The following is a 57671-nucleotide window of genomic DNA, read 5'->3' as shown; positions in this document are numbered from 1 at the left end:
GGCTGGCGGCCTGGTTTTCGGTGCGCGAGGCCAGGTCCATATTGCCGGCCGCGATTTCCGTCGAGGCGGTGGTGATCGTATCGGTGCCGCTGCGCACCGCGCCGACGGTGCGGGTCAGGCTCTCGACCATGTCTTTGAGCGCGCTGAGCAGGCGTCCGGTTTCATCCTGGCGGGTGACGACGATGCGGGTGGTCAGGTCGCCGCGCGCCACCGTCTCGGCCAGCGCCACCGCCTCGCCGATGGGCACGGTCACCGAGCGCGTGATCAGCCAGCCCGCCAGCGCCGACACCGCGGTCGCCAGCGCCAGCAGCAGCAACATCAACATTGCGGCCGAGCTCGACGCATCCGCCGCCTCCTTGCCATCGCGCGCCATCAGGCCCGTCTGGTATTTGAGGACCGCGTCGAGCCGCCCGAAGTAGGCGTTCTGCACGGGAATGACATCCTTGAACAGATAGGGCACGGCGCCCTCGCGCCCGCCCTGCTCGAACAGTTTGACCGCTTGCGAACGCAGTTGGAAATAGGCATCGAAGGCCTTGGCCTGATCCTGGAACAATTGTTTAGCCTCGTCGGAGAGCATCATCGCGCCCAGCTTGGCGGCTGCCTCGGCGCCGGTACGGTCGGCGTCGAGCATGCTGCTCAACAAGGCTTTGGCCTGGGCCGGATCGGGCGCCAGCATGGCGTTGCGCAGCGACTGGGCGCCACGGTTGGCGTAGCTGCGCATCACATTGGTCAGTTCCACCTGCACATAGCGGTCGTTGACGATATGGTCGGTCAGGGAACTGGTGTAGCGGATGCGGTTGATGCCGAGCAGCGACATCACCAGCAGGATGCAAATCGTCAAGCCGAACCCGATTGCCAGGCGCGCACCAATTTTCAGATGGGAAAACATCACGACAATCTCCTTGACGAGCGTTCAGGGGGCGAACCAATGCGAACGATTGTAAGCCCACGGCGTGCGATATCGTCAAGGAGTGTTGTTATGCGGCACATTGCGTGCCGCTGCGCGTTAACGCTGGGCCGGGACGAATTCCTGCAGCACGGCCTGGCGCAGCAAGGTCGGCGGCACCAGCCCCTGCGCCAGCACGAAGTCGTTGAAGGCCTGGCGGTTGAACTTGCGGCGCAAAGCCACCTCGGCCGCCTGGCGCGTTTCCATCAGACGCTGGTAGCCGTAGAAATACGAGGTCGCCTGGCCCGGCGCGCGGAAGGTGTAGCGCTGCATTTCCTGGGTCGCCATGCCCTCCGACAAACCGACCTCGTCCATCAGAAAGGCTTTCACGCCCTCGGGCGTGATCTCGCCCAGGTTGACCATCGGATCGAGGAAGGCGCGGGCGGCGCGATGCATGCGCGCTTGCAGCGCAAACAACTGGCCGTCGAGCGGCTCGTACGGTTGCATTTCGGCTTCCGCGTACAAGGCCCAACCCTCGACGTTGACGCTGTTAAACGCAAACACCGCGCGCGCGGTCGACACGCCGGTTTCGATCATCTTGGCAAATTGCAGCTCGTGGCCTGGCCGCGCTTCGTGCGCGGTCAGGGTCCAGGTTGCCGCTTCGTGGGTAAAGTCGTCGAAAGCGAGCATTTTTCCCTTGGCGTCGGGCGGCATGCCGGCGGTCAGGACGAACTCGCCGTATTCGCCGGTGTTGCCGATCAGGCGTGGCGGATTCATGTGCGGCGCCGGCTGCGCGGCGCTCTCGGCCGTGCTGGCCATGCGGATCACCGCCTTGCGCTCCGGCAGCGACACGATCTTTTGTTCGCGCACGGCCGCTTCGATCTGGGTCAGGCGGTCGGCGTACAAGGGCATTACGCGCTCGGGCGCAATCTGCTGTTTCTTCAGCTCGGCCATGACGGCGCGGTAATCCGGATTGGCCAGTTTGCGCTCGCGCGCGATCAGGCCCGCCGTGATATTCATCTGGTTGCGGATTTCGGCGAACGAGGTCAGCGCCTTGGCAATCAATTCCTGCGGGCTGATATCGACGCCGAACTGGCGCAGGTTATTCGCATACACCTCGGCCGGTAAACGATGGTCGCTACGGGCGCGCGGCAGGATCTGCTTTTTCACGTGTTCGTTGTAGGCGGTCAGCTGCGTTTCGAGCGCGGCGAAACTCGGTTCCCAGCCTTGCAGCTCGCTTTTGGCGAGCAGCTCCTTGATCCCCTTGATCAGGGTCGGGCTATCGTTGATCGCCTGTTCCACTTCATCCTTGAAAGGACCGATCAGGGCCTTGTTCGCTTTCAGGCGTTCCTGCAGGCGCTCGGCCGCCAGTTCGGTGGCCGGGCGATAGCCCTTGGCCAGGCCGGCGTATTTCTGCAGGCGCACCAGCAGGGTCTTCTGGCGTTCTTTAGGAATGCGCGGATCGAGCGTCTGGCGCACGACGCCAAACAGCTGCGCGGCCAGGTTATCGAACGGCACAAAGTATTGACGATTGAGACTGGCCGCGCGCAGCTGGTCTTCGGCGCTGCCGATCAGGATATCGATATCCTGGCGGATTTTGGCGTCGGTTTCGGTTTTGCGGCGTTTTTGCAGCTCGGCGATGACGGCGCGGGTATCTTTATTGGTCTGCTCGAAGTGATCGCGCGAGAGGTCGGTAATCTGCTCGTCGTAACCATCGACGCCCAGGCCGCTGGCGCTTTCGGGCTCGTACTTGGCCATGACGTTCAGTACCAGCTTGGCGTTGGCATTACTTTTGGTGACCCACGCAGGTTCGGCGGCGGAAACAGCGGCGCACAGCGACAGCATGGCCAGCGCGACGGCGGCACGGACGGTGCGAATGGTGGTGGGGGACTTCGGCATGACGCTCCTTGTAGATATACATATGCGTGCGGCCGGGAACCGGCCTGATACGCGGAGCATAGTTTTACCAGATCGCGGCCAAATGATCAAAGCTTCCGATGTCAGCGATGACTGATCTCCGTAAAATCAATCGCAATCCCATGCCTGGCGCAATAGGCTCGATCCTCTCCAATTCAACGTCGAAGAATTCGCCCAGATCCCACACTATCCGGGCATGCCATTACCCTTCCCTCTCAGTCATTATCCGAGGCCACCCTGAATTCGATCGACAAGCCGAGTTTTTCACATTCCGGCAACAACAGCTCGACTTCATCGTCGAGGAAACAGCCAAGCTCCCACACGTGCGCCTTGTCGATAAACTGGCGTTCCAGGTTCCAGAGGCGGAAATGCTGGCAGCCTTTCAAAAGACGCTTCATTTTGAGATAGCTTTTGCTTGCATCTTGCGGATGCGGCAATATGTATTTTCCTGTGAACGTGACGCTGATCACCGTGTCCGGCCCCGGTTCCATCAGGTAGTGAATGCGCACCCAATAATCGTGGCCGCAAGACTTGCACGTCCACATTTCCATGCTACACGGTGTAGCGGGACGATGTGCTTCTTCGCAGCGGCAAACGGGACATCCCATGCTCTCTCCGGCAATCAGGCTGACATGCACATGGCACGCATGGCGCCATCTTACAGCCTGCCGAATACCTCATCGAAGGCGGCGAAGGTGCCGCGATCGTGTCGGTCGAGCACCGCAAACGTGACGTGGCCGAACGCATGCTTGTAGCGCGGGTTATGCAGCAACTGCGCGCCAAACCAGCCGGCCATCTCACCGGGCAGGTTGCCGAACACGCCGCAACCCCACGCGCCGAGAATCAGGTCGGTGTGGCCGTGATGCAGGGCCAGCGCCAGCAGCTTGTCGATCCGCCGCAGCATGCATGCTTCCACATCCTGCATGCGTTCCGGTTCATTGCGCGCCAGCGCGCCGCGGTTGACGGCGGGCGCGGTGACGAAACTCGCCAGATAAGGCGCGTCGAGAAACCCATACGCATCGTCGCGAAATACCGGCACCTTGGGCGAGTAGATCATGTCGTCGTTGTAGATGCACGAGCGCAGCGCGCGGTTGGCGGCGTACATTTCCGTCATCTGCACGATGCACGCATACAGGCCGGACGACTTGGCCAGGTTTTCTTCCTGCGCTTCGGAACCGCCGAGAAAACCGCCGCCCGGGTTTTTCGCGGAGGCGAAATTGAGGCACAGCGGATCAGGGCGTCCCGCGCCGACAATGCGCCGCGCGGCGGCCAGGCTCGACTCGTTGCGCACCTCGAACTGCGTGATTGTCGCTTCGCCGCGAACCGGCGCCTGGCTCAATTGCGCCAGGCTGTCGGACGAATAATGGCGCGACTGCGCCACGGCCAGCGCCTGCGCAGCGGCTATCGACACCTCCTCCCCGCGCCCGTTCTGATAACTTCCCCGTTCCATGACCGCCAGGGTTTCTTGCGCAATCGATGCGCGACGATCTCGATTGATACTCATTGCCGTTCCTTCTTTTTATGGTTGCCATTGATTTGCATCGCTCCAGCATAAATGACTTAGTAGAAAAGTGCAACTAACTTAGTTGTAATTTTTAACTAACGCTGCAAAAGTGATAGAATCCGCGTTCACGACAACGAGGACAACGATGGGTAACGCCGATCTCACTGAACAGGAATATCTCGCCAGCTACAACGTCCACGCATTCGATGTGCCATTGACCAGCGTCGACCTGGTGATTTTCACGGTGCGGGAGCAGGCCTTGCACGTACTGCTGGTACGCCGTGGCGCCCATCCGGCCAAAGGGCAATGGGCGCTGCCCGGCGGGTTTATCGATATCCGCAACGACCCGGACCTGGACGGAACGGCCTTGCGCAAGCTGCGCGAAAAGACCGGGGTGACGGCGCCCTATCTTGAGCAATTGCAGGGATTCGGCAGCAGTACGCGCGATCCGCGCGGCTGGTCGGCCACGTTCGCGTATTTCGCACTGATTGGGTCGGACCATATCGCATTGCAGCACGGAGCGGGAGCCGACGCCGCCTCCTGGCATCCTGTCGGCGCGGCCGGGGTGGACATGGACCTGGCGTTCGATCACGGCGTGATCCTGGCCACGGCAGTCCAGCGGCTGCGCAACAAGGTCGAATACACCTCGCTGCCGGCACACCTGCTGGCGCCGGAATTCACCCTCTCCGATTTACAGCGCGTGTATGAAATCGTGCTGGGGCGGCCAATCGATAAGAGCGCCTTTCGCAAGCGCGTGAAGGAAGGCGACTTTCTGGAAGAAATCACCGGCAAGCAGCGCCATGGCAGCAATCGTCCGGCGCAGCTGTACCGCATTCGCAGCGGGCAGCCGACCGTGTTTTTCAGCAGGACGATGGGGGCATGATGGTCATGCCGTCCGATCCGCCGCCGGATGCCGGCGACGATCTATAAGGAATCCTTCGCCGGCCCGGACTGCGCCGCCGGCTTTTCAGCCCAGCACCGCGTGGTCGGTCCCGCTCGGCAGATGCCAGGTCGGCAGTGGCTCGTGGCGCCCTTTCCACTCCTGCGGGATGGCTGCCGCACCGGCGCAGCAGGCCACGATGCCGCCCACGATGGCGCAGATGGTATCGCGGTCGCCGCCCGCGCTGACGGCCAGCCACAGCGCCTCTTCATAGTTATCCAGATGGTGGCTGCAGCACCACAGCGCAAACGGCACGGTGTCTTGCGCCGACATGCCGACGCCGTTGCCGAGAATCGACACCGCGAACTGCACCGATTTGACGCTCCCGATCGACTGCGCCCGCACGATGCGCGAACGCACCTCGCCCGGCGGCAGCAGCGCCAGCACGCCGTCAAGAAAATCGCGTGAGGTCGGCATTGTGGCGCATCCGCGCAGACGGCTTGCCAGCGCGGCGGCCAGCGCCACGGCCACGGAGCCGGCCACGCCTTCGGCGTGCGCGTGCGTCACTTGCGCCGACAGCGCCGCCTGGGCAGCGGCCTGCGCCAGATCGTCGGCAAAGAAGGCGCCCAGCGGCGCTGCGCGCATGGCCGCGCCATTGCCCCACGAGCCCTGCCCTTCGAAGGTGCTGCCGGCGACCGCGCGCCAATCCTCGCCCTCGCGAATGCGGGCCAGTACCCGGTGCATCGACGGGCCGTAGGCGCGGTCGTAATCGTAGCGCGCGGCCAGGCTGGCGGCCAGGAGGTCCTGGTCGACATGGCCACGGCGCGCCAGCACGGCAAGGATCGACAGCGACATCTCGGTGTCGTCGGTGTAATGCCATGGCGATGGCGGCAAGCGGCGTTCGGCCACATCGCCGTCCGGATCGTCCAGCTGGAAAAAGCACTGGCCGAACGCATCGCCAACCGACAGGCCGTCAAGCGATTCAAGTGCGCGTGAGAGTGGATTCATGAGTGTGTGCTGGCTAAGTGGCGTACATAATCGATGAAAAAAGACCGGATGATCCATGCCGGACGAGCGCATTCCACCTTGAACCAGAACCTAAGGAAGCAACACGCGGGCCGCGAGCCCGGCGACCGCGCTCCATGTGAGGATAAGGCACAGCGCTCCCGCAACGATGAATTTGCGCGTCGCGCCAGCGGCCAGAATGGCAAACAGTATGATCTGGGGAACGCAACCGTACAGAATGACAAAGTGTAGCAGGTGACGATAATCGAGCGCAGTGGCTTGCGCACAGACGGCAGAAGCAATACCAAGCAGGGCCATACCGCCGGACAATACGATCGAGGTGGCTCGCGCACATACTGGCCGCACGACGACATTGTTTGTATCTTCGCTCAAGTAGCGCCCCTTACGTCGAGCATGCAATGCCATCCGGGCGACCATCTTCCCGCCCATGCCACCGATACAAGCTGTGCAGCGCCTGCTCGATCCGCATTACTTGCTCGATCTGCAGCGCGCCGGCCAAGCGGTTGACTTCTTGCCTGAGGCGCATTTGCGCGGACACTTCCGCCGCCCCGCTCTCGGCGCGCTCCAGTGCTTGCTCGGCGTCATGCCATGCGCACACCCGGGCGCGGTCGGGATGCTCCGCTCCGGCCTTGAGCCGCGCGACAGCGGCCTCGTGAACACTCCAGTAAAAATCCTCCGAGACGTACGGATACAGGACAAAGCGGCATTCGTGCGCAAACGTGGGCGGGAGTAACACGGCGCCGCGTGCGTCGCGTTGCACTGGCTCGCCACTCACGCTCCACGCATAGGCAAGGTAGCCGAACGCCTCGCGATATCCTTCCAGGGTATTCCCGCGTGGCAGCAATGGGTGCTGAGTCGGATAGTTCAGCCCGGCGTCAGGCGCGAGGAACACCACAAAGCGGCCACCCTCTTGCAAGGGCAAATGCTTGTACCAGCTATGCGCGTTACGCACGTGCTCAACGAAGGCGCAATGCTGATCCGCTGATGGCAGGGGCAGCGCCCGCAGCGCCGCCGCGCACCATGGGTCCGCCGCGTGCGGCAAGTGCGGCTCGGGCGGGCACGCTTGGTTCTCAGTCGTCATGCTTTTCCTCGTTGTGGCGCCGTTGCCACTATGATACGTACAAATTCCACCAAGCAGTGCCAATCCATTGGTCAATACACGATTGACTGATAATATATTGCCTTAAAGCATACACACAAACCAAAAACCAACTTTTCGGCCCGTTCGCGGCGTCGCCAACTGCAAGGAACGACCCACATGGCGCTCGCACAAGCGGTACATGACACGCTGCACGTTGCTGCGGAAGCGGCGTATCAAGCCTTCCTCACGGTGCAACAGGCCGATTTCCCGCTGACCTGCTTCCAGGTCGACAGACACGGCCGCAGCCAGGCAACCACCCTGCGCGACGAACTCCCCCTGTCCGCATCGCAACGGCGCGCGTTCATGCATGCCGTGCCGGCCGGCTCGGTGGCCAGTTTCATGCTGTTCAGCGCTGGCGCGCGCTTTAACGACAGTACCGCCTCGCGCGGCCTGTACCTTGAATTCGGGCGCGGCCCGCAGGAACTCGACGGCGTAGTCCTGCTGCTGCCGTATGCCACCAAGGCGAGCGCCGGGCGTTTTTTCGCCGGCATGCTGCGCGCGACCGACTGCCCCGCCGCCAGCGCGGCGCTGCTGGACGAGATAGTGCAAGCTTTTCGCGCCGTCTTGGGCAGCCTCGGTGGGCGCGAATGGATGCGCGCCCTGGAATACGACAAGACCGGCGTGCCCAGTCAGGCCGAGTTCGAAGCCAGTTCGGCCCCGCTGCCCTTGCGCGCCGCCACGCTCGATCCGGCCAGCACGCAGGCCGACTGCAACAACGAGATCAACCACTACCTCGATGCGCTGGTCGAGCGTTACCCGTTCGCGGACGGCCTCGCATTTCGCGACGCGCTCTACCAGCTGGAGCTGGACTTCAGCGTGCCCAGCCTGCTGCGCATCGACGATTTCCTGGGACAGGCGGCCGCGTCCCTCGGCATGCCGGAAAGCGACTTCCTCGACCGCCGCGCCAACCTGAATTTTCTTCACTGCCTGGCGGCGTACTGCGGCAAGGTCATCGCCAAGGCGTCGGCCTCCTGGGTCGACTGGTATACCTGCGATCAATGGCACAGAAAATACCCGAGGCGCGCCAGGCTGGCCGCCACCCCCTACCCCGCCCTGGTCGCCGAATTCAACGGCGGCGCCGAGGCGGCGCCTTTCCTGCCGGTCGAGCTGATCCTGGGCCGCCTGTTTCGCGGAGAAACTTCCCAGCAGTTCCGCACCGCGCTCACGGACTTGGCGGCGACAGTGCAGGCGGGCCGGCCGCGCCAGATCAACGACGAAATGCCGCTGATCCAGCAGATGATCGATGCGCTGCCGCCGCTCGGCATGCACTATCTCGATCTGGCGCGGCCGGACTGGATTGCCGGTGACACCTTCGAACACTGGTACGACAACTACCGCACCCTGTTCCGGGGTGGCAGGGTGGTATGGGGCGTGACGGTGCAGGCCAACTATGCCATTTTCGAACCCGGCAGGGAAGACTGCCTGGGCCAGATCATGTACGACCCGCACGGCATCGTGCCGCCGGAACAGTTGCGCCAGGCCACCAGCCGCTTCATCAAGGTCAAGGGTTGCCGCCTGTCGGACCCGAGGCTGTCGTTCTTTTCCGATTTCCTTACAGAAGAACATGTCAGCGTCTTCGGTTTGCGCATGCCGTACAGCATTTCCAGCGACGATATCTGCACCTCGGCGATCATCTATCCGCGCAAGCATTTGCAGGGCGAGCGGCTGTGCCAGCCGTTCTATCCCCTGCTCATCCACGACGACGTGCCCGGCGTGGCGATGATCCTGCCACGGCGCTTCTGGACACCGGGCCTGCTCGAGATGTATGACGATCTGAGCTGACCGCAGCCAGCACCCGCTATTTTGAACACGACCAACCAGGATTTCCGGCAATGATCATCGGCATCGATTTAGGGACCACCAACAGCCTGGCCGCGGTATGGCGCGACGGCAAAGCCGAGCTCATTCCGAACGCGCTCGGGCATGTGCTCACGCCCTCCTGCGTCAGCCTGGCCGACGACGGCGCCATCCTGGTCGGCCTGCCGGCGCGCGACCGCCTGCTGACCAATCCGTCCCTGTCGGCCGCCACCTTCAAGCGCTACATGGGCACCGACCGGCGGATCCGCCTCGGCACGCGCGAGTTTCGCCCGGAGGAATTGTCGGCGCTGGTGCTCAAGTCGCTGGTGGCCGACGCCGAAGCCTTCCTCGGCGAGCCGGTGCACGAAGCGGTGATCACGGTGCCCGCCTACTTTAACGATATCCAGCGCAAGGCCACGCGCATCGCCGGCGAGCTGGCCGGCCTGAAAGTCGAGCGCCTGCTCAACGAACCGACCGCCGCCGCCCTCGCCTACGGCTTGCACAACGCGCCGCTCGAATCGCAATATCTGGTATTCGACCTGGGCGGCGGCACCTTCGACGTGTCGATCCTGGAACTGTTTGCCGGCGTCATGGAAGTGCGCGCCACCGCCGGCGACAATTTTCTTGGCGGCGAAGACTTTACCGACGCGCTGGTCAAAGGCTTCATCGACCACGTCGGGCGCGACGCCGGCCTGCGCAGCGAAGAACTGACGCCGGCCCAGCATGCCCGGCTGCGCATCGAAGCCGAACGGGTCAAGCGCGCGCTGTCGGGCCACGACCTGGCCACCTTCCGCTTTCAGCCGCACGAGCGCGAACTGTACTGGGACATCAGCGCGGCCGACTACGAAACCCTGTGCGCGCCCCTGCTGGCACGCCTGGCGGCCCCGCTCGAACGCACCTTGCGCGATGCGGGCTTGATGCCGTCCGACCTGGACCGCATCGTGATGGTCGGCGGCGCAACCCGCATGAGCATCGTGTACCGCATGCTGGCGCGCCTGTTCGGGCGCTTTCCCAGCCGCGACATCAATCCCGACGAAGCGATCGTCATGGGCGCGGCCGTGCAAGCCGGCCTGAAAGCGCGCGACGCCGCCCTCAAGGACGTGGTCATGACCGACGTCTGCCCCTACACCCTGGGCATTGAAACCTGCCAGCAGTACGACACCAACCGCTACCGCGACGGAGTGTTTTCGCCCATCATCGAACGCAATACGACGATTCCCGCCAGCCGCTGCGAAACCTACGGCCCGACCAGCCGCGAGCAGACGGCGGTGCGGATCAAGGTGTTCCAGGGCGAAAGCCGGGACACCAGCGACAATATCGAGCTCGGTTCGCTGTCGGTGCCGCTGCCCGCGCAGAGCTCGGCGGACAAGGAAGTCGATGTGCGCTTTACCTACGACATCAACGGCTTGCTCGAAGTGGAAGCGACCGTGCGCGCGACCGGCCTGGTGCGCACCCTGCTGATCGAGCAAAGCCCGGGCGCGATGTCGCCCGCTGACATCGCCCTCAGCCTGGCGGCGATCGCCCGCCTCAAGGTGCCCCCGCGCGAATGGGCCGAGGTGCAAGCCCTGCAGGAACGCATGAAGCGGCTGTACGAACAAAGCCTGGGCCAGCGGCGCGCCTGGATCGGCGAGCGCATCGACCAGTTCGACACCATCGTGGCGCGCCAGAACCCGCGCGAGATCGCCAGGGCGGTCCAGATCCTGGGCGAAGCCTTGCTGCAATTTGACACGAGTGCCTTGCTATGAGCATGTGGACCATACTCGGCATCGAGCCCACGCGCGAGCGCCGCGCCATCAAGCTGGCCTACGCCGCGCGCCTGAAACTGACCAATCCGGAAGACGACCCGCAGGGTTTCCAGGTCCTGCGCGAAGCCTACGAGCGGGCGCTGTCGATGGCCGACAGCATCGTCAACCCGCTGCCGGCCATGGCCGCGTGGGAGGGCGACGCTGGCGCGCACGCAGCGCCAGCGGCCGCGGGGTTTCCCGACCTCGGCGCGCTGGAGCGGCCGGCGCGCGGGCCTGCCGCGCCGCCGGCGCCCGCAAGCCAGGCGCAGCGCCAGGGCGGCCGCACGCCCCTGCCCGCGCTGGCGCTCGAGCACCCGGTGGCGGGGCCGCTGATCCTGACCGTGCGGCTCGAAACCGACGCCGAGATCGCGCAGCAAGCCGGGCAGCGTCACCAACCCGGCCCGCGCCCGGTCACGCCGTACTTCAAGCGGCCCGCGCCGATCCTCGACAGCGCCACCCTGGCGCGCATGGCGCACCAGTTGTGCGAGCAGCTGCACGCCATCGACGCGGGCGCGCGCGCGGCGTGCCTCGGGGAACTATTGCGCGAGCACCAATGGGATGCACCCGGATTCACGCAACAACTGGCGCCGGCGCTGGTGGCCGTCATCAATGAAAAATGGGACACGCACTGGCGCCTGGTTGACCCCATCGGTGCGCACTACGGCTGGCAGGGTAGCGGCGGCGCCCAGCGAAGCGGCGACGTGGCCGTGCTGATGCAGCGCGCGCTGGCACGCGCCTGGAGCGCGCCGATCCTGTCGCTGGCGCCGGGGCATCCGGCGCGCACCGCCTTGACCATGCTGGCGGGCGAGCTCGACGAGTCCACAGTCGGGCAAGACGCAAAAAATGCGGCCAAGGTCGGGGCCTTGCGCGCCCTGGTGGAGCAGCTCAAGGAAGCGCCGGCGGAGGCCTTGCCGCACCTGGTCAACGCGCGTACGCTGGCGTGGTGGACGCGCTTTCTCACGCAGCGCGCCAGGCTGCGCGATGTCGACGAACGCTCCCGGCTGCGCGAGGCCGAGGAGCGCGCAGACCAGCTGATCCAGCACGCGGCGGTCGAGGCCCAGGCCGAGCGCGTCCCGTCCCTGCTGCGCCCGATCGCGGCCACCCGCGAAGGATGGAAGCACATCGTGACCGGCACGTTGGCGGTCGTCATCGTGTTGATTGCGATCCGCATATTCACGCAATAATCCAGGCGGCGTGCTGAACCGAACGCAAGCGCCAGTGACTCAGGGGCCGGCAGGCGGCACTATCCTTGCCCGCGATTGCGTGCTTGCTGTTTCTTCATGTGCCGCGTCCAGAGGAGGTCGAAGCATGCCAGGACAATGGCAAACGCACGCGATCTCGCCCGCCCCGTGCGCGGTCGGCGTTCGCCCTCAATGACGACATCGAGTACCCAGTTCCGAGGATGGTTATTGGCGGCTTTCGTGTAGCGACTGAGCAGCTTGTCTGTCGCGTGAGACGCGAACGGTAACTGGCGGTCGATCAGATACACGAACGCAGGGTGAAAACTTTTGCGCGGCCCGTTGATAATGACCTCGACACAGGCGGGGATCTCGGTGCCATCGCGAAGAATGGCGACAGCCGACACCAGATAGTGATCGAATGCCGATGCCGGCACAACGCTGTGGGCGGTGGGCCGGACCCACGTTTCATCCTGCCCGTCCGTGTCGCCCTCATCCATCGCCCACTGCCAGACAGGGCAGGAACGCAGATCGGCCGGCAATAACTTCCCGACCGGTCTGGCGGCGTCCGCATCGATCTGCGGCATCAGTTGTCCGCCAGGCGTGCGCGCGGGACCCATCCCTGGACTTTTCGTCCGCTTTTGGGATTGGTGTAGTTGGCATACACGAACGCACCAGAACGCAAGCTGGCGGTCACGTGATCGCCGGGCACCACGAATACGCCGGGCATGGCGCAGGCGGGATCGGGCGCGCTCAGGAATTGCAGGCGCCCCGCTCCAGTCACGCGGCCGGCCGGCGGCGCGCTCAAGGGCTCGGCGTTTTTCTGGGCCAGGAAGCCGTTCGCGCTGCACAGGCTCGGCGATTCGAAAGCCATGATCACCTCGCCATCCTTCCACTGATAACTTTCCACGGCGGCTTGCGGGTCGGCCCGGTTGTTCAGATGCACCACCGGCTCGGCCCCGGCCATGCCGCTGCCGGCAAGCTCGCGGCAGCTTCCGAATTCCTTGGACAGCCTGGGCGCGCCGCTTGATAGTTCCAGCAGCAGATAGGCGTGCTTGCAGGTCGTGCCGGCGCGGCGCGCTTGCACCAGCACATAATCGCGCTCGTCCGTGGAAGCGACGGCCGACAAGCTTGCGCCGCTGGCGCCGATGGTGGCGATGTTCTTGCCGGCGACGATGAGATCAGCGCCTTGCGCGCCCGCCGTTACCTCCACCCTGCCGTGGCGGGCGTCGATTCCGGTGGCGGGCGCCGCCGCCATGGCCAGCAGCGGGGCGAACAGGATCGCGGTGCTCAGTTGTTTAATGTGGATAGAGGTCATGTGCGCGCCAAAAAGTAGCTCGTATTCTATCAGCGATGCGAATGCCGGCCCGTGGCCGTTGCGCTTGCGTATCCCAACGCACGCACCTCGGTCATGGGATCGATTATGATGGGGCTACAATCATTATCGAATTCACATCGCCAACATCCTATGCAACAGTTCACGCTCCAGCAAAAATCGTTTCTGCTTCTTCTCGCCGTGGTTACCATCGGCTTCGGCTGGATCCTGGCGCCGTATGCCGGCGCCGTGTTCTGGGGCGTGGTGCTGGCGATCCTGTTCGCGCCACTGAACCGCTGGCTGCTCAAGAAAACCAATAACAAACCGAACCTGGCGGCCTTGCTGACCTTGCTGTCGATCGTGGTGATGGTGATTTTGCCGCTGGCCCTGATCGCGGTGTCGCTGGTCGACCAGGCGGCCACTGTGTACGAGATGGTGCGCTCGGGTAACCTGAGCGTGGGCACCTACTTCAAGAAAATCATGAGCGCGCTGCCGCAGTGGGCGGTTAGCCTGCTGGAACGCTTCGACCTGAGCACCCTGTCGAAGCTGCAGCAGAAAATGACGGAAGGCGCCTCGCAGGTCAGCCAGACCGTGGCGCGCCAGGCGATCAACGTGGGCAGCTATACCTTCGACCTGATGGTCAGCATGTGCATCATGCTGTACCTGCTTTATTTCCTGCTGCGCGACGGGCAATCGCTGGCGGCGCGCATCCGCAGCGCCGTGCCGCTGAGCCGCAAGTACAAGCAGCGCCTGTTCAACAACTTCACCGCCGTGACCCGCGCGACCGTCAAAGGTAATATTCTGGTGGCGATTGCGCAGGGTACGCTGGGCGGGATGATTTTCTGGTTCCTGGACGTGCAGGCGCCGGTGCTGTGGGGCGTGGTGATGGCCTTCCTGTCGCTGCTGCCGGCCGTTGGCGCGGCGCTGGTGTGGGCGCCGGTGGCGGTGTATTTCCTGGTCACGGGGTCGGTGTGGGAAGGGGTCACCCTGATCGCCTTCGGCGTGATCGTGATCGGCCTGGTCGACAACATCCTGCGCCCGATTTTGGTCGGCAAGGATACCAAGATGCCCGATTATGTGGTGCTGCTCTCCACCGTGGGCGGCATGGCGCTGTTCGGCTTGAATGGCTTCGTGATCGGTCCGGTGGTGGCGGCGCTGTTCATCGCGTCGTGGGATTTGTTTGCCTCGGCCAGCGAGTTCCATACGGATTAAGCGCCGCCATGGGGTGCCAGCGCTGGAAGCTCAGGCGATCGAGCAAATGACATTCCCAACCTGGACGTCCAAGATAGACAGACAGTCCGGGGAGAAGCTTCTGGCGATGGCCAAAGTGTATGCCGACATGGATGCTTGCTTGTCAGCGCAGTAATCGGCCGGGTGCGTCGAAAATCGCGCCGAAGCAAGCATCTTATATAACCGGCAGATATGAAAACCGCTGTCCTTATGGTGTTTACTTAAGAGGTGAAGCGCGCGAAATTCACTTCTGCCACAAAGCCCATTTGGTCGGCGTTGCTTCACCGACCTCTGGCGTGAGCGTGATCAAATAATCAATGTGTCTGTGCCCGCGCAACTGTCTCCCCAGCTCATTCGTGCACAATAGACTAGCTTGGTTGACAACTTTCCCGGGAGCGTAGAAGATGGACCACATGGAAGCCCGTATCGTCAAACTGGAAAGCGACCTCACTGCCATCAAGATCGATGTTGCGCTGATCAAGTCCAATGGCGCCACCAAGGCAGATATCGCTGAGTGCAAGACGGCGATCGCGGACGCCAAGTCGAACATCATCATGTGGGTCGTTACGGCCATCTTCCTTGCGCAGCTGCTGCCACTGATCAAGTCCTTTTTCCCCTAACCTGCCCTCTCCTATGAACAGCCCGCCGCGTGCGGGCTTTTTTGCGTCGAGCCTCGCGCATTCGATTAATCATGCTCAGCAGCAAGGGTGAGAGGGTCAGGAGGGGTGACTTCCTCCTTGGTTTTCGGTTGCCGACCGAAGCGAGGCGCGAACGCCGGGTTTCCGTTTATTCGTTGATCGGGCCGCAAATGCGGTCGAACGCCCACACGCGAACATTAATTGCAAGCCGTTCATGCCAAGGAAACGGCATGTCATTTTGGGCCCCGGGCACGAGAACACATCCACGGTCTGGACGGCATGGAAGATGCCGGCAATGTAGCGTGTGTCGTCGTCTTCTGCCCAGACCACCTCATATGGGAGTGCCGCCTCTACACCGACTGCCACCGGGCCCGTAAGCAGGTAACGTCCCAATTCATCCCGGAGGCTGCCGACAACCCCGGTTTTGACAGTGCTTTACGTCTAACGATGCATCATCGGACGGTTCACTTTCGTTCATCTTCTCAATACCTACCTGACGTCTAGGCGACGCCCTTTCCACAGTCGCTCACGACCACTCCTTTTGAACGCAGCCGCACTGGGTGGTTTGGAACCTGCTGCTGCAAGCCGGTTCCGGGAGGCCGACTCCCATCTCTAATACAGCATGCAGACTTACGCCTGCTTCGTGACACACTCATTTGCGGCACACTTGGGACATTTCACAAGCCCTGTATGACCGATTGTCCAGCCGCATTCTTCCGCCAGGACGACAGCCCGTGCAGACCAGTCTTCCAGCGGTTCAGTGGCCACTTCATCGCACTCGAAAAATTCACGGCAATTGCTCGTTTCACATTTGAGTAAAAATTCACAGTACAACATCTCTTGCAACAGATTTTTCATGATGAGGTTCCAGGCGTTAAAGGGCTGGCTAAAGTTCTGGGGAAAAGACTGACAAGGTCGCTCGCGTAACAGCAACGTGGTTGCACACGCCCAATACAAAAAGCCCCATCAGGGGCTTTAAGAATGAGGTGGCGGAAGCGGTGAGATTCGAACTCACGAACGGCTCACACCGTCGCCAGTTTTCAAGACTGGTGCCTTCAACCGCTCGGCCACGCTTCCTGCAGAACGCGATTATACAGAAAACCCCCGGCCTTGGGCAATTTGCCCTCAGCCCATGCCCCACTCCGCAGCGGCCACCCCGATCACAACCGGTTCCGCCACGGTCATCAGGTTCTCCACCGTCAAGCTCGTCGCCAGCACCCCCTGCAACTTCATCATCGTGACAAAATCCGCCTGCGCACCCGCCGCCCCATCCGCATCGAACTGCACCAGCGTATCATTCCCGCTTTGCAGGTAACGCAGCACGCCGCTGGCGAACGGGTCGCCCGGCGGCACCGCGCCGCCCAGAAGAGCCGACACATCGATCCGGTCGCCGCCCGCGCCCACTGCAAAATCGCGTACGCTGAACGTGCTCGTCCCCACGCTCCCCACCACGCCGAAGCGGTCGCTGCCGCCTCCGCCAATGGCCGTCACCAGGTTTGAATTCTGCGTCTCTCGCGTCAGGATGATGGCGTCATCGCCCTCGCCGCCGCTGGCCACCACCCGCCCTTGCGCCAGGTAATCGTTGGCGGTGATCTCGATCCGGTCGCGGCCCGCGCCGCCGAACGCGCCGACATCGGCGTCGGTCTGTACCTTGATGATGTCGTTGCCGCTGCCGCCATTGAGCAGGCCCGCGGCACCTTCGATGCTGATCGTGTCGTCCCCCGCCCCGCCGTCGGCCACGACCTCTCCACCGTAGGCGCCGATCCTGTCGTTGCCGTTGCCGCCGTTGAACACGTCGTTGCCGCCACCGCTGCCGTACAGCTGGTCGTTACCGTCGCCGCCATTGACCACGTCGTCGCCAATGTGGCCATCGAGCATATCGTCGCCACCCCCGCCGTTGAGCGTGTCATTGCCGTCCTGGCCGTGCAGGTAATCGTTGCCCGCGCCGCCGTCGAGCAAGTCGTTGCCCGACGCCCCGCTCAGGTCGTCGTTGCCATCGCCACCGTGGACGACATCGTTGCCGTCGTTGGCCCACACCTGGTCGTTGCCGGCGCCGCCGTCGATGGTGTCGTCGAGGACGCCGCCGTAGAGATTGTCGTTGCCGCTGCCCGCCTGGATTGTCTTGCCGTGCTGCGAACCATCCTGGCTGTAACCCTCTGCGAAATTGTTGGGGATGAGGTCCTGCGCCTGCACGCCAGTCAGGATTCCCACTGTGCGGAAACTACCGGCAGTGCCCGCCGCGCCATCGGCATCGATCTGCACCAGCGTGTCGCTGCCCTGTTGCAGCAGGCGCGCATAGCCAGGCGCGCCGAAGGGATTGAGATGGGGGAATGGCAGCATGCCCCCGAAGGCGAGCTGGTCGCCGCCGGCACCGGCGCTGAAGTCGTCGATGAAGATGGCTTCGTCGTGCGTGCCGTAGGCGAAAACAAACAGGTCGCTGCCCGCGCCGCCGCTGGCATGCACCGTTGTTGCCGTGGTACCGGGGAAGATGGCGATGCGGTCGTCGCCATCGCCGCCGGACACCAGCACATTGCTGGGAATCATGCTGCCGGCTGCCGCACCGATGTTGAAAGCATCCATGCCCGCGCCGCCGTACAGGCTGTCGTGGCCGGTGCCGCCTTCCAGCATGTCGTTGTCGGCGCCGCCTTCCAGGCGGTCAGCGCCAGGCCCGATGGCGAGCAGGTTGTCGTTGCCCGCACCGCCAGCGAGGATATTGCTGCCGATATCGTCGCGCAGGTAGTCGGTGCCGTCGCCGCCGCGCAGCACGTCGTCGCCGGCGCCGCCGTCGATCTGGTCCATCCCGCCCTCGCCATCGAGCAGGTCGTTGCCAACGTCGCCGAACAGGAAGTCGTCGCCACCACCGCCGAGCACGCTGTCGGCGCCCTCGCCGCCGTACAGGCGGTCGCCCGCGCCGTCTTCGTTGCCGCCGTCAATGTAGTCGTTGCCGCCCGAACCGAAGATCAGGTCGGCGCCGCCCAGACCGAAGATCCGGTCGTCCAGCGCGCCGCCGCGCAGGACGTCATTGTTCGCGGTGCCGGTCAGGTTCAGGCCAGTCACCAGGAAATTTGCCGGGCGAAACAGCTCGTCGTCGGCGTCGGACAGCATGAAAGATGTAGACATGGCAATTCCTTGAGAAAGGTTGAAACGAGGCAAAAGGTATGTGGCGATCGTTCGTGTCTGGCAGCTTGATCAGCCGGGCATGCACTCAGCCCATCTCCCACCCGACAGCCGCCACCCCGACCAGCGCCGGTTCCACCACGGTCATCAGGTTCTCCGGCGTCAAGCTCGTCGCCAGCACCCCCTGCAACTTCATCATCGTGACAAAACCAGCCTGCGCACCGGCCGCGCCATCGGCGTCGAACTGCACCAGCGTGTCATTTCCGCTTTGCAGGTAACGCAGCACGCCGCTGGCGAACGGGTCGCCCGCCGGCACCGCGCCGCCCAAGAGGGCCGACACGTCGATCCGGTCGCCGCCCGCGCCCACCGAAAAATCGCGCACGCTGAAGATGCTCGTGCCCACGCTCCCCACCACGCCGAAGCGGTCGCTGCCGTCCCCGCCGATGGCCGTCACCTGGTTCGAATTTTGCGTCTGGCGCGTCAGGATGATGGCGTCGTCGCCCGCGCCGCCGTTGGCCACAACGCGCCCTTGCGCCAGGTAATCGTTGGCGTTGATCTCGATCCGGTCGTTGCCGGCACCGCCGAAGGCGCCCACGTCGGCGTCGGTCTGCACCTTGATGATGTCGTTGCCGCCACCGCCATTGAGCAAGCCATCGATGGCGGCAGTGTTGATCAGGTCGTCCCCCGCCCCGCCATCGATCACGTAGCTGCCATAGTAGGCGGACATGGAGTCGTTGCCGTTGCCACCATTGAGCGTATCGTTGCCCTCGCCGAACAGCTGATCGTCGCCATCGCCGCCATACAGCAAGTCGTTGCCCTCCTTGCCCGACAGCAGGTCGTCGCCAGCGCCGCCGTACAAGGTGTCGTTTCCTTCTGCGCCAGTGAGGTAATCGCCGCCGGCGCCGCCGTCGAGCAGGTCGTTCCCGTAAGAGCCGTCCAGGTCGTCGACGCCATCGTCGCCGCGCAGCACGTCGTCGCCAAAATAGCCGAGCAGGCTATCGTTGCCGGCCCCGCCGTGAATGGTGTCGTTGAGCACGCCGCCAAGGATAAAGTCGTTGCCGCTGCCGGCCTGCACCTGCATGCCGTTAATCGAGCCGTCCTGGTTATAGCCTTCGACAAAATTGTTCGGCAAGACATCCTGCGCGTGCACGCCAAGCAGGGTGGCCACCGTGCGGAAGGTGGCGGCGCCACCAAGGGCGCCGTCGGCGTCGATCTGCACCAGGGTGTCGCCCCCTTGCTGCAGCAGGCGCGCGTAGCCGGGAGCGCCGAAGGGATTGCTGTTGTAGTAGGGCTGCAGGGAGCCGATGGCGAGCTTGTCGCCACCGGGGCCGGCCACGAAATCGTCGATGATGATCGTTTCGCCGTGCACGCCCTGGGAAAATGCAAACGCATCGCTGCCGGCGCCGCCGCTGGCGTGCACCATGATCGGCGCCGCCGTTGCATGAAAGCCCAGCGTGTCGTCGCCGTCGCCGCCGGACAGCAGCCACTCGCCAGGCGCCGTGCTGCCCGACGCCGCCCTGACCGTCAGCGAGTCGTGGCCGGCGCCGCCATACAGGCTGTCGTTGCCGTTGCCGCCTTCAAGCCCGTCGTTGCCGGTGCCGCCCTCGAGGCGGTCGGCCCCGGCGCCGGTGGCGCTCAGGCTGTCGTCGCCCGCGCCACCCATAAGAATGTTGTTGCCGATATTGTCGGTCAGGAAGTCGCGCCCGTCGCCGCCGACGACCAAGTCGTCGCCGGCCCCGCCGTCGATCTGGTCGGTGCCGCCTTCGCCGTCGAGGACGTCGTTGCCGGCGTCGCCGAACATGACGTCGTCGCCGGCGCCGCCGAACACGCTGTCGGCGCCGTCGCCGCCGTACAGGCGGTCGCCCGAGCCGTCCTCGTCGCCACCTTCGATGTAGTCGTTGCCGCCCGCGCCGCGAATCAGGTCGGCGCCACCCAGGCCAAAGATGCGGTCGTCGAGCGCGCCGCCGCGCAGGATGTCATTGTTGGCGGTGCCGGTCAGGGTCAGGCCGGTCACCAGAAAATTCGCCGGACGCAACAGTTCGTCGTCGGCCGCGGACAGCATGAAAAATGTGGACATGGCAATTCCTAACAGAAGGTTGAGTCGAGGCAAGAAAGGCGTTCCGCACTGCGCGGACAGCTATGATGCGCCGTTCCCTCGCCAGTGTCGAGACGCGCATTGCCACGCCCTTGCGCGGGGCAAGGTGCGTGGCAATCGTCCTGCGCTTGCCTCGGTCAGTCGAGCAGGAACGCGGCCGATGCCGCATCGGCCACGCCCACCAGTTGCACCGGCGCGCCAGTAGCCTCGACCACGTTGTCGCTCGTCATGCTGCTGGCGAGCACGTTTTGCAAGGTCATCAGGGTGGCGGCAAGCAGCGGGCCGGCCGCGCCGTCGGCATCGAAGCGCACCAGGGTGGCGCTGCCGCTTTGCACGAATTCGAGCACCCCGGCAGGCGAGGCCAGGCCCGTCAGGTCGATCCGGTCGCCCCCGGCGCCGGCCGCGAAATCCTTCACCGTCAGGCTGCCCAGGCGTCCTTCGCCGCGCAGCGCGTAGGTGTCGATGCCGGCCCCGCCGCTGGCGGTGAGCGCCGTGTTGTCAAGCGCGCCGCGCGTGAAAACGATGGTGTCGGCGTCCTCGCCGCCGGACGCGAGCACGCGCCCCGCCACCGCTCGCTGCGTTGCGGCGACCTCGATCAGGTCGGCGCCGCGCCCGCCGAACAGGCCGCTGTTGCCGCTGCCCATGACTTTCAGCAGGTCGTTGCCGTAGCCGCCGTTCAGTTGCACGCTGCCGCTGCCGCCGTCGAGGGTGTCGTTGCCGGCGCCGCCGTCGAGCACGTCGTCGCCCTTGTCGGCGAACAGCGCATCGTCGCCATTGCCGCCGTTCAGGGTGTCATCGCCGGCGCCGCCGCGCAGCACGTCGTTGCCTTCGCCGCCGCTCAGTTCATCGTTGCCGGCGCCGCCGTCGTAGCTGTCGTCGCCATCGCCGGCCTTGAGGATGTCGGCGCCGTCGCCGCCGTCCAGCGTATCGTTGTCGAAGCCGCCGTCGAGCACATCGTCGCCCAGTCCGCCCTGCAGCGTATCGCTCGCGCTGCCGCCGTCGAGCACGTCATTGCCTGCAGCGCCGTCGAGCTTGTCGTTGCCCGCCCCGCCCAGCAGGCTGTCGACGCCATCCTCGCCGAACAAGGTGTCGCCACCGGTATCGCCTTCAAGGCGGTCGTCGCCCGCGCCGCCATGCAGCGTGTCGTTTTCTTCGTTACCCTTGAGCAGATCGTTACCCTGGAAACCGAACAGCTCGTCATTGCCCCAGCCGCCATCGAGCGTATCGTTGCTGCGCCCGCCGTTGAGCGTCTCGCCATAGTGCAGGCCGGTCATGACAATGCCGTTCTCGGAGCCGTTCGGATTCATGCCGCCGACAATGTGGCTGGCGGTGAGCTGGGCGGGTACCACGGCGTCGATGGTGAGGATGGTGCGAAAGCTCGCCGCGCTGCCGGCGGCGCCGTCCTCGTCGAACTGCAGCTGTGTGCTGTTGCCGTGCTGCTGCACGCGGAAGTAGCCGAGCGCGCCGAACGGGTTGCTGACGTAATTGGCCGCGACCTGCGGAATCAGGGCGTCCAGGTCGATCACATCGTTGTGGTAGCCGAGATGCAAGTCGGTGATGTAAACCTGCCCGGCGTGGGCGCCGGCCGCGAACGCGAAGATGTCGCCGCCGTACTCGCCGCCGCTGGCGACGACATCCTGGAATGCCAGCGAGGGGCCGAAGGTGAGCACGTCGTCGCCGCTGGCGCCGACCAGCTTGACCGAGCCTTTGGCGCCGCCCGTGAAATCGGCGATCAGGTGGTTGTCGCCATAGCCGCCGACCAGCGTATCGCCAACACCGCCGGTGATGGTGTCGTCGCCGTCGCCGCCGTCGACCTTGTCGCTGCCGGCGCCGGTCGTGACGATGACGTCGCGTCCGTAGCCGCCGAGCACGACGTTGTTGCCTTCGACCTCGGTGAGAATGTCGTCGCCATGGTCGCCGTTGAGGTAGTCGTCGCCCACGCCGCCGCCCATGGTATCGTTGCCGTCCCCGCCCACCAGGCTGTCGTTGCCCGCGTCGCCGGCCAGGGAGTCGTCGCCTTCGCCGCCGAACACGCTGTCGGTGCCGGCGCCGCCTTGCAGCAGGTCGCCATCCGCGCCACCTTCGACCAGGTCGTTGCCGGCGCCGCCGAGCAGGGTGTCGCTGCCCGCCAGGCCGATCAGGTGTTCGGCGCGTTCGTCGCCGCTGATGCTGTCGGCGCCCGCCGTGCCGGTCAGCACCCGGCCGAAGAAGGCGGCCGAGGGATCGTAATTCTGCTTGAAATTGGCGACCGTGAGGCTGGCGGCGCTCACGTTGCGCAGGGTCATGATGTCGAACATGGCGTATTGGGCCGCGGCCGCGCCGTCCGGGTCGTAGCGCAGCACCGTGTCGGCGCCGCGCTGTTCCAGGCGCAGGTAGCCGTCGGCGCCGAACGGATTGCCGGCATAGCTCGACGACAGGTTGGACAGGTACAGGTCGATCACATCGTTTTCCGCGCCCACCGAAAAATCGCTGACAGTGACCTTCGTGAGGCTTTCCGGGGAGCTGTACACCCACAGCCGGTAGCTGTCCAGGCCGCTGCCGCCGCTCGCGTTCACGGTCACCGCCGACGGCGCGTCGGAGATCTCGAAGCGGTCGTTGCCGTCGCCGCCGATCAGCTGCACCGTGCCGAACTCGGGGGACCCGTAACCGCCCGCTTGCAGGGTATCGTTGCCAGCGCCGCCATCAAGCAGGCTGTCGCCCTCGTAGTCGACCGACAGCTGGTCGTTGCCGGCGCCGCCGAGCAGGGTATTCGATCCGGTACCGCCGTCCAGGCGGTCGTCGCCCTCGCCCCCGTCAAGCTGGTCGTCGCCGTCCTGGCCGAACAGCCTGTCGTTGCCGGCGCCGCCAAGCAGGGTGTCGCGGCCAGCGCCCGACCAGATCACGTCGGCGCCGCCGTTGCCTTCGTAGCGGTCATTCAGGTGGGAGCCGGAGATGTTGTCGTTGCGTTCGTCGCCGATGAAGGTCTCGCCGACTTCGATGCCGGCCGGCAGGATCTCGCTGGTGGAAATGTTCGGCGCCACCGACGCGGCCACCACGCCTTCGAGCCGCAGCACGGTCTCGAAGGCGGCCGCGCTGCCCTTGGCGCCGTCGGCGTCGAATTGCAGCAAGGTGTCCGCGCCTTCCTGCACCAGTTTCAGGTAGCCGCGCTGGCTGGAAAACGGGTCGCCCAGCGAGAGGTCGATGCCGGCCAGCAGCTTGCTGAGGTCGATCCGGTCGCCCTCGGGGCCGACGGCGAAATCGGTGACCGTATAGCCGGCGGGACCGCTCTCGCGTTCCAGCAGGTACACGTCGCTCCCGCCACCGCCGGTCACGCGCGCCGTGCCCTTGTTCAGGAATGCCACGCTGAACAGGTCGCCGCCATCGCCGCCGTCGGCCAGGGTGGTGGCGACGGCCTCGTTGGCGCGGGCGCGGATCGTGATGCGGTCGGCCCCGCCGCCGCCGAGATAGGTATCCTGCCCGTCGCCGAGCAAGACGTCGTTATCCATGCCGCCGTCGAGCAAGCCGCTGCCGCCCCGTTCGGAGTACAGGAAGTCGACGCCGGCGCCGCCGGACAGCGCAACCTTGCCTTCGTAATCGTTGAGCGTGTCGTGGCCCGCGCCGCCCTGCAGGGTGTCGTCGCCCAGTTCGCCCCTGAGGTCGTCGTTGCCGGCGCCGCCATCGAGGAAGTCGTTGCCGGCGTGGCCGACCAGAACGTCATCGCCGCGCGCGCCGAGCAGGGTATCGTTGCCGTCGAAGCCGAACAGGGTGTCGCTCCCGGCGTAGGTGTCGTCCGGGTCGTTGCTGGTAATGTAGTCGTCGCCCGCATAGCCCCACATCCGGTCCGAGCCACCGTTGCCCGAAATGGTGTCGTTGAACTCCGTGCCATACAGGATGTCATCCCCGCTCCACCCCTGCAGATCGCGGCCGATGCCGGCCAGGGTGGCACTGGTGCTGGCCTGGAGGGCGTCGCTGCTGGCAAGGTCGGCGTGCTGCGCGGTGACGGTGTTGGAAGTGGTCATGTGGGTCCCGGGAATGACGGTTGGTCGATGGCGATCGACGTCAATCATGCCCGTGCCCGATAGGAATGTACAGGAGATAAAATTAAAGAAAATGTAACAATTTGTTCGTCCGGCGCGCCGCTGCGCAGATGACGCCGGCCCCGCATCCGCCGAACAGGCCGCTGGCGCCGTCGAGGACGCAGAAGTTACAACTCAATCTGCAACAAGCGATGTCGGGGCGGCCGAGCCGACTGCGCTTTGCCGCCCCCTCCCCGCTTATCCGATGATGTGTTCGGCAGGCGCCATACCCACCAGTTGCAGCGGCACCGCGCCGGCGACAAGGTTTTCCGTGACCAGGGTGCTGGCCACGACGTTTTGCAGGGTCATGAGGGTGTAAGCGCTGCCCGCGCCCGCATTGCCGTCCTGATCGAGCTGCACCAGTGTCGAGCTGCCGCTCTGCTCGAAGCGCAGCACGCCCGACAGCAGCAGCTCGGCGGCCGGCGGCGGAGCTTTGAACAAGGCCTTGACATCGATGCGGTCGCCTCCGGCACCCGCCGCGAAATCCTTGACCGTCACGCTTCCCGAGCGCTGGTCGCCCGCCAAGACGTAGGTATCGACCCCCGCGCCGCCAATGGCGGTCACCTCGCTGGTGGCCGCCAGCACGGTGCGGCGCAAGATGAAGGTATCGTCGCCCGCTCCTCCCCCGGCGACGACGCGGCCGCTTCCACTATAAATGTCGATCACGTCATTGCCGACACCGCCGAATACGCCGCTGTCGCCCAGCGCAGACAGCTTCAGCGTGTCGTTACCGCTGCCGCCATTCATCTGGACGCTGCCACCCCAGGCCTGAAGGGTATCGTTGCCGGCTGCGCCGTCAAGCACGTCGTTCCCGTCCAGGTCAGAAGCGGTGAGCAGGTCGTCGCCATTGCCGCCCATGAGCGTATCGGACCCGGCGTCGCCGGTGAGTTCATCATTGCCGTCGCCGCCGTACAGCTGGTCATTTCCCTCACCGCCCTCGATGGAATCTTTCCCGCTGCCGCCGGTGAGCAAATCGTTGCCGTTACCGCCCAGGATGGAACTGTCGCCCGCACCGCCATCGATCGTATCGTCGCCGTTCTCGCCATCGAGGTAGTCCTTGCCCTCGCCGCCGTACAAGGCGTCATTGCCGCCCCCGCCGCGCAGATAGTCGTTGCCACCACCGCCAAACATGGTGTCGTCGAGCTTGCCGCCGATCAGTGATTCATCGGCGTTGTATCCAACATTGTAGCGGCCCACTTCCAATCCGTTGGGATTGCTGCCCCCCTTTAAATTAGCGGCATGAACATCAGCGGCCAGTACGTTACGCAAGGTCACCAGGGTGCGAAATTGCGAGGCCGCGCCGGCCGCGCCATCGTCGTCCACCTGGAACAGGGTATCGCTGCCGCTTTGAACCAGGCGCAGATAGCCGGCCGGGCCGAAGGGATTGGCGCCGTATTGCGGCACCCACGGAAGTGCCATCTGATCGCCGCCGATCCCGGCCTGGAAATCGGTGATGATCGTGGCTTCGTCATGCTTCCCACCCAGGAAATTGTACTGGTCGCGGCCGCTGCCACCGGTGATCTCGATGGTCTTCCATGCAGGGTTGGCGTTGAGCGTCAACACATCATCGCCCGCGCCTGCGTCGATGACAACGTAGACCGGCGCCGTCGATGTGGTCGTGTTCACATTGATTTCGTCGTCGCCGGCGCCGCCAACGACGGTATCGCTGCCGAAAGCGGCGGAGATGAAGTCGTTGCCGTCGCCACCATCGAGAAAATTGCCATCACGGCTGGCAGACAGACGATCGTCACCGGCGCCGCCATACAGAAAAGCCAGGCCGGAGCCGTCGAGTTGGTCATTGCCATTGCCACCGATCAAGGTGTCACTGGCAGGCTCGGCCACGCTGAGGTCGTCGTTGCGGTTGGCCCTGAGAATATCGTTTCCCTCACCACCGTCGAGCATGTCGCTACCGGCATTACCTTCGAGCCAATCGTTGCCGCTACCGCCCCTGAGGATATCGTTGCCAGCGCCGCCGCTGAGCGTATCGTTGCCACCGAGTCCGTCAATGACATCGTCCAGCGCGGCGCCTTGCAGCCTGTCGGCGCCGTCGGTGCCGGTGATGGTCAAGCCGGGCGCCAGGCGGTTGGGGGCAGTGGCGCCGGCATCCTGGCCGATGCCAGCGGCAGAACGTTTAACGGTAGCGAGAACGTTACCGGTCAACTGGGTCATTGGGAAATTTTTCATGGTCATCCTTGAGGTCGGGGCCGGAACACCTGAAAGGCATTCCTGGCAATATTTTCAGTATGCCATCATGCCTGCCATGAACTGTCGTGTCCAGAAAGAATCTCGGATTTCCATTGCCGATCAACCCGCAGGCCGGTGCGGGTCCGCGTGGCCGCAACGGCTACGCGGACGGCCGCGCTCAGCCGATGGGCATGCCGTCCGGCGCCACCCCCACCAGCTGCACCAGTGCCGACGTCGTATTGATGAAGTTATCCACGGTCAGCGCACTGGCTTGCACATTCTGCAAGGTCATGAAGCTGTTGACATGGCTGCTGCCGCCCTCGCCGTCGAAGTCGAGCTGCACCAGGGTCGAGGTGCCGCTTTGCACCAGGCGCACATAGCCGAGCCGCAAAGGGTCGCCGGCGCCCATGACGCGCGCGAGCGATTCCGGCAAGTCGATACGGTCGCCGCCCGGGCCGGCGCTGAAGTCCTTGACGACGACGCTTTCCATGTCCGGCAAGCGGTCCAGCCGGTAGGTGTCGATACCGGGTCCGCCAATGGCGGTCACGCTGCCGCTCCCGGCGTACCCGAGGTGCACGATGACTGTATCGTCGTCCGCTCCGCCCCCGACCACCACGCGTCCCTGGTCGGTGAGGGTGATCTCGAACACATCGCGGCCGCTGCCGCCGAACAGGCCGCTGTCGCCCTGCCCGCGCACTTTCAGATAATCGTTGCCGCTGCCGCCGTTCAGCTGCGCCCCGCCGCGCCCGCCATCAAGGGTATCGTTACCAGCCCCACCGTCGAGCACGCCTTGGCCGTGAGTCAGCACCAGTTCATCGTCGCCGTTGCCGCCGAACAGCGTATCGCTGCCCTGGTTGCCCATCAGGAGATCGTTGCCGTCGCCGCCGGCAAGCAGGTCATCGCCGCTGCCGCCGTCGAGCGTATCGTTGCCGGCGCCGCCGTTGAGGGTATCGTTGCCGGCGTCGCCTTCGACCAGGTCGGCCCCGCCGCCCCCTTCGACCAGATCGTTGCCGTCATCCCCGTGCAGGCGGTCGTTGCCCTCGTCGCCATACAGCACGTCGTCGCCAGCGTCGCCATTGAGCCCGTCGTCGCCGGCCAAGCCCGCCAGGGTGTCGGCGCCGACGCTGCCGTGGAGGTAGTCGTCGCGATGCGATCCCAGGAAGTAGCGACCGCCTTCGGCGCCGTCGGGACGGTATCCGCTCGCGATATTGGCAGCCTGCAGGCTGCTGGCCAGCACGCCGGAGAGGGTGGCCAGCGTGTGGAAGCTGGCAGCGTTGCCTGCCGCGCCATCTTCATCGCGCTGGAACAAGGTATCGTTGCCGCTCTGGACCAGGCGCAGGTAGCCGGCGCTGCCGAATGGATTGGAGGTGAGCGGGAACAAGGCATCGAGCTTCAACTGGTCGCCGCCGATGCCAACCTGGAAATCGCGGATCACCGTGCTTTCGCGGTGCTGGTGATTGAGGAAGTAAAACGTATCGATGCCGCTGCCGCCGAGAACGTCCACAATGGAACCCGCAAGATGGTCAGCAATCATGATCGTATCGTTGCCGGCGCCGCCCAGCACGGTGGTCCTGCGCGGCGCGTCGGCAGATCCCGTCATCACGAGAATCTCGTCGTCGCCGGCCCCGCCGTCGAGCGTGTCGTTGCCTTGTTGTGCGTACAGGACGTCGTTGCCATCGCCGCCGCTGAGCAAGTCGTCACCCGCGCCGCCGGAAAGCGTATCGTTGCCTGCGGTACCGGTCAGCGTCAGCCCTGGCACACTGGTGGCAAAAGTAAAAGTCGTCATGGTCATCCTTGGAAGTGATAAGAAGCTGAAACGCCAACGTATGTATGGTGGCAATATTTACAGCTTGATATCATGCCTTCACGGGATAATCATGTCCAGAAAGAAATCTTACATTAGAATAAAATCTCAGCCCGGTTCGACCCAGCCGGCGCGCAGCGCGGCCTCGAAGGCGGCCGCCGGCAGCGGGCGCGAGAACAGGTAGCCCTGCACTTCGTCGCAGCCGGCGTCGCGCAGAAACTCCAACTGCTGGCGCGTTTCCACGCCTTCGGCAATGACCTTGTGGCGCAGCTGGCGCCCGATGCTGATGATGGTGCTGGCGATGGCGCAGTCGTTGCCGTCGAACGGCAGGCCGGTGGTGAACGAGCGGTCGATTTTCAGGGTGTCGATCGGGAAGCGCTTCAGGTACGACAGGCTCGAGTAACCCGTGCCGAAGTCGTCCAGCGACAGGCTCACGCCGAGCGCGGTGATGCGGTCCATGATGGCGATCACGCGCTCGATGTCGTGCATCAGGGTGCTTTCGGTGATTTCCAGTTCCAGCCAGGACGGATCGAGCTGGTAGCGCGCCAGCGTCTCGCTCACGCGCGCGGGCAAGGCGGCCGAAAACTCGCGCGCCGACACGTTCACCGCCAGCCGGAACGGCGGCAGCCCGGCCGCCTGCCATTGCGCCGCCTGGGCGCAGGCCGCTTCTAACACCCATTCGCCCAGCTGGACGATCAGACCGGTCGCTTCGGCCAGCGGGATGAATTCGGCCGGCGGCACCAGCCCGCGCTGCGGATGCAGCCAGCGCACCAGCGCCTCGGCGCCGACCACGGCGCGCGTGCGGATGTCGAACTTGGGCTGGTAGTGCAGCAGCAGTTCGCCATCGGCCAGCGCCTGGCGCAGGCCCGATTCGAGGCGCATGCGCTCCTGCATGCCCTGGTTCATGTCGTGGCTGTAGAAAGTGACGCTGTCGCCGTCGCCGCCGAGCTTGGCGCGCGCCATGGCGATGTCGGCCACGCGCAGCAGGGCTTCGGCGTCGACCCCGTCCTGCGGATAGACGCTGATGCCGATGCTGGCGCCCACGCGCAGGTCGTGCCCTTCGATCAGGAAGGGCTCGACCAGCGCCGCCTGCAGCTTGTGCGCCACCGTGGTCGCTTCGAAATGCTCGCGGATGTCGAACAGGCCGACCGCGAATTCGTCGCCCGACAGGCGCGCCACCACGTCCTGCTCGCGCAGCACCTGCTTGAAGCGCTGCGCCACCTGCTTGAGCAATTCGTCGCCGGTGGCGCGCCCGAGCGTATCGTTGAACATCTTGAAGCGGTTCAGGTCGACGAACAGGATGCAGGCGGTGGCGCCCTTGCGCTGGGCCGACGTCAAGGCCTGGTCGACCAGCTTGGCCATCAGGCTGCGGTTCGGCAGGCCGGTCAGGGCGTCGTAGTAAGCCAGGTGGTGCAGGCGCTCTTCGGCGTGCTTGCGCTCGGTGATATCGGTCAGGTAGGCGATCAGGCCGACCGGACGCTGCTCGCGGTCGCGCAGCGGCGAGAGCGACAGGCTGGCCCAGAACACCTCGCCCGATTTTTTGCGGCGCCGCACTTCCATCATGCGCCCGCCCTGCTCCACGAAGGCGTCGTGGAAGGCCGTGTCTTCATCGGCGTACAGGAACAGGATGTTGCGCCCCACCGCTTCCTGGGCGCTGTAGCCGAACAGGCGCTCGGCGCCCTTGTTCCAGCTGGTGATGTAGCCGGTCTGGTCCATCGTCAGCACCGACTCGTGGATCTGGTCGAGAATCTGGGCCTGGTGCGACAGCTCCGCTTCGAGGTCGAGGTAAGCCTGGGTCGAGCGCAGCGCGAAGTCGTTGACCTTGAGCAGGCTGGCGGCCAGCGCGGCCAGGCCGGCCAGCAGGCGCGCATCCTGCTCGTCGTAGGCGGCGCGCCCGCCGACCACCAGGTGGCCATAGTCGACGGCGCCGCTGGCGACCGCGCACGCCAGCCGGGCGCCCGCGCCATCGGGCGCCGGCCCGAAGGCTTGTCCGGACAGGACAAAGCTGCCGTGCGGGCTGGCCAGCAGGTCGCGCGCAATGCGCCCGAGTTCGGCCGCAAGCTGCTCGCCGCGCAGGTTGAGCACGGCGGCGCACAGGGCGGCACTGCTGGTCAGGAAATCGGTCGCGGGGCTGACATGCATCCTACAGGTTCCTGCCGACCTGGATCGCCCAGTGATAGGCGTGCAGCTGGCTTTGCCACCATTGTGTATGGTCGATGCCGAGCGCGGCCAGTTGCGCCGGCGCCGGCAAGCCTTGTTCCACCAGGCGCAGCTGTTCGCCGAGGCGCCCTTCGCGCAGCAGCAGCGCTTCGGCCGCGGCCGGCGCCAGGCCGAGGGCGCCGACGATGTCTTCCATCGACATGCCGAACAGCACGTCGAGCAGCGAGAACACGCCGGTCATGAACGCCACATCCTGTTGGTCGCGCTCGCCGCCCTGCAGCTTGCACAGGCATTCGAGCTGGGCGGCGCGCAAGGCGGCCAGCGGCAGCAGCGGATTGGCCATGCCGTCGGGCTGCTGGCGCGCGTACAGCAGTAGTTGCAGCCAGCGCTGCAACTGGCGCCGGCCCAGCAGGTTGATGGCCTGGCCGAAGCTGGTGATCTGGGTGCTGAGCGCGAACGCGGCCGAGTTGACCAGCTTGAGCAAATGGTAGGACAGCGCCGGATCCTGCTTGAGCAATTGCTCGAGCTCGCGCGATTCGGCATCGCGCGCCAGCAGGCCCAGCAAGGCCAGCAGGCGCTTGCGCGAGGTGCCGTCATGCGCCTTGGCCTGCGGCGACGGATGCAGCGGCCAGTCGCCGGCCAACCATTCGAAGCCGGCCTCGACGCAGTCGGCAAAGCGCGCCGCGCTGTCGACCCGGTACGCCAGGTGCGGGCCGAACAGGGACAGGACCTGGTATTTACCGCCGCGCGCAACGGGCAGGCCCGCGCCGCAATCGAGCGCGACCGCGCGCAAGGCCGGCGCCAGCTTGACGCCGTCGTCGGCCTGGCCGTCGAGCAGCACGCGGTAGCCCTGGTCGTGCAGCGCCAGCGTTTGCTTGACCAGCGCCTCGTCGGCCAGCACGGCGGCGCCGATCGCAAAGATGACGCGGTTGGGCGGCATCAGCGCCAGCAGCGACGGGGTCAATACGGCGGGCGAGGCGAGCGGCACGATGCAGTCGAGCGGCGCGATGGCGGTGAGCAGGCCGGGCGCGCCGAACACCTGTTGCAAGGCGGCCGCGTGCGCGGCGCCGGGAGCGCCGCCGACGCGCACGATCAGCGCCAGCCACTCGTTTTGCGCATTGGCCGCCGCGTGCATCTCTACCAACGGGAACGGTGTTGTATCGAAGGCGGCCATCGGCATCTTTGCGTTAGTGGGTTAAGTAATCTTAGTTGAGATAATGATAGGAAGCAATCACTTCGTGGTCCACGCGATAGCAGTTCGTCATCATTACTTCGCGAGAAAGCAGAAGGATACTAGCTTCCTTCGAAACGTGCGTGCTGCACGGCATATCTGATCAGTTCGGCCTGCCCTTCGATGCCGAGTTTGCGCTTGATATTGAGGCGGTGCGTTTCCACCGTGCGTACCGAGAGGTCGAGCGTGCGCGCGATTTGCTTGTTGGAATGCCCGCCGGCCAGTTGCTGCAACACTTCCTGCTCGCGCGCCGACAACTGGTTCTCTTGCACGCTGGGGCGGGCCAGCTGGCGCGCCAGCGCGGCGCTGTAGTAAATACCGCCCGCCATCACGGTCTCGATGGCCAGCACGATATCCTTGCCCGGCGCATCCTTGAGCACGTAGCCGCGCGCGCCGGCCTGCATCGCCTGGCTGACGTATTCGACCTTGTCGTGCATCGACAGGATCAGCACGGCGATTGCCGGAAATTGCTGGCGGAAACGGGCGCTCGCTTCGATGCCGCTGATGCCGCGCATGTTGATGTCCATCAGCACCAGGTCGATGGCGTGCTCGCCGGCCTGGCGCAGCGCCTCTTCGGCGCCGTCGGCCTCGGCCACCACGCGCAAATGCGGCACCGCTTCGAGGCGCGCGCGCAAGCCGTCGCGCACCAGGGGGTGGTCGTCGACCAGCAGGATGTGGATGAGTTTGTCGGTCATGAGCGCGCGCCCTTGCTTGGCCTGGTGGGAAGTGGGGCCGCCGCCTGCACCGAGGTGCCGGCCGCGGACGAGGTGATGGCCAGCTGGCCGCCAATGGCGTCCATCCGTTCCATCATGTTGCGCAAGCCGATGCCGCGCTTGGGGTGGATCGCCACGCTCGCGGCGTCGAACCCGGCGCCGTCGTCGGCAATCGTCAGCGTCACATTGTCGTTCTCGCGCGCCAGTGTGATGTCGACCTGGCGCGCGCCGGCGTGGCGCTCGATATTGGTCAGCGCTTCCTGGGCGATGCGAAACAGCACCGTGTTGGCCACGTCCGGCAAGCCATCGGTGACCCCGCGCGCGATGAAGCGCACCGGCAGCGCGCTGTTCTGGGTCGCTTCGTGCGCCAGGTGGTCGAGCGCGGCGGCCAGGCCCAGGTCGTCGAGGATGGCCGGGCGCAGGTTGTGCGAGATGCGCCGCACCTCGCCCAGCACATCGTTGAGCTGGCCGGCGGTGTGCTCGAAACTGGCGCGCGCCTTTTGCTGCTGGGCCGCGTCGCCGCCGAGGCGGATCACGCCCGCCTCGATCTGCAGCTTGATCGACACCAGCCACTGGCTGATGCCGTCGTGCAGGTCGCGCGACAGGCGCGCCCGCTCCTGCTCCTGCGACTCGACCACGCGCTGGGCCAGCACCTTGAGCTTGGCGTCGGCCACGCGCAGCTCGCTGATATTGAGGGCCAGCCCGGAACTGGCCACCACCAGCGCGCTGACGATCGCCAGCAGCGCGATCCACAGCATGGTGCCCTGGATATTGCGCGACTGCTGGGCGTCGATCTTGGCCAGCGCGGCGTCCACATCGTCCAGGTAAATGCCGGTGCCCAGCATCCAGCCCCAGTTCTCGATCGGGACCACATAGCCGAGCTTGGGCGCCGATTTGTTGATCGACGGCTTGGCCCAGATGTAGCGTTGCAGCCCACCGCCGGCCTTGGCGCGTTCGAGCAGGCGCTGGATGGTTGGCTCACCGTTGACGTCGCGCATCTCCCACAGGTTGCGCCCCACCAGTTCCGGCTGGCGTGGATGCATCAGGCTGTTGCCCTGGAAATCGTAGACGAAGAAATAGCCGTCGTCGCCGTAGCTCAGGGTCGACAGGATGCGCTTGGCTTCGTCGAGGGTGGCCTGGTCGCGCTTGCCGGAATCGACCAGATGCGCGACCGAGCGCGTGGCCAGGTCGACGTAATGCTTGAGTTCGGCTTCCTTGCTGGCCAGCCAGGCTTGCTGGATGGTGTCGCGCTGCTGCTGGGCCAGGGTGATGGCCTGGTGGCGCACGAACAGCGCGATCGTGCACAGCGCCAGGATCAGCGGCGTGATCGCGAGAAAGATGACCTTTTGCCTTAACTTCATACAGCGCCCGGCCTGCCGTTGACGGCTTTGTGAACAAGCTACGATTCTACGACGCCGGCGGCCGTGGCGGCTACGTAGTAACACGTAAGGCGCTGCGTAGTGCTGCGCTTGCTGCGCGGGCAAGCCCATTCGATACTGAATCACGCTGTGCGGAATTGCACCGGCATTGACCGGTCCAACCAGCACGGAAGATAAAAAACCTTGGAGGAGTCACCATGAAACGTCTGTCAAGCCAGCTCGGCTGGGCTGCGCTATCGATTTTCGGCGCCTGCGCGCTCGGTTACATCGCGCTCAAGCGCGGCGAAGCCATCAATGCAATCTGGATCGTCGCCGCGGCCGTCTGCGTGTACCTGATCGCCTACCGCTTCTACAGCTCTTTTCTGGCCGACAAGGTGCTCGGGCTCGATCCGCGGCGCCAGACCCCGGCCGAGAAGTTCAACGATGGCCTCGACTACGTTCCCACCAATAAATATGTGCTGTTCGGCCACCATTTCGCGGCGATTGCCGGCGCCGGCCCCCTGGTCGGCCCGGTGCTGGCCGCGCAGATGGGCTACCTGCCCGGCATGATGTGGATCCTGGCCGGCGTGGTGCTGGCCGGCGCGGTGCAGGATTTCATCATCCTGTTCATCTCGACGCGCCGCGACGGCCGCTCGCTGGGCGACCTGATCAAATCGGAACTGGGCGACATTCCGGGCGTCATCGCCCTGCTCGGCACCTTCATGATCATGGTCATCATTCTCGCGGTGCTGGCGCTGATCGTGGTCAAGGCCCTGACCGGCTCGCCGTGGGGCAGCTTCACTGTCATGGCCACCATTCCGATCGCCCTGTTCATGGGCGTGTATTCGCGCTTCGTGCGGGTGGGACGGATCGGCGAAGTGTCGCTGATCGGCTTCGTGCTGCTGATGCTGGCCATTATCGGCGGCCAATACGTGCAGGAACACGCCGTGCTCGGGCCGATGTTCACCTTCACCGGCACCGAACTGACCTGGATGCTGATCGGCTACGGTTTTGTCGCTTCCGTGATTCCCGTGTGGCTGCTGCTGGCGCCGCGCGACTACCTGTCCACCTTCCTGAAGATCGGCACCATTGTCGGCCTGGCGATCGGCATCCTGATCGTCGCACCCGACCTCAAAATGCCGGCCGTGACCAAATTCATCGACGGCAGCGGCCCGGTCTGGTCGGGCAGCCTGTTCCCCTTCCTGTTCATTACCATCGCCTGCGGCGCGGTATCGGGCTTCCATGCGCTCATTTCGTCCGGCACCACGCCGAAGATGATCGAAAACGAACAGCACGCGCGCTTCATCGGCTATGGCGCGATGCTGATGGAATCGTTCGTCGCCATCATGGCGCTGGTGGCCGCCTCGACCATCGAGCCGGGCATCTACTTCGCCATGAACAGCCCGGCCGCCCTCCTGGGCACGACGGCCGAATCGGCGGCGGCGGCGGTGACGCAGATGGGCTTTTATATCACGCCCGAGATGCTGACCCAGACCGCGAAAGACGTCGGCGAGAGCAGCATCATCTCGCGCGCCGGCGGAGCGCCGACCCTGGCGGTGGGCATGGCCAACATCTTGTCGAACGTCATCGGCGGCAAGACCATGATGGCCTTCTGGTACCACTTCGCGATCCTGTTCGAAGCCCTGTTCATCCTCACGGCGGTGGACGCCGGCACCCGCGCCGGGCGCTTCATGCTGCAGGACTTGCTGGGCACCTTCGCCCCCTCGCTCAAGCGCACCGAATCGATTCCGGCCAACCTGATCGCCACGTCCCTGTGCGTGGCGGCCTGGGGCTACTTCCTGTACCAGGGCGTGGTCGATCCGCTGGGCGGCATCAACACCTTGTGGCCGCTGTTCGGCATCGCCAACCAGATGCTGGCCGGCATTGCCCTGATCCTCGCCACCTGCGTGCTGTTCAAGATGAAGCGCGCCAAATACGCGTGGGTGACCATGGTGCCGACCGCCTGGCTGCTGGCCTGCACCCTGACCGCCGGCTGGCAAAAGATTTTCCACGACAACGTGCGCATCGGTTTCGTGGCGCACGCACAGAAATTCCAGGCCGCGATCGACCAGGGCGTGGTGCTGGCGCCCGCCAAGTCGATGGCGCAGATGCACCAGATCGTCTTCAACGATTACCTGGACGCGTCGCTGGCGGGCTTTTTCATGTTCGTGGTGCTGTCGGTGCTGGTGTTCGGGGCGCGCACGGTGTTCAAGGCGCGCGCCGAAGCCGCGCCGAGTTCGATGGAAACCCCGTTCGTCGCCAGCGCGGCCAGCCCGGCATGAGCATGTTCGGCAACCTGGCGGACGCCGGGCGCGGACTGGCCCAGGCCGGCCGCTATCTCGGGCAAAGCATGCGCCTGATGGTGGGTTTGCCCGAGTACGACACCTACGTGGCGCACATGGAGGCGACCCATCCGGGCCAGCCGATGATGAGCTACGAGGAATTTTTCCGGGAGCGCCAGGAAGCGCGCTACGGCGGCGCGGGCAAGCGCGGCGGGTGTTGCTGACAGGCGCGCGCAACGCACCAGAAAGGGGACGCTTCGGCGTCCCTTTTGCATGGCAAGCCGCCAGACAAGCATGCGCTAAGAGGGAACGGCAGAATCGAACGCGACTGGCATGGAGGTCGGCAAGCCTGATTGCGCGGCGCGAAGCGCCAGGATATCGTCCTGCACGGCGCGCGAGAGCAGGTGCGCGATGCGCGAGGAAAGGTCGATTTTGGTGTCGGCTTTGGCGCGCGCCGCAATGGCCATGCGGGCGACCAGCGCCTGCAAGTCATCGACGCACAGAATCCGGTGAAACTGCCGGTCCAGATTGGTGAAGACCAGCGAATTACGCTTGCGGGCCAGCAATTCAATAATGTTGCTCAGCGTCCCGGTACTCATGCCATCCCACACCATCAATCCAAGGTCGGCCGCTTGCGCCATGGCCACGTCCTTCGCCGTGAACCAGGCGCGCGAGCGTTTTGCGTGGTATGTCGCGACCTGATGCACAGGCCAGCCGCCGATGTTGTTGCGCGGCCGCTCGCCACTGCAGTAGACCGTGACCCTGATCGCGCCCTGATCGGACAGGAATTGCTGGATAGCACTGTCGGCGCCATCCGCATCGCCGACAATGACCTCGTAATTCATCGACAGGATATTCATGATCCGCACCTGCACCTCATCGTGCAGATGCTTGATCTTGATCGACCCCGCGATAAAAATGGTTGTCATCTCGGGCGCCTCCAGGTTAATGCTGCCACGTAAATATGCTGTATTTTCTCACACTCCCGCAAGACCTGGCACGCGGCATCGAGCGACGCGCCCGTCTCGTACAGGTCATCCACGAGCAAAACGTTAAAGGGTCCACCACCGTCGAGATCGTGGGCGAGGCTGAGCCGACCGGCCAATGCGGCATCTTTTTCCTCACGGCTTGCGAGATCTTTCAATGAGCGACTCCCGGCTGCTTTGACCAGGAATTTCTTTTGCGCCGGCACTTTCAGCATCCTGGCAAGGTAAGCCGCCACATGGCTGACCGGCTGCCGCGACCTCTTCTTGCTGGGCGCCATGGGTACGACGACATGGATCTTCGGCAACCGAGGGATGATATGGGTGTAAAGCGCCTTGGCCAGCGCCGGTACCTGTCCGTAATCGTCGTGCGATTTAAGTTGGTAAAGGGCGCGTCCGGCTTCTGTGTAGTCGGTCTCGAATGTCGGATGGCCGTGCGCGTCATGCCCGGTGAGCGTGGAATGCGTGCTGTGGCGATCCAGCACGAAGCCGCAATCCCATGGCCCATGAATTTCCAGAACGTCTACTTGCATCTCGATTTCCCCTTGCGGCCACCAGCGAGGCCCCGGGACGTTGCTGGCAAGCCGCATCGACGCAGGACACAGGCCCGCTTCCGCATTCCTTTTGCATTATCCCTATCCTTACCCACAATTCGTCGTCCAATTGCGTAAAATGCAACACAGCTAATACAACATGGATCTGGAACGCACTGATGGTCATTATCTCGGGTAGGAAAAACGTGTATCGCAAGCTCGGCTATGTTGCCGACTTCTGTCCCATCTGCAGGTCGGTGCAAGCGTTCCTGGTCAGGCGGATCGGGCGCGCCAGCCATGTGTATTTCATCTCGGTCGGCAAGGGCGAGCTGGCCGGCTTCGAGCGGATCTGCCAATCGTGCCTGACGCCGCTCAAGACGGAGTCGAAAACGTACAAACAGATTTTGAAAGAAACCGCTCCCCTGCCTGAACTGCAGGCCAGCACGTTTCCCAACCTCGAAGAGGTGTGGAAGGAACAACTGGCGCTGGAAGCGCGGATCAGCAACGCGCTCGCGTACTTCCCCCCCACCGAAAGAAGCGAATTGATCCTGAAGCCCTTCCTGTTGCTGGCGCCGACGGTGGAACGATGCTACAACTCGGTCGTGATGGACAAGCAAGCCAGCTACACCCTCCTGGGCAGCGTGCTTGCCACCGCGGCCGGCTGGGCCGCCGCCGCCGCAATGTTTCCGGGATCCGGTTACAAGGTCGGGCTCGGCATCTTCGTGATCGGCTATGCGCTGTCGCTCTGGCAAATCCTGGCGGCAAAAACCCGCCGTGTGACGCGCGAGGTGGTCCCGGCCATTGCCAAGGGCCTGCGTCCGCTGGCGCCGAGCGACAGCGAACTGCAAGCCGCTTTCGCCGCAGTGCGCGACGCCGGCTACATGATGGGAACCAAGCTCAAGCTGCCGGAATTGCAGGCGCTGCTGAAGTAGCCATCGCGCCTATGCCGGCGGAGCGGCGTGGCTGGCCGCAAATTGGCGAAAAAGCATCGCGCACATGATCGCGCAGCAGCTGGTTATCCCAAGGCTTCGTGTAGTAGCGCAGGACGGCGCCGCAATTAACCGCTTCGATGATCGAGGCCAGATCGCTTTGCCCCGACAACACGATGCGAAACGTCTTCGGATAGAGCTCCTTGACCTTGTCGAGGAAATCCGTGCCGCTCATCGACGGCATGCACTGGTCGCACAAGATCACCTGCACCTCGTTCAAGGCGAGCATGTCGAAACCTTCGGCGGCCGAGCCTGCGCACAGGATGCGGTAGCCGTCGCAGCCGAACAGGTTGCTGAGCACTTCGAGCATGAAGGGATCGTCGTCGATGATTAACAGCGTCTTCCCGGCCTGGACGGCGTCCGCCGGCGGGCCGAGCACGTTACGTTGCAACAAAAATGCGCTGACCTGCTCGGTTGGCAGGGGACGGCTGACATAGTAGCCCTGGATCTGGTCGCAGCGATGGCGGCGCAGGTAGTTGAGCTGGGCGGCCGTCTCGACGCCTTCGGCGATCACCTCGAGCTTGAGACTGCTGGCCATGCTGATGATGGCCAGCACGATGGCCGCGTCATCGGGATTGTTGGTGACCTCGCGGATGAAGGCGATATCGATCTTGAGTTTATCGATGGGGAAGCGGCGCAGGTAAGCCAGGCTGGAGTAGCCGGTGCCGAAATCGTCGATGGAAATCTGCACCCCATGTTGTTTCAGCCGGCTCAAGATGTCGGAAGTGCGTTCGGTATTGGCCATCAAGGACGTTTCGGTCAGCTCTAGCTCCAGCAAGCCCGGTGGAATGGCGTGCCTGGCCAGCCCGGCGATGATGTCCGCGTCCAGGTCGCCTTCGAGGAATTGTCTTCCGGAGACGTTGACCGAGACCTGGACCGGGCCTGAGGGCGATCGCAACCACATGCCGATCTGTTTGCATGCCTGCGCCAGCACCCAACTGCCCACCTGCACGATCATGCCGGTCTCTTCCAGGACCGAGATGAATTCATTCGGCGGCACCATGCCGTACCCTGGGCGATTCCAACGCAGCAGCGCTTCCAGGCCCGCCACGCGGCCGCTGTTGAGGTGCACCTTGGGCTGGTAGTGCAAGACGAATTCCTCGTTCTCGATCGCCTGCCGCAGCGCCTTCTCGAGCTTGAGGCGGGCCAGCACGTCGGCATTCATCTGGGCCGTGAAAAAGCGGTAGGTGTCGCGCCCGGCATGCTTGGCCTCGTACATCGCCGTATCGGCATACTTGATCAAGGTGGCCGGATCGGACGAATCGGCCGGATGGAGCGTGATGCCGATGCTGGCCGTGATGCTCAGTTCGTGCTCGTGCAGCACGAAGGGCGCGCGCAATGCGTCGCGGATCTTGTCAGCGATCACGACCGCGCCCTGCTGGCTGTCCTGCATGATCAGGATCAGCGCAAATTCGTCCCCGCCCAGGCGGCCGACGGTGTCGCGCACGCGCACGCATTCGACCAGCCGGTTGCTGAACTGTACCAGCAGCTCGTCGCCGACCGCATGCCCGAGCGTGTCGTTGACCGTCTTGAAATTGTCGAGGTCGATGAACATGACCGCCACCAGCGCGCCGGTGTCGCGCGCCAGCGCCACGGTGCGCTGCAGCGATTCGTAAAACAAGGTGCGATTGGGCAGGCCCGTGAGCGAATCGTGATGCGCCAGATGGGTCAGGCGCTGCTGCGCTTCCTTGCGCTCGGTGATATCGCGCACCACGATCACGATGGTCCAATCATTTCCGGAGCGCATGGCCTGGCTGTTCACTTCCACCTGCACGGTCGCGCCATCGCTGCGCCGCATCCGCATTTCCTCCTGGTCGCGGTTCAGGCCGCCAGCGATGAGGGCATCGTATTGGTGTTCCAGCTTGGCGTCGCTGGCATCGATCAGGTCGGCCATCCCCATGCCCAGCATCTCCTCGCGCGTGTAAGCGAGCAAGGTGCAGGCGGTTTCGTTCACCTCGGTAAAGCGCATGCTGGCGCGGCTGACCAGCATGATGGCGTCGGCGGTGGCGTCCATCGCGGCGCGAAAGCGCTCCAGGTCCGCCGTGCGCGCCTGCACCTGGCGCTCCAGGTTGGCGCTATGGTCCTGCAGGTCGCCATAGGCCTTCAAGCGCAGCAGGTTGCGCACCCTCAGCCACAGTTCGGCGCGGTCGACCGGCTTGGTTAAAAAGTCTTCGGCGCCGGCGTCGAGCCCGGCCAGGCGCGCGGTGCGTTCCAGGTGCGCGGTGACCATGATGATGGGAATATTCGCCGTGGCCGGGTTCGACTTCAGGATGCTGGCCACTTGATAGCCATCCATGCCCGGCATGGTAATGTCGAGCAGGATCAGGTCGGGCGGCTCGGCGCCGATGGCGGCCAGTGCCTCCTCGCCGCTGGCGGCGCTGGAGGTGCTGTATCCTTCCGGGCGCAACAGTACCGCCAGCAGGCGCCGGTTCTGGGCTTCGTCGTCGACGATCAGGATGGTGGGCGCGCGCAGGCTCATGCCGCCGCTCCCTGGGGCAGCAAGGCATCGATGGCGGCGAACAATTCCTGGTAGCGCAGCGGCTTGGCGATGTAGGCGTCGCACCCGGCGCTCTCGCTTTTTTCGCGGTCTTCCTTCATCGCCATGGCGGTCAGCGCGATCACCGGGATGGCGCCGGTGGCGGGGTCCTGTTTCAGCAGCGCGGTCGCCGCCAGGCCGTCCATGCCGGGTAACTGGATATCCATCAGGATCAGGTCCGGTCTCTCGGTACGCGCCATCGTCAGGCCGCTTTCGGCGTCGACCGCGCACAGCACGGCGTGCCCGGCATGGCGCAGCAGCAGAGAGGCCAGCTTCATGTTGGCCGGGTTGTCTTCAATGACCAGGATGGTTGCCATGCCTAGTACTCGCGCGTGGCGTCGGCGACGCCGGCAGCCTCGGGCGCACTCCCGACCGGGTGGCGCAGGGTGGAGCCGTGCAAGGCGGGGCGCGCTCCCGGCAGCGCCGTGCGCAGCGGCAGCCAGACGGCGAAGCGCGAGCCCTCGCCGGCGGCGCTGGCCACGGCCACCGTGCCGCCCTGGAGCTCGGCCAACTGTTTCACCATCGCCAGGCCCAGGCCGGTTCCTTCGAATTTACGCGCCAGGCTGCTGTCGATCTGGCTGAAGGCCTGGAACAGCTTGGCCATGTCCGGCTCCGAAATGCCGATGCCGCCATCGCTCACACACAACTCCAGAAAGTCGTTGAACTCGTTTTGAGCAAGCGCAAACCCATGCACCGGCCAGCTGCCGTCCAGGTGACCGACGGCGCTGCGCGGCACGCGCCGCGCGTGCAAGGTGACCGCGCCCCCGTGGCCGCTGAATTTGACCGCGTTCGAGAGCAGGTTGTAGACAATTTGCTTGGTCTTGCGGATGTCCAGTTGCGGCGTGCCCAGGTCGGCGCCCATTTCCAGGGTCAGCGCGATTTCCTGCGCCGCGGCCTTTTCGCGCACGATGGTCAGGCTGTTCGGTAGCAGAACCTGCAAGTCCACCAGTTCGAGTTCGAGCGCCATCATGCCCGCTTCGACTTTCGACAGGTCGAGGATGTCGTTGATCAGCGAGAGCAAGTGTTGGCCGCTGCTGAAGATATCGCCGACGCATTCGTTTTGCAGCACACTGGTCTCGCCCAGCAAACCATCTTTCAGCGCTTCGGAAAAGCCGATGATGGCGTTGAGCGGCGTACGCAACTCGTGCGACATGGTGGCCAGGAATTCGGACTTCATGCGGCTGGCGCGCTCGAGCTCGATGTTTTTCACTTCCAGCGTGTGCTCGAAGCGCTTGCGCTCGGTGACGTCGCGCGCGGCGGCGAACACGCCCTGCAACTTGCGGTCGCGGTCGTGGAAGGTGGCGGCGTTGTACGACACCACCGTTTCGACGCCATTGAGGGCGCGCACCGTCAGTTCGTAATCGGTCACCTTGTTTTCCTGGAGCACGCGCTTGATGGCGGCGTCGGCCTGGCTCTGGTCGGTAAAGAACTTCTTGCTTGGTGCGCCGATCAGTTCATCGCGGGTGCGCCCGGTGAGCGCGACCATCTGCTGGTTCACGTCTGAAATGATGCCTTGCGGATCAGTCATCATCAGGGCGTCGAGATTCGACTCGATCAGCGAACGGGTATAGAACTGCTGGTCGCGCAGGCGCTGGTCGAGCAGGGCCTGGGCCGCCTCGACCTGCTTGCGGGCGGTATTGTCGGTACCGATCAGCAAGTAACCGATGATCTCGTCCTGGGCGTCGCGCAGCGCGGTGACCGACACGATCGCCGGAAAGCGGCTGCCGTCCTTGCGCACATAGGTCAGCTCGTAAATGTCTTCGATGCCGCGCGAGGCCTTGAACACCAGCGCCTCGAAACCGGGCGTGATCGGCGTTTCCAGTTCCATGCTGAGCGCCTTGGCGCGCGCAATCACTTCCTGGGGATCGGAAATGTCGGCCGGGGTGATCGTGTTCATCACTTCCAGCGCCGTGTACCCCAGCATGCGCTCGGCGCCGACATTGAAGATCTGGATCACGCCCTTGGCGTCGGTGGCGATGCTCGAGAAATTGGCGCTGTTGAAAATGGCGCTTTGCAGCGCGCCCGCCTTGAGCAGCGCTTCTTCGGCCCGCTTGCGCGCGGTATTGTCGGTGCCGATCAGCAGGTAGCCGATGATGGCGTTCTGGTCGTCGCGCAAGGCCGTTACCGACACCACGGCCGGAAAGCGGCTGCCATCCTTGCGGAAGTAAGTCAGTTCGTAAATGTCTTCGATGCCGCGCGACGCCTTGAACACCAGCGCCTCGAAGCCGGGGGTGATCGCCGTGTCGAGCTCCACGCTGAGCGCCTTGGCGCGCGCGATCACTTCGAGCGGGTCCGAAATGTCGGCCGGCGTGATCCGGTTGACGACATCGAGCGCGGTATAGCCGAGCATGCGCTCGGCGCCGACATTGAAGATCTGGATCACGCCTTTTTCGTCGGTGGCGATGCTGGAAAAATAGGCGCTGTTAAAAATGGCGTCCTGCAGGGCGCCGGTCTTGAGCAGGCTTTCCTGGCGCCTGAACTCGGTATTCCCGTCCGGGCCTGAACAGTGCTCGGCAGCACCCATGCCAATACCAAAACCAGTCGTATGCATGGTCGCTTTCGGGGGAACAGCTGGCCGCCGGGTTCAGTGGATACCGGACCGATGGCTGGCAGAAGATAGCCGGTCCAACTATAACAGGGACGCCGCCGGATTCGACAAAGATGAAGCGATAAAGCAACAGTCGTGTTTTTTGTCAAGCCAGCTCGCCCGGCGCCGGCAAACGGAAAGGAACAGCTGTCTGTTTGACACTGTCGCTTTTTTTGACAGCGTCCCGTCACGTTTGTGCCTTATCAAAGTCGTGCCAGATCAATCCCCGTATATTTTTCCTGCGGGACATATTTCCCGGACATTGAACTCTTTCTGCCGGGTCGTCTCATCATGCTGAACTTCGAACGCTCAAGCCTGAACAAAAAACTGACGATCATCTCGTTCCTGTCGACCGGCACCGCCCTGTTCTTCGTCTTCATCGCCTTCGCCGTCACGTCCGTGCTCAGCCACCGCAAGGATGAAGGCATGCAACTGTCCTCGTTCGCCGGCGTGATCGGCACCAACAGCGTCGACGCGCTGATGTTCAACGACCGCGACCAGGCCAGCGCCACCTTGTCGGCGCTCAAGGCCAAGGTCGAAATCTCGAGCGCGGTCTTGTTCGACCGTAAAGGCAAGCTGTTTGCCCGCTACGTGCGCAACGGCCAGGCCGAGCCGGAACCGAGCGCGCCCGAAATGAACCTGGACGAAGACGTGCTGGCCGAAGCGAGCCGCCAGGGCAGCCGCTTCTGGTCCAGCCGCATGCGCCTGTACCGCCCCGTGATCAACGCCAACTACCAGGTCGGCATCGTGATGATCGAAGCCGACCTGACCCTGATGTGGCTCGACATCCTGAAAAGCCTGGGCATCATCGCCTGCGCCATGGGGGGCTCGCTGCTGATGTCGCTGATGCTGGCGAGCCGCTTCAAGGCCAGCATCGCCGACCCGGTCGCCAAGCTCATCAACGCCGCGCAAAAGGTCTCGGCCAGCCAGAACTACAACCTGCGCATCGCGCACGAACGCACCGACGAGATGGGTTCGCTGATCGACAGTTTCAACGCCATGCTGGCCCAGATCGAAGGACGCGGCGCCGCCCTCACCCACCATCGCGACGAGCTCGAACGCCAGGTCAGCGTGCGCACCGAACAGCTGGAAAAGGCCAAGAACGCGGCCGAAGCGGCCAGCCGCGCCAAGAGCGCCTTCCTGGCCACCATGAGCCACGAAATCCGCACCCCCATGAATGGCGTGCTCGGCATGACCGAGATGCTGCTCAGCACCTCGCTGAACGATACCCAGCGCAACTACACCAAGCTGGTCAAGCGTTCCGGCGAGCACCTGTTGGTGATCATCAACGACATTCTCGACTTTTCCAAGATCGAGGCCGGCAAGCTGTCGATCGAGTACATCAATTTCAACCTGTGGGACTTGCTCGATGACATCAACACCATCTACACCCCGCAAGCGCAAGCGAAAGGCATCGCGCTCGACTTTGCGATCGCCAACGATATCCCGATCGCCATCTGCGGCGACCCCAACCGCCTGCGCCAGATCATGGCTAACCTGATCGGCAACGCGCTCAAGTTTACCGAGCGCGGCCAGATCCTGGCCAAGGTCGATGTCGAAACTGAAGACGGCGCCAGCGTCGGCCTGCGCTTCGAGGTGCACGACACCGGCATCGGCGTCTCGCGCGAGGCGCGCAGCCGGATCTTCGACGCCTTTTCGCAGGCCGACAGTTCGACCACGCGCAAGTACGGCGGCACCGGCCTGGGCCTGGCTATCTCGCGCCAGCTGGTCGAACTCATGGGCGGCAAGATCGGGGTCGACAATGCATCGCCGCATGGCTCGATCTTCTGGTTCACGGTCAGCTTCGACAAGCGCCGGGTCGACCCGAACATGCTCGACGCCAGCCTGCGCATGACCGAAGGCATGCGCGTACTGATCGTCGACGAGCAGGCCGCCAGCCGCGCCAGCCTCGAACGCCAGCTGGCCGAATGGCAGGTGGCCAGCGACAGCGCCGTATCGGCGGCGGACGCGGTCGACCGCCTGCTGGCGGCGGCGCACGCCGGGCGCCCGTACGAAGTGGCGATCGTCGACATGGACCTCGAGCGCACCAGCGGCCTGTCGCTGGCGGCCGGCATCAAGGGCGACCCGGCCACCAGCGCCACCCGCATCATGCTCATCAGCGACAACCGCCTGGCGGCCGATCCGGTGCAGCGACGCGACGCCGGCGTGGCCTACCAGTTGATCAAACCGGCGCGCGCGGCCGATCTGTTCGAATGCATCATGACGCGCCCGCGCGGCAAGCCGGCCAGCGCGCTGGCGGCGGCCCCCGTGGCGCGCGCCCCGGCCGCGCCGGCGGGGCGCAAGCTGCGCCGCCAGCGCGTGCTGCTGGCCGAAGACAATCCGGTCAACGTCGAAGTGGCGACCGCCATGCTCGACTCGCTCGGCCTGGGCGTGTACTGCGCCCGCAACGGCGCCGAAGCGCTGGCCGCCGCCCGCACCGACGGCTACGACGTGGTGCTGATGGATTGCCAGATGCCGGTCATGGATGGCTTTGCGGCCACCGCCGAAATCCGCCGCCACGAACGCGAATGCGGACGCGCGCGCACCTTGCCGATCATTGCGATTACCGCCAACGCGCTGCAGGGCGACCAGGAAGCGTGCCTGGCGGCCGGGATGGACGACTACCTGAGCAAGCCGTTCACGCAGCAGGAACTGGCCACCGTGCTCGGACGCTGGATCACCCTGCCGCTGCCCGGCAGCGTCCATCACGACGAGCGTCCCGCGCCGCCACCGGCCGCACCGGCTCCACCGGCCCGGACGGCGCCGGCGGCGCTGGTGGCGCCCGCGCACGGCGCCGTGCTGCGCGAAGGCGCGGTGCAGCGCGACGTCATCAACCGTCACGCGCTCGAAAACATCCGGGCGCTGAGCAAGGAGCGCGGCGACGCGCTGGTGCAGCGCGTCATCGCCGCTTACGTCGGCGACACGCCGCAGCACCTGAACACGCTGCGCCAGGCCATTGCCGGAGTCGATCCCGGCAACCTGCGCAAGATCGCGCACAGTCTCAAGTCGAGCAGCGCCAACGTCGGCGCCGAGACGCTGGCGCAGATGTGCAAAGACATGGAAACGCTGGGCCGCACCGATACCACCGAAGGCGCGTCCGGCATTCTTACCGACATGGAGCGGGAATTCAAGGCCGTGTGCCACTCGCTGCATGCCCTCCTAGAGAAGGAACACTGAAAATGGCTGCTACCCCAATCAAACGCGGCGTCGTCCTGGTGGCGGACGACGATCCGGTCATGCGCCTGCTGATGCTCGAAATGCTCGGCCAGGTCGGGCTGGACGCGATCGAAGCGGAGGACGGCCTGCAGGCGCTGGCCCTCTACCAGAGCATGGCGCCGGACCTGATCCTGCTCGACGTCGACATGCCGAACATGGACGGCTTTTCGGCCTGCCGCGAGATCCGCCGCATCGAGACCGGCGCGCCGGTGCCGATCATCATGGTCACCGGCGGCGACGACATCGAAGCGGTGACCAACGCCTACGAGGCCGGCGCCACCGATTTTGTGTCGAAGCCGATCAACTGGCCGATCCTCGGGCACCGCGTGCTGTACGTGCTGCGCGCCAGCGACGCCATCGTGCGCCTGCGCATCGCCGACGCCCACAACCGCGCGGTGCTGGCGGCCATTCCGGACACCTTTTTCCGGCTCGGCAAGGACGGCGTCTATCTCGACTACGAACAAGGCCACGACGCCTCGGCGGCGATTCCGGCGGAGCTGTGCGTGGGCAAGCACATTACCGAAGTGCTCCCGCGCGACATCGCCGAGCGCCTGCTCGAGCAGATGCACTGCGTGCTCGATACCCAGCACGTGCGCTCGGTCGAATATGAACTGGTCAGCTTCGGCATGGTGCAGCACTTCGAAGCGCGCCTGGTCGCCACCGGTCCCGACGAAGTGCTTGGCCTGGTGCGCGACATCAGCGAACGGCGCCGCACCGAAGAACAGATCCGCCGCCTGGCCTACTGCGACAGCCTGACCGGCATTCCGAACCGCCAGGCCTTCCTCGAAACGCTGGAGCGCGAACTGCACCGCTCCAAGGTCGGCAAGAAAAAGTTCGCGGTGCTGTTCATGGACCTGGACGCCTTCAAGCGCATCAACGACACGCTGGGCCACAACGTGGGCGACCATCTGCTCAAGATCGTCTCGGAGCGGCTGCGCGAAACCATCCGCCCGAGCGACCTGGTCTCGCGCGGGGACCAGTCGCATAACCTGGCGCGCCTGGGCGGCGACGAATTCACGATCCTCATTCCCGACCTGGAACGGGTCGAGAACGCGCTCAATGTGGCGCACCGGGTCAAGGAGGCGATGCGGCGGCCCTTCCTGATCGAAGGGCACGAGATCTTTGTCACGGCCAGCATCGGCATTTCGCTGTTCCCGGAAGACGGCGACGATTGCGATTCGCTGCTCAAGTTCGCCGACACCGCCATGTACCACGCCAAGAACTGCGGCAAGAACAACGCCAAGTTGTACAGTTCCTCGCTGACGATGCAGATCATGAGCCACGTGAAGCTGGAAGTGGGCCTGCGCAAGGCGCTGCGCAACGAAGAACTGTATTTGCTGTACCAGCCGCAGATCGACGTGCGTTCGTCGGAGATCGTGGGCGTCGAAGCGCTGGTGCGCTGGCGCCATCCGGAGCGCGGCATCATCTCGCCGACCGAGTTCATTCCGCTGGCAGAGGAAACCGGTTTGATCGTGCCGATCGGCGAATGGGTGCTGCGCACCGCCTGCAACCAGGCCAAGGCATGGCAAAGAGCGACCGGGCAGTCGATCCGGATGGCGGTCAATTTATCGGCCAAGCAGTTCAAGGATGAAAACCTGACCCAGATCGTGCTGTCGGCATTGCACGACTCGGGGCTCGATCCGAAGATGCTCGAACTCGAACTGACCGAAGGCACGCTGATGGACGACGCCAAGGCGACCATGGCGACGCTCGAACAACTGCGCGGGATTGGCGTGTATCTGTCGATCGACGATTTCGGGACCGGGTACTCGTCGATGAATTACCTCAAGCGCTTCGATGTGCGGGCGCTCAAGATCGACAAGAGTTTTATCTGCGGGTTGCCGCAGGATTCGGAAAACGCCGCCATCACGCGCGCCATCATCGCCATGGCGCACGGCTTGAAGATGGTGGTGGTGGCCGAGGGCGTGGAGACCGATGAACAGCTGGTGCTGCTCGAAGAATACGGGTGCGACCTGGTGCAGGGGTTTTACCTGGGGCACCCGTCGCCGCATGAATCGATTACGCTGATGCTCAACAAGGCCGGTGCGCTGGCGCTGGCGATGAAGTAAAGCGAGGGCACTGCATCTTTAAGTCGTTATCTTCAGAGCCGTCGTCCCCGCGAAGGCGGGGACCCAATTTCGCGCCGAAGTCGAAGGCTTATCGAAGAACTTGGATTCCCGCCTTCGCGGGAAGTCGGTTCTGCCAGTGGCAGGAACGACGGCGCGGCGCGTGTCGTGTCGTGTGGTAGCGTTACTCGTTACTCGTTACTCGTTACGAATTCTACTTGAACGTCAGCGTATGCCTTGCCGCCCCCGGCAGCAACGGCGTTGGTTTCCCCGCCACCCAATCCGCGTGTCCATCCATGAAATACGGCGACAAGGGATGCCCGCTCTGCCCACCCGGCATATTGAACACCCCCTGCTCTTCCTTCCCCGGCGACACCGTCAGGCGCTGCGACTGCCCGAAATTTTTCCCCGACACGCGCGGCATGTTGGCGTCTCCCGGCAGCATATCGGCCGGTGCGCCCAGCCAGCGCGCCAGCAACGGCGCCGCCGCTGCAATCGGATGCGCAATCGCGGCCGTATTGCGCTCGCCCCAGGTCGCTTTTTCCAACGGCACGCCATCGGCCGCCAGGTCCGCAATCACCCGGTCGATCGCCGCCAGCTGCACCGACTGCCAGCTCGCATGCCCCGGCGGCAGCCAGGCCGCCGGCTGCTCGTCCAGCAGGCGCGCGAGCACCTCCGGCCAGCGCGAGGTGGCCAGCGCCATGGTCGACTTGGGATGGAGCTGCGCCAGGTCGCCATTGACACCCTCGAACAGCACATCGCCCAGCGCCCACATGAAATGGCGCGCCAGCCGGTAGCCGCTCGACTCCACGCTGGCGCGCCCGCTCCAGCCCTGGTTCAACAGCGCCAGGAACTGCGCGCGCTGCGGCTTGCCCTGCAACGCTGGCGCATCGAGCGCCTTGATGGCGCGCGCGCGCCACGGCGCCACGAACAGCGCGCGGTCGTCGAGCGCCACGCCGTACACGCCCGCCACGTCGGTCTTGGGCCCGAGCGCGGCCAGCGCATCGCGGATCTGGCGGTTGCGCGCGCCGATATCGAAGCCGCCGTCGCCAAGGATCTGCGCACCGGCGCCATTTAACTGGCGCGCATTCGCGGTCGAAAGCTGGCCGCCGGGCGGATTGACCACGCGCGGGTAATCGCTCGGCGCCAGCGCGCCGTCGAAGCTGGCCTGGCCGCCATCGACAAGCAGCGGAAAGGTGGCGCCGCTGCCGCCCTGGCTGCGGCGCGGCAGCGCGCCGGAGATGGTCCAGCCGATATTGCCCTTGTCGTCGCCGCCCACGAAATTCTGCGACGGGATGCCGATGGTGGCCGCAATCGCCAGCGCTTCGTCGAGCGTATCAGCCGTCTCGAGCCGGATCGGATTGAGGTTGAGCGAGGCCGGCGCATGCGCCAGCCAATGGATGGCGTACGGCTTGCCGTCGGTCTCGCGCACCGGCCCGAGCGAGGTTTCGTGCACCGTCATGCGCTCGGCGGGCGCGCCCTTGACCAAAATGGTTTCGACCACGGCCGTCGGTTTTTCCCAGCCGGCCGGGGTGCGCACCTGGCCCGGGCGCTGCGCGTCCTGGCCCAGCATCACCAGGTCGAGCAGGTCGGCGTAGCTGTTGGTGTAGCCCCAGGCCACGCGCCCGTTGCTGCCGGCGATGATGACCGGCGGCGCGCCCGGCAGGGTCACGCCGACGATGCGCCTTGGCGCGCCTTTGGCGTCCGGGTACTGGATCGCCATGCGGTACCAGGTGTTGGGCAGCGACAGGCCCAGGTGCATGTCGTCGGAGACAATGGCCGCGCCATCGTTGCTGCGGCTGCCGGCCACGGCCCAGTTGTTGCTGCCGACCGAATCGATGAAGTCGGCCGAGGCCATTTTCTGCGCATCGATCTTGCGCGCCTTGCCCCACCATGCCGGCGGCGTGGGCGGGATCGGCGCCGGCGTGAAGTCGACGCCGGCGGCGTCGAGCGGGGCGTCCCATTTGCTGGCGGCGGGCAGCAGGAAGGCCAGTTGCGCGGCGTCGCTGTGCTCGCGCAGCCAGCCGCGCGTCAGTTCGCGCGGTTCGACCGTGCCTTGCAGGTCGAAGTACATGGCGCACACCACCAGCAGCGAGTCGTCGGCGCTCCAGGGACGCGGCTTGACCCCGAGCAGGGCGTATTCGAAGGGGTTGGCGCCGAGCGAATGGAGCCCGGCGTTCACGCCCGCCACGTAGCGATCGAGCAGCAGGCGGTCGGCCGGATTGAGCAGCTTGAGCGAGGCGGCCACGCGCGCGCGAAAGCGGTGTAGCCGGTTGGCGCGGTCGCGCGGCAAGGCGCGCGCGCCGAACAGTTCGGCCAACTCACCGGCGCCCACGCGGCGCAGCAGGTCCATCTGGAAGAAGCGTTCCTGCGCATGCACGAAGCCGGTGGCGTAGGCCACGTCGGCGCGGCGCTCGCCGCTGATCAGCGGCACGCCATGCTCGTCGCGCGCGACCGTTACCGGGGCCGACAGGCCGGGCGCCTGGACGTCGCCATCGAGCCGGGCCAGGCTGGCGCGCAGGTACAGCCACACGGCGAGCGCGGCCAGCACCAGCAGGACAAGAAGGCCGACCAGCAGCCGCAACGACCAGACTTTGATTCCATGCGTACGCATAACTCTCCCCGAATTGATTTCGCAAAGCATCTTGCCAGAAAAATCATGATCGGCGCAAACATTGTTGGCGCCCGTCGTCGATACGAGACTAGAACAACTAAGAGGTTCCCCGTAGCGGTTTGATATGGATCACACCCCTGCCCTGCCGCCCTCTTAAGCTATATCAAGGAGATTCGCGACCGCGCGCAAAACGGTCGCGCACAAAGGAGAGTTCGATGCATAAGTTGATGTCGGTGTGCATGGGCGCGCTGCTGCTGGCGGGCTGCGCCACGCCGCAGCAAAGGGCCGCCGCGGCGCAGGCGGAGATGGAACGCACCATGGTGGTGTACGGGCCGGCGTGCTCGAAGCTGGGCTATCCGTCCAACTCGGATACCTGGCGCAATTGCGTGTTGCAGCTTAGCGCGCGCGACGATCTGCAGCGCTATGGCTATCCGCACTACTATGGGGCGCTGGGGCGCTCGCACTGGTCGCTGGGCGGGTATTGGGGGCCGTCCTGGTAGCGCCAGGCCACGCTGGGCCATTGACGGGCGAAGCCGGCCTTGGTCAGCGCCACGCGCGTTTGCAGCAGGTGCGCGATGAGTGTTTGCGCGTGGCGCAGTAGAGCGGGATGGCGGGCGTCGCGCGGGTGCAGGGCCAGGCGCACCAGCGGCGCGTCGCGCAGCAGCCAGGCGAGCATCCATGCGGCGGGCGGGGAGACGATGCGGCCGGTACGGTTGCGCGCGGCGTACACGAGGGAGGGGGAGAGTAAGGCCTCGGGACGAGGCGGTATCGGCGCGGCGAACTTGGGTTCCCGCCTGCGCGGGAACGACGGTTTTGAGGACTGCGGCATAAGCTGGCGTTGCAGCTGCGCGGATTGATGCAGACCGGACTCTCGCGGTTCGCGTTGCTGCGGTACGGGCGGCGGCTGCGCGGGCTCCGGGCACGGCTGTGGCTGCGCGGGCTGCGGGCTCGATGGCGGCTGGCCTGACTGCGCCTCCCTCGGCATCAAGCAATGAAAATGACGCCACGTCGTCGTGTAAATGAACGGAGAAGCGCGCAGCGCCTCCCAGGCGCCATCGCCAAGCAGCCACGCGGGCGCGATGAAGCCGCTCACGGGCCAGCCGCGTGCGTCGAACCACGCCCGCCCCAGCGCGATGCGGCGGCGCGCCTCGCCCACGTCCAGCGCGGCGAACTCGCCCTCCCCTTCGGTGTAGACCCCGCGCAGGAAACGGCTACGCCAGCCGCTTGAGCGCGCGGCGGTATCGAGGTGGCTGTAGCCATGCAGGGCCAGTTCGTGCCCGTCGGCCAGCAAGCCGTCGAGCGCCGCTTCGAACACCGGCGAACGCGCCTCGCTGCCGTGCCAGCGCGGCACCACCAGCCACGTCAACGCCACGTCCGCGACCTCGCGCACGGCCTGCGACAGGCGCAGGCAGTCGGGCCAGGTGGCCGGCGCCACGTCGTGGATGACGACGCACAGCGCCGCCCGCTGATCCGGCGGCGCGGGTCGGCACACCGTCTCCGGGCCAGTCCACACGCGCTCATGCTCATTCGGTGGCGCAGACACGTTCGGCCTCCAGGTCGGCGCGCGCGCGCGACGCCAGCAAGCCGGCATAGCGGTTCATCAGCTGCGGCATGATGCGGTTCCAGTCGTACTGCTCGCGCGCCTTGCGCGCCGCCGCGCGCGCCATGCCGGCCAGGTCCTGGCCGTAGATCGCTTCGATGCCGGCCGCCAGGCCATCGACGCTGTTCGGCTCAACCACGATGCCGGTGCGCTCGTCGATCAGTTCGGCCACGCTGCCGCCGCGCGTGCCCACCACCGGCAAGCCGCATGCCATCGCCTCGGGCACGATCAGGCCGAAGGTTTCGCAGTCGCCCGGATGGACCAGCACATCGCAACTGGCCAGCAGGCGCGCCAGCACGCACTGGTCGCGCTGGAATCTGATCACGCTGGTGCGGGCGCAACGCGGCGCCTCGCCCCCGCCGCCGATCAGCAGCAGGTGGTATGGCGGCCCGAGCCTGGCCACCGCGTCGCTCAGCACCGCCAGCTTTTTCTCGGCGGTGAAGCGGCCGGCGTAGACCAGCAGGCGGGTGTCGGGCGGGACGCCCAGTTCCTGGCGCAGCGATTCGGTGCGACGCTGTGGCGTGAACGTATTGATGTCGATCCCGAGCGGCTGGTGCACCGCGCCCCGCACGCCGATGGCGGCCAGCTGGTGCACCATCAGCCGGCTTGGCGCGAGCACCAGGTCGAACTGGCGGTACAGGTGCGCCAGGTAGGCGCCGGCGGCGCAGCGCGCGCCCGGACCGAAGCGTTCATGCACCAGGCGCTGCAGGTCGGAGTGATAAAAGGCCACCGCCGGCACGCCCAGCCGGCGCCGTACGCGCAAGGCCGCCCATGCGGCGTGGAAGGCGTCGCCCGCTTCGATCAGGTCGGGCTGCAGGCCGAGCATCAGGCGCGCGGGCGCCCCGACCGTGCGCGGCACGCGAAAGCCGTGCATGCCCGGAACGGCCAGGGCGGGCACGCGCCGCAAGGCGGGCGGGCCGGCGCGGTTGTCGACGTTGGTGCTGAGGATGGTGTGACGCACGCGGCTGCGCCGCGCCAGCCAGGCCGCCTTGGCGTTGAGATAGGTGCTCACGCCGCCGCCTTCCGCGGCATAAAACATGGTGATGTCGACGAGGTGCATGCTGGTGGGCTCAGTTGGGAAAGCCCACCATAGCAGTGGAAAAAACGGGAAGTTTGAGCGCACGCAAACGGACGGTGCGCAAGCTGGGGATGCGCTCGCGGACGCGCCCTTACAGCACCTGAGCTTGCCTCAAGGCGGCAATCGCGTCCGCATCGTAGCCGAGGCTGGCAAGAACTTCATCGGTGTGCTGGCCCAGCGTCGGCCCGAGCCAGCGGGTCTGGCCGGGCGTGGCCGACAGCTTGGGCGTGATGGCCGGCAGCTTGACCGGCGTGCCGTCGCTGAAATGGTGCTGCTCGAACATCTCGCGCGCGAGAAATTGCGGGTCGCTCATCATGTCGCGCACCGAGTAGATCTTGCCGGCCGGGACATCGGCCGCCTTCAGGATCGCCAGCGCGCTGTCGATGCTTTGGGTGGCGCACCAGGCTTGAATGGCCTCGTCGATCTCGGCGCTGCGCGGGACGCGCCCGTCGTTGCGCGCCAGTTGCGCGTCGCCCGCCATGTCGATGCGGCCCATGGCCAGCATCAGGCGCTTGAAAATGGCGTCGCCATTGCCGGCGATGACGATGTTCTCGCCGTCGCCGGTGGTGTAGGTATTCGACGGCACGATGCCCGGCAGCGCGCCGCCGGTGCGCTCGCGCACCACGCCGGCGTGGTCGAACTCGGGCACCAGCGACTCCATCAGGTTGAACACGGCTTCGTACAGGGCCACGTCGACCATCTGCCCTTCGCCGGCCACGCGCCCGCCGGTGGCGTCGCGGTGGCGCAGCGCCATCATGGCGCCGATCACGCCGTGCAAAGCGGCCACCGAGTCGCCGATCGACACGCCCACCCGCACCGGCGGGCGGTCGGCGTGGCCCGACACGTAGCGCAGCCCGCCCATCGACTCGCCGATGGCGCCGAAGCCCGGCTGGTCTTTCATCGGTCCGGTCTGGCCGAAGCCGGACAGGCGCACCATGATCGCGGCCGGGTTGAGGGCCTTGATCGCTTCATACCCGATGCCCCATTTTTCGAGCACGCCGGGGCGGTAGTTTTCGATGATGATGTCCGCTTCCAGCGCCAGTTGGCGGGCGATGGCGCGGCCGCGTTCGTCTTTCATGTTGAGGGTGATGCTTTTCTTGTTGCGCGACTGGACCGACCACCACAGCGAGGTGCCGTCCTTGAGGATGCGCCACTGGCGGATCGGGTCGCCGCCGTCGGGCGCTTCGACCTTGATCACGTCGGCGCCGAATTCGGCCAGCATGCGCGCGCAGAACGGACCGGCGATCAAGGTGCCCAGTTCGAGCACCTTGAGGCCTGCCAGCGCGCTGGTTTTGGAAGCCGCCGCCGTCATCAGGTACTGCGCCGGTCCAGCATCGCGCGCGCGATGGTGCCGGGATCGACGTATTCGAGCTCGCCGCCGACCGGCACGCCGCGCGCGAGGCGGCTGACCTTCAGGCCGCGCGCCTTGAGCATCTCGCTGATGTAGTGCGCGGTCGCTTCGCCTTCGTTGGTGAAGTTGGTCGCCAGGACCACTTCGCCGACCACGCCGTCGGCCGCGCGCACCAGCAGTTTTTCGAGATGGATGTCCTTGGGGCCGATGCCGTCGAGCGGCGACAGGCGACCCATGAGGATGAAGTAGCGGCCCTTGTAAGTCAGGGTCTGCTCGATCATCATCTGGTCGGCCGGGGTTTCGACCACGCACAGCAAGGCGCTGTCGCGCTGCTCGTCGAGGCACAGGTCGCACACCTCGGTTTCGGAGAAGGTGTTACACAGCGCGCAGTGATGCACCGCGTCGACTGCCTGGTACAGCGCGCGCGAGAGCATGGCTGCGCCCTCGCGGTCGTGCTGCAGCAGGTGGAAAGCCATGCGTTGCGCCGACTTCGGGCCGACGCCGGGCAAGCGGCGCAGCGCTTCGGTCAGGAAGTCGAGCGATTTGGACATGTGGGTGGACTATGCCTCAGAAAGGCATCTTGAAGCCAGGCGGCAGCTGCATGCCGGCCGACAGGCCACCGAGTTTTTCGGCGGACGTTGCTTCCGCCTTGCGCACGGCGTCGTTGAAGGCGGCGGCGACCAGGTCTTCCAGCATGTCCTTGTCGTCGGCCAGCAGCGACGGGTCGATGGTGACGCGCTTGACGTCGTTCTTGCACGTCATGACGATCTTCACGAGGCCGGCGCCGGACTGGCCTTCGACTTCGACGGTCGCCAACTGCTCCTGCGCCTTCTTCATGTTGTCCTGCATGGCTTGCGCCTGTTTCATCAAGCCTGCGAGCTGGTTCTTCATCATGGTGATTCTCCGGGAATGTAAGGAATTAGAAAATAGGTGGTTCGGTTTACGCCGGCGCGCTCGGGGCGGGACGCACCGAGCCGGGCACGATGAACGCGCCAAGGTCGCGCATCACGTCCTTGACGAAAGGATCGTTGGCCACGGTTTCCTCGGCCACGCGCTGGCACTCTTCGCGGTACGCGATCGCTTCGGCGCTGGCGGTGTACCACACCGGGCCGATGTCGATCTCGAGGTGGATCTTGGTATTGGCGAAGCGCTCCTGCAGCGCCGCGCACAGTTTTTCGGTATTGCCGCTGGCGCGCAGGGTGTCGATCGGCACGCGCAGGCTGAAGGTGGTGACCTTAGCGTCGACCACGCACGACACCAGCTCCGTTTGCAGCGCCAGTTGCTGCGACACGCCGCGCAGCACCAGGCCGGCGGCCAGGGCCGGCCAGTTGCCGTCCCAGTCGAGGTCGGGAACCGGGGTGATGACGTAGACGGGGCGCGGCCGCGCGGGAGCGCGTGCGGCCGCTGCCGGCGGCGCCTCTTGCGCGACGGCGGTGTCGTCGGAAAATTCGGTGACCCACGACGGCGGCTCGCCGTCGTCCTGCATGTCGGGATAGTGCGCTTCGGGCATCGGCGGCGCGGGCGGTGGCGCCGGCATGGGCTGCGGCGCGGCGGCCTGCGGTTCGCCCTGCTCCCACGGCGGCGGCGGCTTCGGTGCGGGCTCGGGCTCGGGATCCGCTGCGGGGGCCGGCGGCGCGGCGGCGGCGGCGCTGGCGGCGGCCTGGTTCGACATCGCCGTCGGACGGCGCGGCGGCGAGTTTTGCCCACGGCTGGCCGAACGCGCCGCTTCGAGAGCGGCATTGATGGCGGCGCGCGCCGAATTCATGGCCGGTACGCTGGCCGGCGGCGCCGCTTGTTGTACAGGCGCGGGCGGCGCGGCTTGT

Annotated in this window: 42 protein-coding genes, 1 tRNA gene and 1 pseudogene (1 of these 44 running past the window's edge); 12 read left to right on the top strand and 32 right to left on the bottom strand. The window is 65.2% G+C overall.

What is annotated here, in order from left to right; all coding sequences use genetic code 11:
- From F0185_RS35345 to F0185_RS18565, 4 genes are all read right to left on the bottom strand, one after another.
- Positions 1 to 889 carry the 5' portion of a methyl-accepting chemotaxis protein gene (locus F0185_RS35345; RefSeq protein ID WP_167227107.1) on the bottom strand. The gene continues 827 nt to the left of window position 1, outside the view, so 889 of the gene's 1716 nt are visible here — the first part of the coding sequence; the start codon lies at positions 887 to 889; the stop codon falls past the left edge of the window.
- Between the two features lie 117 nt (positions 890 to 1006).
- Positions 1007 to 2785: a DUF885 domain-containing protein gene (locus tag F0185_RS18575; RefSeq protein WP_223164534.1), complete on the bottom strand. Its 1779-nt coding sequence runs from the start codon at positions 2783 to 2785 to the stop codon at positions 1007 to 1009.
- 233 nt (positions 2786 to 3018) lie between these two features.
- The gene (locus F0185_RS18570) at positions 3019 to 3312 is read right to left on the bottom strand and encodes a hypothetical protein (RefSeq protein WP_167226886.1); all 294 of its coding nucleotides are present in this window, start codon (positions 3310 to 3312) and stop codon (positions 3019 to 3021) included.
- Positions 3313 to 3461: 149 nt separating this feature from the next.
- Entirely contained in the window at positions 3462 to 4307 is an 846-nt protein-coding gene (locus tag F0185_RS18565; RefSeq protein ID WP_167226884.1) for a TIGR02452 family protein, read from the bottom strand.
- Positions 4308 to 4452: 145 nt separating this feature from the next.
- Between F0185_RS18565 and F0185_RS18560 the strand changes: the two genes are divergently transcribed.
- Complete coding sequence (locus F0185_RS18560) at positions 4453 to 5190, top strand: NUDIX hydrolase (protein WP_167226882.1); 738 nt, start codon at positions 4453 to 4455, stop codon at positions 5188 to 5190.
- An 84-nt stretch (positions 5191 to 5274) separates the two neighbouring features.
- Here F0185_RS18560 and F0185_RS18555 read toward each other — a convergent pair whose 3' ends face one another.
- From F0185_RS18555 to F0185_RS18545, 3 genes are all read right to left on the bottom strand, one after another.
- The gene (locus F0185_RS18555; RefSeq protein WP_167226880.1) at positions 5275 to 6195 is read right to left on the bottom strand and encodes an ADP-ribosylglycohydrolase family protein; all 921 of its coding nucleotides are present in this window, start codon (positions 6193 to 6195) and stop codon (positions 5275 to 5277) included.
- A 90-nt stretch (positions 6196 to 6285) separates the two neighbouring features.
- A complete protein-coding gene (locus F0185_RS18550) occupies positions 6286 to 6585 on the bottom strand; it encodes a hypothetical protein (RefSeq protein WP_167226878.1) in 300 nt (99 codons plus the stop codon).
- 10 nt (positions 6586 to 6595) lie between these two features.
- Positions 6596 to 7294 (bottom strand): hypothetical protein, encoded by a 699-nt coding sequence (locus F0185_RS18545; protein WP_167226876.1) that lies wholly within the window; start codon positions 7292 to 7294, stop codon positions 6596 to 6598.
- Between the two features lie 177 nt (positions 7295 to 7471).
- On the opposite strand from F0185_RS18545, the gene F0185_RS18540 reads away from it, so the two are divergent.
- The 3 genes from F0185_RS18540 to F0185_RS18530 are packed head-to-tail and all read left to right on the top strand — an operon-like array spanning position 7472 to position 12119.
- Positions 7472 to 9136, top strand: a complete 1665-nt coding sequence (locus F0185_RS18540; RefSeq protein ID WP_167226874.1) for a hypothetical protein — start codon at positions 7472 to 7474, stop codon at positions 9134 to 9136.
- Between the two features lie 50 nt (positions 9137 to 9186).
- On the top strand, positions 9187 to 10896 hold the full coding sequence (locus F0185_RS18535) for an Hsp70 family protein (RefSeq protein ID WP_167226872.1): 1710 nt from the start codon (positions 9187 to 9189) through the stop codon (positions 10894 to 10896).
- A complete protein-coding gene (locus tag F0185_RS18530; RefSeq protein ID WP_167226870.1) occupies positions 10893 to 12119 on the top strand; it encodes a hypothetical protein in 1227 nt (408 codons plus the stop codon). The genes F0185_RS18535 and F0185_RS18530 overlap by 4 nt, the downstream gene beginning before the upstream one ends.
- A 59-nt stretch (positions 12120 to 12178) precedes the next feature.
- Here F0185_RS18530 and F0185_RS18525 read toward each other — a convergent pair whose 3' ends face one another.
- Complete coding sequence (locus F0185_RS18525) at positions 12179 to 12700, bottom strand: hypothetical protein (RefSeq protein ID WP_167226868.1); 522 nt, start codon at positions 12698 to 12700, stop codon at positions 12179 to 12181.
- Positions 12700 to 13431 (bottom strand): hypothetical protein, encoded by a 732-nt coding sequence (locus F0185_RS18520; RefSeq protein WP_167226866.1) that lies wholly within the window; start codon positions 13429 to 13431, stop codon positions 12700 to 12702. The genes F0185_RS18525 and F0185_RS18520 overlap by 1 nt, the downstream gene beginning before the upstream one ends.
- Before the next feature lie 150 nt (positions 13432 to 13581).
- Between F0185_RS18520 and F0185_RS18515 the strand changes: the two genes are divergently transcribed.
- Positions 13582 to 14640: an AI-2E family transporter gene (locus F0185_RS18515; protein WP_167226864.1), complete on the top strand. Its 1059-nt coding sequence runs from the start codon at positions 13582 to 13584 to the stop codon at positions 14638 to 14640.
- A gap of 431 nt (positions 14641 to 15071) precedes the next feature.
- Positions 15072 to 15278 (top strand): hemolysin XhlA, encoded by a 207-nt coding sequence (locus F0185_RS18510; RefSeq protein WP_167226862.1) that lies wholly within the window; start codon positions 15072 to 15074, stop codon positions 15276 to 15278.
- A gap of 648 nt (positions 15279 to 15926) precedes the next feature.
- Here F0185_RS18510 and F0185_RS18505 read toward each other — a convergent pair.
- The 11 genes from F0185_RS18505 to F0185_RS18455 all read right to left on the bottom strand — a co-directional run bounded on the left by F0185_RS18505 (position 15927) and on the right by F0185_RS18455 (position 34016).
- Positions 15927 to 16154: a hypothetical protein gene (locus F0185_RS18505; RefSeq protein WP_167226860.1), complete on the bottom strand. Its 228-nt coding sequence runs from the start codon at positions 16152 to 16154 to the stop codon at positions 15927 to 15929.
- A gap of 129 nt (positions 16155 to 16283) precedes the next feature.
- Positions 16284 to 16373, bottom strand: a tRNA-Ser gene (locus F0185_RS18500).
- Positions 16374 to 16421: 48 nt separating this feature from the next.
- A complete protein-coding gene (locus F0185_RS18495) occupies positions 16422 to 18416 on the bottom strand; it encodes a calcium-binding protein (protein WP_167226858.1) in 1995 nt (664 codons plus the stop codon).
- 85 nt (positions 18417 to 18501) lie between these two features.
- Positions 18502 to 20490 (bottom strand): calcium-binding protein, encoded by a 1989-nt coding sequence (locus F0185_RS18490; protein ID WP_167226856.1) that lies wholly within the window; start codon positions 20488 to 20490, stop codon positions 18502 to 18504.
- 155 nt (positions 20491 to 20645) lie between these two features.
- Positions 20646 to 24506 (bottom strand): calcium-binding protein, encoded by a 3861-nt coding sequence (locus F0185_RS18485; protein WP_167226854.1) that lies wholly within the window; start codon positions 24504 to 24506, stop codon positions 20646 to 20648.
- Positions 24507 to 24761: 255 nt separating this feature from the next.
- The gene (locus F0185_RS35200) at positions 24762 to 26732 is read right to left on the bottom strand and encodes a calcium-binding protein (RefSeq protein WP_167226852.1); all 1971 of its coding nucleotides are present in this window, start codon (positions 26730 to 26732) and stop codon (positions 24762 to 24764) included.
- Positions 26733 to 26925: 193 nt separating this feature from the next.
- Entirely contained in the window at positions 26926 to 28533 is a 1608-nt protein-coding gene (locus tag F0185_RS18475; protein ID WP_167226850.1) for a calcium-binding protein, read from the bottom strand.
- Positions 28534 to 28659: 126 nt separating this feature from the next.
- The gene (locus F0185_RS18470; protein ID WP_167226848.1) at positions 28660 to 30693 is read right to left on the bottom strand and encodes a putative bifunctional diguanylate cyclase/phosphodiesterase; all 2034 of its coding nucleotides are present in this window, start codon (positions 30691 to 30693) and stop codon (positions 28660 to 28662) included.
- A 1-nt stretch (position 30694) separates the two neighbouring features.
- Complete coding sequence (locus F0185_RS18465; RefSeq protein WP_167226846.1) at positions 30695 to 31885, bottom strand: HDOD domain-containing protein; 1191 nt, start codon at positions 31883 to 31885, stop codon at positions 30695 to 30697.
- A gap of 119 nt (positions 31886 to 32004) precedes the next feature.
- Positions 32005 to 32637 carry a response regulator transcription factor gene (locus F0185_RS18460; RefSeq protein WP_167226844.1) on the bottom strand — a complete coding sequence of 211 codons (633 nt, stop codon included), beginning with the start codon at positions 32635 to 32637 and terminating at the stop codon, positions 32005 to 32007.
- Positions 32634 to 34016: a cache domain-containing protein gene (locus tag F0185_RS18455; RefSeq protein WP_167226842.1), complete on the bottom strand. Its 1383-nt coding sequence runs from the start codon at positions 34014 to 34016 to the stop codon at positions 32634 to 32636. The genes F0185_RS18460 and F0185_RS18455 overlap by 4 nt, the downstream gene beginning before the upstream one ends.
- 215 nt (positions 34017 to 34231) lie before the next feature.
- On the opposite strand from F0185_RS18455, the gene F0185_RS18450 reads away from it, so the two are divergent.
- Together F0185_RS18450 and F0185_RS18445 are read left to right on the top strand one after the other, a co-directional pair.
- Positions 34232 to 36295: a carbon starvation CstA family protein gene (locus F0185_RS18450; RefSeq protein ID WP_167226839.1), complete on the top strand. Its 2064-nt coding sequence runs from the start codon at positions 34232 to 34234 to the stop codon at positions 36293 to 36295.
- Positions 36292 to 36519, top strand: a complete 228-nt coding sequence (locus F0185_RS18445) for a YbdD/YjiX family protein (protein ID WP_229477090.1) — start codon at positions 36292 to 36294, stop codon at positions 36517 to 36519. Before F0185_RS18450 ends, F0185_RS18445 begins: the two co-directional genes overlap by 4 nt.
- 75 nt (positions 36520 to 36594) lie before the next feature.
- Here the strand turns inward: F0185_RS18445 and F0185_RS18440 are convergent, their stop codons facing one another.
- Both F0185_RS18440 and F0185_RS18435 read right to left on the bottom strand, forming a co-directional pair.
- The gene (locus tag F0185_RS18440) at positions 36595 to 37155 is read right to left on the bottom strand and encodes a hypothetical protein (protein WP_223164533.1); all 561 of its coding nucleotides are present in this window, start codon (positions 37153 to 37155) and stop codon (positions 36595 to 36597) included.
- A gap of 65 nt (positions 37156 to 37220) precedes the next feature.
- A complete protein-coding gene (locus F0185_RS18435; protein ID WP_167226837.1) occupies positions 37221 to 37811 on the bottom strand; it encodes a ComF family protein in 591 nt (196 codons plus the stop codon).
- A 179-nt stretch (positions 37812 to 37990) separates the two neighbouring features.
- Between F0185_RS18435 and F0185_RS18430 the strand changes: the two genes are divergently transcribed.
- A complete protein-coding gene (locus tag F0185_RS18430; protein WP_167226835.1) occupies positions 37991 to 38743 on the top strand; it encodes a hypothetical protein in 753 nt (250 codons plus the stop codon).
- Here the strand turns inward: F0185_RS18430 and F0185_RS18425 are convergent.
- Genes F0185_RS18425 through F0185_RS18415 form a run of 3 tightly spaced genes read right to left on the bottom strand, consistent with a single transcriptional unit; the run spans position 38709 to position 43860 of the window.
- On the bottom strand, positions 38709 to 41279 hold the full coding sequence (locus F0185_RS18425) for an EAL domain-containing protein (RefSeq protein WP_167226833.1): 2571 nt from the start codon (positions 41277 to 41279) through the stop codon (positions 38709 to 38711). The genes F0185_RS18430 and F0185_RS18425 overlap by 35 nt on opposite strands.
- Positions 41276 to 41653, bottom strand: a complete 378-nt coding sequence (locus tag F0185_RS18420) for a response regulator (RefSeq protein ID WP_167226831.1) — start codon at positions 41651 to 41653, stop codon at positions 41276 to 41278. Before F0185_RS18420 ends, F0185_RS18425 begins: the two co-directional genes overlap by 4 nt.
- A gap of 2 nt (positions 41654 to 41655) precedes the next feature.
- The gene (locus F0185_RS18415) at positions 41656 to 43860 is read right to left on the bottom strand and encodes a PAS domain S-box protein (protein ID WP_167227101.1); all 2205 of its coding nucleotides are present in this window, start codon (positions 43858 to 43860) and stop codon (positions 41656 to 41658) included.
- 354 nt (positions 43861 to 44214) lie between these two features.
- Here F0185_RS18415 and F0185_RS18410 point away from each other — a divergent pair, with 354 nt between their 5' ends.
- Entirely contained in the window at positions 44215 to 47100 is a 2886-nt protein-coding gene (locus tag F0185_RS18410; RefSeq protein WP_167226829.1) for a response regulator, read from the top strand.
- A gap of 2 nt (positions 47101 to 47102) precedes the next feature.
- On the top strand, positions 47103 to 49208 hold the full coding sequence (locus F0185_RS18405) for a putative bifunctional diguanylate cyclase/phosphodiesterase (protein ID WP_167226827.1): 2106 nt from the start codon (positions 47103 to 47105) through the stop codon (positions 49206 to 49208).
- A 211-nt stretch (positions 49209 to 49419) separates the two neighbouring features.
- On the opposite strand, the gene F0185_RS18400 is transcribed toward F0185_RS18405, so the two are convergent.
- On the bottom strand, positions 49420 to 51819 hold the full coding sequence (locus tag F0185_RS18400) for a penicillin acylase family protein (protein WP_167226825.1): 2400 nt from the start codon (positions 51817 to 51819) through the stop codon (positions 49420 to 49422).
- Between the two features lie 215 nt (positions 51820 to 52034).
- Between F0185_RS18400 and F0185_RS18395 the strand changes: the two genes are divergently transcribed.
- Positions 52035 to 52319 (top strand): hypothetical protein, encoded by a 285-nt coding sequence (locus F0185_RS18395; RefSeq protein ID WP_167226823.1) that lies wholly within the window; start codon positions 52035 to 52037, stop codon positions 52317 to 52319.
- Here F0185_RS18395 and F0185_RS34870 read toward each other — a convergent pair.
- The 6 genes and pseudogenes from F0185_RS34870 to F0185_RS18360 form a co-directional block, all read right to left on the bottom strand.
- Positions 52259 to 53362, bottom strand: a complete 1104-nt coding sequence (locus F0185_RS34870) for a DUF2334 domain-containing protein (protein ID WP_370664036.1) — start codon at positions 53360 to 53362, stop codon at positions 52259 to 52261. The genes F0185_RS18395 and F0185_RS34870 overlap by 61 nt on opposite strands.
- Complete coding sequence (locus F0185_RS18380) at positions 53343 to 54479, bottom strand: glycosyltransferase (RefSeq protein ID WP_167226821.1); 1137 nt, start codon at positions 54477 to 54479, stop codon at positions 53343 to 53345. Before F0185_RS18380 ends, F0185_RS34870 begins: the two co-directional genes overlap by 20 nt.
- Positions 54480 to 54588: 109 nt before the next feature.
- Positions 54589 to 55809, bottom strand: coding sequence for a CaiB/BaiF CoA transferase family protein (locus F0185_RS18375; protein ID WP_167226819.1), 1221 nt, complete (start codon positions 55807 to 55809; stop codon positions 54589 to 54591).
- Positions 55809 to 56399: a recombination mediator RecR gene (recR, locus tag F0185_RS18370; RefSeq protein ID WP_166887677.1), complete on the bottom strand. Its 591-nt coding sequence runs from the start codon at positions 56397 to 56399 to the stop codon at positions 55809 to 55811. The genes F0185_RS18375 and recR overlap by 1 nt, the downstream gene beginning before the upstream one ends.
- Before the next feature lie 16 nt (positions 56400 to 56415).
- Complete coding sequence (locus F0185_RS18365; protein ID WP_166887680.1) at positions 56416 to 56742, bottom strand: YbaB/EbfC family nucleoid-associated protein; 327 nt, start codon at positions 56740 to 56742, stop codon at positions 56416 to 56418.
- Positions 56743 to 56788: 46 nt separating this feature from the next.
- Positions 56789 to 57671, bottom strand: a pseudogene (locus tag F0185_RS18360) (DNA polymerase III subunit gamma/tau); the annotation flags it as partial.

The sequence above is a fragment of the Massilia rubra genome (assembly GCF_011682065.1).
Lineage (GTDB): Bacteria > Pseudomonadota > Gammaproteobacteria > Burkholderiales > Burkholderiaceae_D > Telluria_A > Telluria_A rubra.
Note: the sequence above shows the minus strand (reverse complement) of the source record. Positions and strands in the feature narration are given on the sequence as shown.

Coding starts and splice junctions, on each gene's coding strand:
- F0185_RS18575 (WP_223164534.1), bottom strand. CDS start 2,785: ATGCCGAAGTCCCCCACCACCATTCGCACCGTCCGTGCCGCCGTCGCG.
- F0185_RS18565 (WP_167226884.1), bottom strand. CDS start 4,307: ATGAGTATCAATCGAGATCGTCGCGCATCGATTGCGCAAGAAACCCTG.
- F0185_RS18560 (WP_167226882.1), top strand. CDS start 4,453: ATGGGTAACGCCGATCTCACTGAACAGGAATATCTCGCCAGCTACAAC.
- F0185_RS18555 (WP_167226880.1), bottom strand. CDS start 6,195: ATGAATCCACTCTCACGCGCACTTGAATCGCTTGACGGCCTGTCGGTT.
- F0185_RS18545 (WP_167226876.1), bottom strand. CDS start 7,294: ATGACGACTGAGAACCAAGCGTGCCCGCCCGAGCCGCACTTGCCGCAC.
- F0185_RS18540 (WP_167226874.1), top strand. CDS start 7,472: ATGGCGCTCGCACAAGCGGTACATGACACGCTGCACGTTGCTGCGGAA.
- F0185_RS18535 (WP_167226872.1), top strand. CDS start 9,187: ATGATCATCGGCATCGATTTAGGGACCACCAACAGCCTGGCCGCGGTA.
- F0185_RS18530 (WP_167226870.1), top strand. CDS start 10,893: ATGAGCATGTGGACCATACTCGGCATCGAGCCCACGCGCGAGCGCCGC.
- F0185_RS18525 (WP_167226868.1), bottom strand. CDS start 12,700: ATGCCGCAGATCGATGCGGACGCCGCCAGACCGGTCGGGAAGTTATTG.
- F0185_RS18520 (WP_167226866.1), bottom strand. CDS start 13,431: ATGACCTCTATCCACATTAAACAACTGAGCACCGCGATCCTGTTCGCC.
- F0185_RS18515 (WP_167226864.1), top strand. CDS start 13,582: ATGCAACAGTTCACGCTCCAGCAAAAATCGTTTCTGCTTCTTCTCGCC.
- F0185_RS18510 (WP_167226862.1), top strand. CDS start 15,072: ATGGAAGCCCGTATCGTCAAACTGGAAAGCGACCTCACTGCCATCAAG.
- F0185_RS18505 (WP_167226860.1), bottom strand. CDS start 16,154: ATGAAAAATCTGTTGCAAGAGATGTTGTACTGTGAATTTTTACTCAAA.
- F0185_RS18495 (WP_167226858.1), bottom strand. CDS start 18,416: ATGTCTACATCTTTCATGCTGTCCGACGCCGACGACGAGCTGTTTCGC.
- F0185_RS18490 (WP_167226856.1), bottom strand. CDS start 20,490: ATGTCCACATTTTTCATGCTGTCCGCGGCCGACGACGAACTGTTGCGT.
- F0185_RS18485 (WP_167226854.1), bottom strand. CDS start 24,506: ATGACCACTTCCAACACCGTCACCGCGCAGCACGCCGACCTTGCCAGC.
- F0185_RS35200 (WP_167226852.1), bottom strand. CDS start 26,732: ATGACCCAGTTGACCGGTAACGTTCTCGCTACCGTTAAACGTTCTGCC.
- F0185_RS18475 (WP_167226850.1), bottom strand. CDS start 28,533: ATGACGACTTTTACTTTTGCCACCAGTGTGCCAGGGCTGACGCTGACC.
- F0185_RS18470 (WP_167226848.1), bottom strand. CDS start 30,693: ATGCATGTCAGCCCCGCGACCGATTTCCTGACCAGCAGTGCCGCCCTG.
- F0185_RS18465 (WP_167226846.1), bottom strand. CDS start 31,885: ATGGCCGCCTTCGATACAACACCGTTCCCGTTGGTAGAGATGCACGCG.
- F0185_RS18460 (WP_167226844.1), bottom strand. CDS start 32,637: ATGACCGACAAACTCATCCACATCCTGCTGGTCGACGACCACCCCCTG.
- F0185_RS18455 (WP_167226842.1), bottom strand. CDS start 34,016: ATGAAGTTAAGGCAAAAGGTCATCTTTCTCGCGATCACGCCGCTGATC.
- F0185_RS18450 (WP_167226839.1), top strand. CDS start 34,232: ATGAAACGTCTGTCAAGCCAGCTCGGCTGGGCTGCGCTATCGATTTTC.
- F0185_RS18445 (WP_229477090.1), top strand. CDS start 36,292: ATGAGCATGTTCGGCAACCTGGCGGACGCCGGGCGCGGACTGGCCCAG.
- F0185_RS18440 (WP_223164533.1), bottom strand. CDS start 37,155: ATGAATATCCTGTCGATGAATTACGAGGTCATTGTCGGCGATGCGGAT.
- F0185_RS18435 (WP_167226837.1), bottom strand. CDS start 37,811: ATGCAAGTAGACGTTCTGGAAATTCATGGGCCATGGGATTGCGGCTTC.
- F0185_RS18430 (WP_167226835.1), top strand. CDS start 37,991: ATGGTCATTATCTCGGGTAGGAAAAACGTGTATCGCAAGCTCGGCTAT.
- F0185_RS18425 (WP_167226833.1), bottom strand. CDS start 41,279: ATGAGCCTGCGCGCGCCCACCATCCTGATCGTCGACGACGAAGCCCAG.
- F0185_RS18420 (WP_167226831.1), bottom strand. CDS start 41,653: ATGGCAACCATCCTGGTCATTGAAGACAACCCGGCCAACATGAAGCTG.
- F0185_RS18415 (WP_167227101.1), bottom strand. CDS start 43,860: ATGGGTGCTGCCGAGCACTGTTCAGGCCCGGACGGGAATACCGAGTTC.
- F0185_RS18410 (WP_167226829.1), top strand. CDS start 44,215: ATGCTGAACTTCGAACGCTCAAGCCTGAACAAAAAACTGACGATCATC.
- F0185_RS18405 (WP_167226827.1), top strand. CDS start 47,103: ATGGCTGCTACCCCAATCAAACGCGGCGTCGTCCTGGTGGCGGACGAC.
- F0185_RS18400 (WP_167226825.1), bottom strand. CDS start 51,819: ATGCGTACGCATGGAATCAAAGTCTGGTCGTTGCGGCTGCTGGTCGGC.
- F0185_RS18395 (WP_167226823.1), top strand. CDS start 52,035: ATGCATAAGTTGATGTCGGTGTGCATGGGCGCGCTGCTGCTGGCGGGC.
- F0185_RS18380 (WP_167226821.1), bottom strand. CDS start 54,479: ATGCACCTCGTCGACATCACCATGTTTTATGCCGCGGAAGGCGGCGGC.
- F0185_RS18375 (WP_167226819.1), bottom strand. CDS start 55,809: ATGACGGCGGCGGCTTCCAAAACCAGCGCGCTGGCAGGCCTCAAGGTG.
- recR (WP_166887677.1), bottom strand. CDS start 56,399: ATGTCCAAATCGCTCGACTTCCTGACCGAAGCGCTGCGCCGCTTGCCC.
- F0185_RS18365 (WP_166887680.1), bottom strand. CDS start 56,742: ATGATGAAGAACCAGCTCGCAGGCTTGATGAAACAGGCGCAAGCCATG.